Annotated in this window: 54 protein-coding genes and 2 tRNA genes (1 of these 56 only partly in view); 26 read left to right on the forward strand and 30 right to left on the reverse strand. The window is 70.2% G+C overall.

Annotation, left to right across the window (positions count from 1 at the left end; all coding sequences use genetic code 11):
- Positions 1-658: 658 nt before the first annotated feature.
- From ACZ561_RS21110 to ACZ561_RS21170, 13 genes are all read right to left on the reverse strand, one after another.
- Positions 659-2038 (reverse strand): VanZ family protein, encoded by a 1380-nt coding sequence (locus ACZ561_RS21110; RefSeq protein WP_470997235.1) that lies wholly within the window; start codon positions 2036-2038, stop codon positions 659-661.
- An 86-nt stretch (positions 2039-2124) separates the two neighbouring features.
- Positions 2125-2394: a hypothetical protein gene (locus ACZ561_RS21115; protein WP_470997238.1), complete on the reverse strand. Its 270-nt coding sequence runs from the start codon at positions 2392-2394 to the stop codon at positions 2125-2127.
- A gap of 256 nt (positions 2395-2650) precedes the next feature.
- Complete coding sequence (locus ACZ561_RS21120; RefSeq protein WP_470997241.1) at positions 2651-3829, reverse strand: tyrosine-type recombinase/integrase; 1179 nt, start codon at positions 3827-3829, stop codon at positions 2651-2653.
- Complete coding sequence (locus ACZ561_RS21125) at positions 3829-4041, reverse strand: helix-turn-helix domain-containing protein (RefSeq protein WP_470997244.1); 213 nt, start codon at positions 4039-4041, stop codon at positions 3829-3831. The genes ACZ561_RS21120 and ACZ561_RS21125 overlap by 1 nt, the downstream gene beginning before the upstream one ends.
- A 1-nt stretch (position 4042) precedes the next feature.
- Positions 4043-5458 carry a replication initiator protein RepSA gene (gene repSA / locus ACZ561_RS21130; RefSeq protein WP_470997247.1) on the reverse strand — a complete coding sequence of 472 codons (1416 nt, stop codon included), beginning with the start codon at positions 5456-5458 and terminating at the stop codon, positions 4043-4045.
- A 5-nt stretch (positions 5459-5463) separates the two neighbouring features.
- Positions 5464-5646 (reverse strand): hypothetical protein, encoded by a 183-nt coding sequence (locus ACZ561_RS21135; protein WP_470997250.1) that lies wholly within the window; start codon positions 5644-5646, stop codon positions 5464-5466.
- Between the two features lie 91 nt (positions 5647-5737).
- Positions 5738-6286, reverse strand: coding sequence for a GGDEF domain-containing protein (locus tag ACZ561_RS21140; protein WP_470997253.1), 549 nt, complete (start codon positions 6284-6286; stop codon positions 5738-5740).
- A gap of 5 nt (positions 6287-6291) precedes the next feature.
- On the reverse strand, positions 6292-6630 hold the full coding sequence (locus ACZ561_RS21145) for a SpdD-like protein (RefSeq protein WP_470997256.1): 339 nt from the start codon (positions 6628-6630) through the stop codon (positions 6292-6294).
- An 11-nt stretch (positions 6631-6641) separates the two neighbouring features.
- Positions 6642-6800 (reverse strand): hypothetical protein, encoded by a 159-nt coding sequence (locus ACZ561_RS21150; protein ID WP_470997259.1) that lies wholly within the window; start codon positions 6798-6800, stop codon positions 6642-6644.
- A 17-nt stretch (positions 6801-6817) separates the two neighbouring features.
- Positions 6818-7006, reverse strand: a complete 189-nt coding sequence (locus ACZ561_RS21155; protein WP_470997262.1) for a mobile element transfer protein — start codon at positions 7004-7006, stop codon at positions 6818-6820.
- A gap of 16 nt (positions 7007-7022) precedes the next feature.
- Positions 7023-7715, reverse strand: a complete 693-nt coding sequence (locus ACZ561_RS21160; protein ID WP_470997265.1) for a DUF2637 domain-containing protein — start codon at positions 7713-7715, stop codon at positions 7023-7025.
- A 75-nt stretch (positions 7716-7790) separates the two neighbouring features.
- Complete coding sequence (locus tag ACZ561_RS21165) at positions 7791-9137, reverse strand: FtsK/SpoIIIE domain-containing protein (protein ID WP_470997268.1); 1347 nt, start codon at positions 9135-9137, stop codon at positions 7791-7793.
- A 2-nt stretch (positions 9138-9139) separates the two neighbouring features.
- Positions 9140-9469, reverse strand: coding sequence for an SCO3933 family regulatory protein (locus ACZ561_RS21170; protein ID WP_470997271.1), 330 nt, complete (start codon positions 9467-9469; stop codon positions 9140-9142).
- A 151-nt stretch (positions 9470-9620) separates the two neighbouring features.
- Between ACZ561_RS21170 and ACZ561_RS21175 the strand changes: the two genes are divergently transcribed.
- The 4 genes from ACZ561_RS21175 to ACZ561_RS21190 all read left to right on the forward strand — a co-directional run bounded on the left by ACZ561_RS21175 (position 9621) and on the right by ACZ561_RS21190 (position 12291).
- Positions 9621-10487 carry a GntR family transcriptional regulator gene (locus ACZ561_RS21175; RefSeq protein ID WP_470997274.1) on the forward strand — a complete coding sequence of 289 codons (867 nt, stop codon included), beginning with the start codon at positions 9621-9623 and terminating at the stop codon, positions 10485-10487.
- Positions 10474-11166 (forward strand): HAD family hydrolase, encoded by a 693-nt coding sequence (locus ACZ561_RS21180; protein ID WP_470997277.1) that lies wholly within the window; start codon positions 10474-10476, stop codon positions 11164-11166. The genes ACZ561_RS21175 and ACZ561_RS21180 overlap by 14 nt, the downstream gene beginning before the upstream one ends.
- Before the next feature lie 569 nt (positions 11167-11735).
- Positions 11736-11960, forward strand: coding sequence for a hypothetical protein (locus ACZ561_RS21185; RefSeq protein ID WP_470997280.1), 225 nt, complete (start codon positions 11736-11738; stop codon positions 11958-11960).
- Between the two features lie 28 nt (positions 11961-11988).
- A complete protein-coding gene (locus ACZ561_RS21190; RefSeq protein ID WP_470997283.1) occupies positions 11989-12291 on the forward strand; it encodes a hypothetical protein in 303 nt (100 codons plus the stop codon).
- A 974-nt stretch (positions 12292-13265) separates the two neighbouring features.
- Here ACZ561_RS21190 and ACZ561_RS21195 read toward each other — a convergent pair.
- Together ACZ561_RS21195 and ACZ561_RS21200 are read right to left on the reverse strand one after the other, a co-directional pair.
- A tRNA-Ser gene (locus ACZ561_RS21195) sits at positions 13266-13350 on the reverse strand.
- A gap of 46 nt (positions 13351-13396) precedes the next feature.
- Positions 13397-14821, reverse strand: a complete 1425-nt coding sequence (locus ACZ561_RS21200) for a S1C family serine protease (RefSeq protein ID WP_470997285.1) — start codon at positions 14819-14821, stop codon at positions 13397-13399.
- A gap of 177 nt (positions 14822-14998) precedes the next feature.
- Between ACZ561_RS21200 and ACZ561_RS21205 the strand changes: the two genes are divergently transcribed.
- From ACZ561_RS21205 to ACZ561_RS21215, 3 genes are all read left to right on the forward strand, one after another.
- Positions 14999-15820, forward strand: coding sequence for a glycerophosphodiester phosphodiesterase (locus tag ACZ561_RS21205; protein WP_470997288.1), 822 nt, complete (start codon positions 14999-15001; stop codon positions 15818-15820).
- Positions 15821-15893: 73 nt separating this feature from the next.
- On the forward strand, positions 15894-16496 hold the full coding sequence (locus ACZ561_RS21210) for an ATP-binding protein (protein ID WP_470997291.1): 603 nt from the start codon (positions 15894-15896) through the stop codon (positions 16494-16496).
- 202 nt (positions 16497-16698) lie between these two features.
- Complete coding sequence (locus ACZ561_RS21215) at positions 16699-17667, forward strand: DUF5926 family protein (RefSeq protein ID WP_470997293.1); 969 nt, start codon at positions 16699-16701, stop codon at positions 17665-17667.
- A gap of 212 nt (positions 17668-17879) precedes the next feature.
- Here ACZ561_RS21215 and ACZ561_RS21220 read toward each other — a convergent pair whose 3' ends face one another.
- Together ACZ561_RS21220 and ACZ561_RS21225 are read right to left on the reverse strand one after the other, a co-directional pair.
- A complete protein-coding gene (locus ACZ561_RS21220) occupies positions 17880-18461 on the reverse strand; it encodes a hypothetical protein (protein ID WP_470997296.1) in 582 nt (193 codons plus the stop codon).
- 330 nt (positions 18462-18791) lie between these two features.
- Complete coding sequence (locus tag ACZ561_RS21225; protein WP_470997299.1) at positions 18792-19472, reverse strand: bifunctional DNA primase/polymerase; 681 nt, start codon at positions 19470-19472, stop codon at positions 18792-18794.
- Between the two features lie 381 nt (positions 19473-19853).
- On the opposite strand from ACZ561_RS21225, the gene ACZ561_RS21230 reads away from it, so the two are divergent.
- Together ACZ561_RS21230 and ACZ561_RS21235 are read left to right on the forward strand one after the other, a co-directional pair.
- Positions 19854-21461, forward strand: a complete 1608-nt coding sequence (locus ACZ561_RS21230) for a PP2C family protein-serine/threonine phosphatase (protein WP_470997301.1) — start codon at positions 19854-19856, stop codon at positions 21459-21461.
- A gap of 163 nt (positions 21462-21624) precedes the next feature.
- Positions 21625-23082: an aminopeptidase P family protein gene (locus ACZ561_RS21235; RefSeq protein ID WP_470997304.1), complete on the forward strand. Its 1458-nt coding sequence runs from the start codon at positions 21625-21627 to the stop codon at positions 23080-23082.
- Between the two features lie 73 nt (positions 23083-23155).
- On the opposite strand, the gene ACZ561_RS21240 is transcribed toward ACZ561_RS21235, so the two are convergent.
- On the reverse strand, positions 23156-23593 hold the full coding sequence (locus tag ACZ561_RS21240; RefSeq protein WP_376438487.1) for an ATP-binding protein: 438 nt from the start codon (positions 23591-23593) through the stop codon (positions 23156-23158).
- A gap of 220 nt (positions 23594-23813) precedes the next feature.
- On the opposite strand from ACZ561_RS21240, the gene ACZ561_RS21245 reads away from it, so the two are divergent.
- The 9 genes from ACZ561_RS21245 to ACZ561_RS21285 all read left to right on the forward strand — a co-directional run bounded on the left by ACZ561_RS21245 (position 23814) and on the right by ACZ561_RS21285 (position 33620).
- A complete protein-coding gene (locus ACZ561_RS21245) occupies positions 23814-24617 on the forward strand; it encodes a hypothetical protein (RefSeq protein ID WP_470997307.1) in 804 nt (267 codons plus the stop codon).
- 139 nt (positions 24618-24756) lie between these two features.
- Positions 24757-25497: a YcnI family copper-binding membrane protein gene (locus tag ACZ561_RS21250; protein ID WP_470997310.1), complete on the forward strand. Its 741-nt coding sequence runs from the start codon at positions 24757-24759 to the stop codon at positions 25495-25497.
- Positions 25498-25526: 29 nt separating this feature from the next.
- Positions 25527-26258: an SCO family protein gene (locus ACZ561_RS21255; RefSeq protein WP_470997313.1), complete on the forward strand. Its 732-nt coding sequence runs from the start codon at positions 25527-25529 to the stop codon at positions 26256-26258.
- The gene (locus ACZ561_RS21260; protein ID WP_470997316.1) at positions 26255-26725 is read left to right on the forward strand and encodes a copper chaperone PCu(A)C; all 471 of its coding nucleotides are present in this window, start codon (positions 26255-26257) and stop codon (positions 26723-26725) included. Before ACZ561_RS21255 ends, ACZ561_RS21260 begins: the two co-directional genes overlap by 4 nt.
- Positions 26726-26749: 24 nt before the next feature.
- The gene (locus tag ACZ561_RS21265; protein WP_470997319.1) at positions 26750-28687 is read left to right on the forward strand and encodes a copper resistance protein CopC; all 1938 of its coding nucleotides are present in this window, start codon (positions 26750-26752) and stop codon (positions 28685-28687) included.
- A 5-nt stretch (positions 28688-28692) separates the two neighbouring features.
- A complete protein-coding gene (efeB, locus tag ACZ561_RS21270; protein WP_470997321.1) occupies positions 28693-29964 on the forward strand; it encodes an iron uptake transporter deferrochelatase/peroxidase subunit in 1272 nt (423 codons plus the stop codon).
- Positions 29965-30014: 50 nt separating this feature from the next.
- Positions 30015-30950: a prephenate dehydratase gene (pheA, locus tag ACZ561_RS21275; RefSeq protein ID WP_376438466.1), complete on the forward strand. Its 936-nt coding sequence runs from the start codon at positions 30015-30017 to the stop codon at positions 30948-30950.
- A 577-nt stretch (positions 30951-31527) separates the two neighbouring features.
- A complete protein-coding gene (gene serS / locus ACZ561_RS21280) occupies positions 31528-32817 on the forward strand; it encodes a serine--tRNA ligase (RefSeq protein WP_470997325.1) in 1290 nt (429 codons plus the stop codon).
- On the forward strand, positions 32814-33620 hold the full coding sequence (locus tag ACZ561_RS21285) for an HAD family hydrolase (RefSeq protein ID WP_470997327.1): 807 nt from the start codon (positions 32814-32816) through the stop codon (positions 33618-33620). Before serS ends, ACZ561_RS21285 begins: the two co-directional genes overlap by 4 nt.
- Positions 33621-34068: 448 nt before the next feature.
- Here ACZ561_RS21285 and ACZ561_RS21290 read toward each other — a convergent pair.
- From ACZ561_RS21290 to lpdA, 3 genes are all read right to left on the reverse strand, one after another.
- A tRNA-Ser gene (locus ACZ561_RS21290) sits at positions 34069-34153 on the reverse strand.
- A 165-nt stretch (positions 34154-34318) separates the two neighbouring features.
- Entirely contained in the window at positions 34319-35005 is a 687-nt protein-coding gene (locus tag ACZ561_RS21295; protein WP_470997330.1) for a rhomboid-like protein, read from the reverse strand.
- Positions 35006-35040: 35 nt separating this feature from the next.
- Positions 35041-36444 (reverse strand): dihydrolipoyl dehydrogenase, encoded by a 1404-nt coding sequence (gene lpdA / locus ACZ561_RS21300; RefSeq protein WP_470997333.1) that lies wholly within the window; start codon positions 36442-36444, stop codon positions 35041-35043.
- A 135-nt stretch (positions 36445-36579) separates the two neighbouring features.
- Between lpdA and ACZ561_RS21305 the strand changes: the two genes are divergently transcribed.
- Both ACZ561_RS21305 and ACZ561_RS21310 read left to right on the forward strand, forming a co-directional pair.
- Positions 36580-37392, forward strand: a complete 813-nt coding sequence (locus ACZ561_RS21305) for a FadR/GntR family transcriptional regulator (protein WP_470997336.1) — start codon at positions 36580-36582, stop codon at positions 37390-37392.
- Entirely contained in the window at positions 37389-38645 is a 1257-nt protein-coding gene (locus tag ACZ561_RS21310) for a CynX/NimT family MFS transporter (protein WP_470997339.1), read from the forward strand. Before ACZ561_RS21305 ends, ACZ561_RS21310 begins: the two co-directional genes overlap by 4 nt.
- A gap of 145 nt (positions 38646-38790) precedes the next feature.
- On the opposite strand, the gene ACZ561_RS21315 is transcribed toward ACZ561_RS21310, so the two are convergent.
- The 4 genes from ACZ561_RS21315 to ACZ561_RS21330 are packed head-to-tail and all read right to left on the reverse strand — an operon-like array spanning position 38791 to position 42341.
- Positions 38791-39510, reverse strand: coding sequence for an ABC transporter permease (locus ACZ561_RS21315; RefSeq protein WP_376438447.1), 720 nt, complete (start codon positions 39508-39510; stop codon positions 38791-38793).
- A 14-nt stretch (positions 39511-39524) separates the two neighbouring features.
- Entirely contained in the window at positions 39525-40436 is a 912-nt protein-coding gene (locus ACZ561_RS21320) for an ABC transporter ATP-binding protein (protein ID WP_470997342.1), read from the reverse strand.
- A gap of 49 nt (positions 40437-40485) precedes the next feature.
- Positions 40486-41382: an ABC transporter permease subunit gene (locus ACZ561_RS21325; protein ID WP_470997345.1), complete on the reverse strand. Its 897-nt coding sequence runs from the start codon at positions 41380-41382 to the stop codon at positions 40486-40488.
- On the reverse strand, positions 41379-42341 hold the full coding sequence (locus ACZ561_RS21330; RefSeq protein ID WP_470998517.1) for an ABC transporter ATP-binding protein: 963 nt from the start codon (positions 42339-42341) through the stop codon (positions 41379-41381). Before ACZ561_RS21330 ends, ACZ561_RS21325 begins: the two co-directional genes overlap by 4 nt.
- Positions 42342-42588: 247 nt before the next feature.
- Between ACZ561_RS21330 and ACZ561_RS21335 the strand changes: the two genes are divergently transcribed.
- The 5 genes from ACZ561_RS21335 to ACZ561_RS21355 all read left to right on the forward strand — a co-directional run bounded on the left by ACZ561_RS21335 (position 42589) and on the right by ACZ561_RS21355 (position 47484).
- On the forward strand, positions 42589-43434 hold the full coding sequence (locus tag ACZ561_RS21335; protein ID WP_470997348.1) for a M24 family metallopeptidase: 846 nt from the start codon (positions 42589-42591) through the stop codon (positions 43432-43434).
- Complete coding sequence (locus ACZ561_RS21340; protein ID WP_470997351.1) at positions 43434-45212, forward strand: SDR family oxidoreductase; 1779 nt, start codon at positions 43434-43436, stop codon at positions 45210-45212. Before ACZ561_RS21335 ends, ACZ561_RS21340 begins: the two co-directional genes overlap by 1 nt.
- A gap of 132 nt (positions 45213-45344) precedes the next feature.
- Positions 45345-46280 carry a MerR family transcriptional regulator gene (locus tag ACZ561_RS21345; RefSeq protein WP_470998520.1) on the forward strand — a complete coding sequence of 312 codons (936 nt, stop codon included), beginning with the start codon at positions 45345-45347 and terminating at the stop codon, positions 46278-46280.
- Between the two features lie 141 nt (positions 46281-46421).
- Positions 46422-46976, forward strand: a complete 555-nt coding sequence (locus ACZ561_RS21350) for an RNA 2'-phosphotransferase (protein WP_470997356.1) — start codon at positions 46422-46424, stop codon at positions 46974-46976.
- 55 nt (positions 46977-47031) lie between these two features.
- Positions 47032-47484 (forward strand): hypothetical protein, encoded by a 453-nt coding sequence (locus tag ACZ561_RS21355; protein WP_470997359.1) that lies wholly within the window; start codon positions 47032-47034, stop codon positions 47482-47484.
- A gap of 229 nt (positions 47485-47713) precedes the next feature.
- On the opposite strand, the gene ACZ561_RS21360 is transcribed toward ACZ561_RS21355, so the two are convergent.
- Positions 47714-48616: an LLM class flavin-dependent oxidoreductase gene (locus tag ACZ561_RS21360; protein WP_470997362.1), complete on the reverse strand. Its 903-nt coding sequence runs from the start codon at positions 48614-48616 to the stop codon at positions 47714-47716.
- 127 nt (positions 48617-48743) lie between these two features.
- On the opposite strand from ACZ561_RS21360, the gene ACZ561_RS21365 reads away from it, so the two are divergent.
- Positions 48744-49601, forward strand: coding sequence for a Cof-type HAD-IIB family hydrolase (locus ACZ561_RS21365; RefSeq protein ID WP_470997365.1), 858 nt, complete (start codon positions 48744-48746; stop codon positions 49599-49601).
- A gap of 19 nt (positions 49602-49620) precedes the next feature.
- On the opposite strand, the gene ACZ561_RS21370 is transcribed toward ACZ561_RS21365, so the two are convergent.
- The 4 genes in view from ACZ561_RS21370 to ACZ561_RS21385 are tightly spaced (at most 34 nt apart) and all read right to left on the reverse strand, a layout consistent with a single transcriptional unit that may run on beyond the window.
- A complete protein-coding gene (locus ACZ561_RS21370; protein WP_470997368.1) occupies positions 49621-51333 on the reverse strand; it encodes a sensor histidine kinase in 1713 nt (570 codons plus the stop codon).
- A gap of 20 nt (positions 51334-51353) precedes the next feature.
- Positions 51354-54917, reverse strand: coding sequence for a thiol reductant ABC exporter subunit CydD (gene cydD, locus ACZ561_RS21375; protein ID WP_470997370.1), 3564 nt, complete (start codon positions 54915-54917; stop codon positions 51354-51356).
- A gap of 34 nt (positions 54918-54951) precedes the next feature.
- The gene (gene cydB / locus ACZ561_RS21380) at positions 54952-55956 is read right to left on the reverse strand and encodes a cytochrome d ubiquinol oxidase subunit II (protein WP_470997373.1); all 1005 of its coding nucleotides are present in this window, start codon (positions 55954-55956) and stop codon (positions 54952-54954) included.
- 18 nt (positions 55957-55974) lie between these two features.
- Positions 55975-56823: the 3' portion of a cytochrome ubiquinol oxidase subunit I gene (locus ACZ561_RS21385; RefSeq protein ID WP_470997376.1), read on the reverse strand. It continues 660 nt past the right edge of the window; only the last 849 of its 1509 coding nucleotides appear in the window; its start codon lies beyond the right edge, outside the window; the stop codon is at positions 55975-55977.

Genomic DNA, 56823 nt, shown 5'->3' on the forward strand with positions numbered 1-56823 from the left:
GACACCAAGTCCTGGGGCAACCACCACCACCGCCGCTAACCCCACAACCGGCAACCCTCACACCCGCTCGTCCACAGCGAGTTGCAGGGTCGACCGGACAACATGAACCACCCGCGCCGGGCAGGCCCACCCTGCCCGGCGCACCCACGCGCGCCCCGGCGCCAGACGGATAGGCCCGGACCGCGCCCAGCGCGGCAAGAAGCCTGGCCCACAGATGGTCCGTACGGACTGGCCGGCACCGGGATACAGCCGATCCAGGGTGAGCCGGAGTGCAGACAGGGTGAACACGGAGGGCGGGCCCCGGATTCCGGGGCCCGCCCTCTGACGTGCTGTTTCTCTGACCTGCAAGCGGTGGGTGTGGGATTTGAACCCACGGTGACTCGCGCCACGACGGTTTTCAAGACCTTTCGCCGATCAAGGCCGGTGAGGGCTCCGCCGCAGGTCAGAGGCGTGCAGGGACACCGGCGGAGCCTTCGTCATCGTCGTCGTGCCCTCTACGTGCCCCATCGGTACTCGTGTGCCCTTCCAGCCATGCGTCAGAGGCAGTCGCCACCTCGGCGGCTCGCCCGGCCAGAGGACGGGCGTAGTGCAGGTGACCCGGTTCGCTGCCCGGCCCGTGGTCCATGCCTGGGTCTCGTCCACGGGCTGCGTGTGGGGCCTACTGAGTTCCGGGAACCTGGCCCCCCTCGGTAACGGGAGGCTGTGCGCCTTCTGGAACTTCGCCAGCATTGCGGACGTCACCGCTGGTGGCATCCACTGTGGCGGACAGCAGCATGTCGCCGTTGCGGGCTGCCAGACGCCAATGGACGCGCCACTGGTCTCGGTACCGCTCGACCAGGTAGACGGGCTCCTCACGCTCGCCCTGGCCGGGCTTGAGTTTGAAGTTGGTTTCGAATTTCTTCCACGCCGCGTCCTCGCTGATGCTGATCCGAGGCAGCTTGGGGTCGTCGACGTTCCGGGCAATGAGGTCGGTCATACGGCCAGAGGGTTCGATCAGGATGTCCATGCGCATAGGCATGAGGAGCTTGCCCTGCCACCGGCGCCATTCGACGACCCAGCCGAGATTCTTGTCGCTTGCATCGACGGGCCACACCTTGGCCTGCGATTCGCGCAGCGCCCAGGGCGCGTGGCGCTGGGCGAAGAAGGTGGCGATGTCCTGTGCCTCCTGCGCCGAGCGCACAGGACGACTAGCCCCGGGGATCTGGTAGGCGTAGGTTCCTTCGCCCTGGTTGGTCGGTGTGAAGTGGACGGTCAGCTTCTCGCGGTCCGGCCAGGTCAGTTCGGCGAAGCCTCCGGGCAGGGGTGCGTTGATGGTGCTCGGGCCGTCGATGTTGTTGTGGAAGTTGGCCCAGTCAACGGTGTAAGCATCGTCGAAGGCTTTCTTCAGAGCAGCGTTGAGTGCTTCAACCTGCTGAGGGCTAGCCGTAGGAGTCTCGGTGGGCAAGACGGCACGGACCGGTTCGATGACTGATGCCCATGTTGCCGCGATGAGCAGCGAGACAGCGGCGCCGGCGATGGCGGTGCGCCGGACCTTGGCTTGAGCAAGGTGCTGGCCGTAGTGGGCTCTGCGGCAGATGAGAGCGCCAATGGCTGCTCCGGCGAGGATACCGACTGTATTGGTGAGCAGGTCGTCGGAGTCGCACAGCCGGGCGATGAAGGGCAACGTAGCCTGGGCGGTCTCCACCGTCGCAGTGAACAAGACGCCGACCGCGGCACCGAAGAAGGGCCGCCGGGTGGCAAGGACGGCGAACAGGCCGAACGGAGCGAACAGCAGAACGTTGAGCAGGCCCTGCGTGGTAGTGAACGCCTCGGTCACGGCAGGGTTGATCGTGCAGCGATGGTCGAGGACCCCGCTTCCACCCCAGGTGGTGAGAGCAATGGGCCCGATTGTCGAGGAAGCCCACAGCCCGTAGAACGCGGCGGGAGCACGGTCGACGCGTCGTGCGGCCACGATGTATACGACGGAGCCTATGGCGAGAGTTGCCGCGATGGCGAGCGCGAGAAAGCCTAGATGGTCTTGGAAGACGGCTTTGATCATCTTGGGTGCCTGTTCGTAGGGAAGGGCCCGCACCCTCCTCTAGCAGGGGAGGAGGGTGCGGGCCCTGGCAGAGTGCAGCGCGCGGGCTAGCAGGGATCGACGGCCGGCGTCGTGTACGTGGCGCCGCCACTCGTGTACAGCTTGCCGATCATCGGGCTACAGCTCGCAGTGAGCCCCTTCTGCTGGTCGTAGTGGAACGGCACAGTGGACATGTTCTGGTATGCCCACCAGTTGTTGACACTGGAGCGCTCATAGCCAAGCTTCGCCGTCAGGGCGCCGCCACTCTTGCGGTAGTAGCCGACCAGCACGTAGTTGCCCGTGCTGGTCGAGTAGGTGGACAAGACGCCGTTGGACATCGTGGTACACCGAGCCGACCCCGGAAGGTGGCCGTCGCTGGGGCATGAAGTCGCGGCCGCCTGCGCCGGAATCGTGCCCAGGCTAAGCATTGCGGCTGCGGTTGCACCGACGACAGCCGTACGTATACCAGTTCCCACGAGAGTTCCCCCGTAAGTGATCATGTACAGAACGGGCTGAGTGTACGGCCCGTCAGACGTCAGCCGCTACGCGATCTTGAGTCGAGGTCCTGTTGGCTGGTCAGCGCTCCGCCCCCGGTCAGACGCATGCGGGGACACCGGCGGAGCCGTCGTCATCATCGCCTTGTCCCGTACGTGCCCCATCGGCGCTCGTGTGCCCCTCCAACCAGGCGTCAGACGCAGTCGCCACCTCGGCGTCCCGTCCGGCGACAGGACGGGCGTAATGCCGGGTGGTCACGCTCGCATTGGAGTGGCCGAGGCGGTGCGCGGCGGTCATGACGCCGTACTGATCAGCGACCCAGGTTCCGTGCGAGGCCCGAAGGTCATGCGGAGTCACATCGGTCAGGCCAGCCGCGGCGACCGCCGGGTCAAAGTGCGCCTTGCGCCACTGGTTGTAGCGCAGGGGCCGGCCAGCGCGGTTCGTGAACAGGAGAGCCTCATCACCGCCGGGCAGCGAGTCGAGGTAGGCGCCGAGCCGCTTCGACAGCGAGGGAGCCAGCGTCAGGACCCGCTTTTGGTGCGACTTGGGGGTGTCAAAGACCAGGGCGCCGTTCGCCTCGGCAAGGTTCTCGTCCACGACAAGGAGGCAGCCCCCTACGTCGATGTCCATGCGCCTGAGAGCGAACGCCTCCCCCACCCTGAGGCCCGCGAAAGCGAGAAGCGCGATCAGCAGGTCATGCGGCTTGGCGGCCGAGCGGACGATCCTGGACGCCTCCACCTGCGTGAGAATGTGTGGCTCCGTCTGAGGCATCCGGGGAAGGCGCACACCACGGCACGGAGTCTGCGCGATCAGGTCGTTGTCGACCGCAGCCGCCATGACCTGAGACAGCACCCGGTACGCCTGCCGGATGCGCGAGGAACTGAGCCCAGAACCCTTCATGTCCGCGACCCACTCAGTAACCGTGATCGGCCGGAGGCTGGACAGCTCCCGGTCTCCGAGCGCGGGGTTGATCCGGGAGTTGATCAGCGACCGGTACGACGCCTGCGTCTTGTGCTTGAGCTGCGGAGCCACAGCGGCCAGCCACCGGGCAGACCAGTCCCGCACCGTGGTTGCCCCGTCTGCCGGATCGATCCAACGGCCGTCCTCGATCTCAACCCGCTTCTTCGCGAGCCACAGATCCGCGTCCGTCGTGGTGGCGAAGGTCCGGTCAGCAGGCCGGAGGAGTCCATCCGGCCCCGGGTACCGGGCCTGGTAGCGCCCTGAGGGCAGCTTGCGCACGCGGCCGAAGCTACGGCGTGCTTTCCGCTTCCGAGCCACTAGGCAACCCTCCTGAGCCCGACCGTCGGCCGAAGCGTCATCGGTTCGACGGTGTTGGCCGCGACGAAGTCCGAGACGGCGTTCTCGGGGATCCGGACGTGTCGGCCGACCTTCACGAAGGTGATGCGGCGCTCTTCGATGAGGCGCCGAGGGAACCGGACGGTGGTGCCGAGGAGTTCGGCGACTTGGTCAACGCTCAGCAGTCGGTCCATGTCACCAGTCCCCATTGGTGTCGGTGGCTTCGAGTTCGGCGCGGATCTCGCGGGCGTGTTCGCGGTTGTGCTGGATGTCGCGGTGGATGTTGGCGGCAAGCCAGGACTCACCGGGCGTGTGGCCGTGTCCGGCGTAGGTCCAGTGGGCGACGACGAGGACCGTCGCTTCCGGGTGTTCGTCGGGGTCGGGCAGGCCGAGCGATTCGCGTTGTTGGGCCGCGCGGTAGTCGGCGCGGACCTGGCGTAAGGCACCGAGGGTGGTGGAGTAGCGGCGGGATTTGGTGGAGAAGTGGCCGCGGAAGCCGAGCATGTGGGCCCAGGCCCGCAGGCGCCGGTCGGGGTAGGCCGGATCGAGGTCCATGCAGGCTTCCATGAGGCGCCGGGGGTGGTCCGCGACGTCGAGGAGGATCAGGGCTTCCTTGTTGCCCACCCGGTGGTCCACGGACCCGGTGGTCTCGGCAGCCTTCGTGGCGTACTTGGCGACGTACGCGGCTACGGCCTGTTCGGTGAGGTCTTCGCCCTGGCCGAAGGCGCCGATGGGCTGGACGTCGAGCTGACTGCCCCAGGTCAGCTTCACGTCCTGGTCCACGCCGTACTCGGGCGCGGCGGGGACGGTGACGTGGGCGCGGGCGGCGGCGGCGCGGATGGCGTCGGTCAGCAGCTCGAGCGTGGCCCAGGCCGGGGGCGGGGTGTGGGGGCCGTCGGGTCCGTCGGGTCCGTCGAAGCGGATGACCGCGTGGAAGTGGACGGCGCCGCGCTTCTGGTACTCGGCGACCTTGCCGAAGGAGACCCGGGACTGCTCGCGGGCAGCGGTCTGGGTGAGGCCGGCGCGGGCGGCGATCTCGCGGCGGAGGTAGATCGTGAAGTAGCGCCACAGCTCGGAGGCGTGGTTGTTCCACAGCACCGCCCCGGCGTAGTCGTACGTCTCCGGGTCGAGCGGGGTGCCGAGTTCGGGCGCGTCTTCGGCGTGACGGACACCGCAGCGACACGGCCGGGTACTAGGCCGGTTGTGGACCGGGCCGAAGGACGGGGCTGTCAGGGTGGCGAAGACGCGGGGGTGGTCGCGGATGGTTTCGGGGGTGCCCTTGTCGGGGTTGCCGACGAGCCCGGCGCGGATGAGGTGGTAGGTGTCCCCTGCGTAGGTCCAGGCGCAGGCGGGGCAGCGGGAGGCTCGCCGGTTGCCGCAGGCGACCCGCAGGACGCCTCCGGGTTCGGCGTCGGTGTTGTAGGCGTGGAGCACGGTTCGGGTGGCGGGGTCGAGGGTCTTGGTTCCGCCGGAGAGGCGGATGGGGGCGGCGCATCCTCCGGTGCGGCGGATCTGTTCGGTGAGGCGGTCGAAGCCGGGGGACCCGGCCACCCGGAGCAGGTCGCTCAGGGTGGCCGGGTCCAGGCCCGCCGCGGTGGCGGTGTCGGTCAAGGTGGTCACTTCCCGGCGCGGACGAGGACGGCACGGGCGGTGCGTGTGCCGGTGCCCTTGCAGACCGGGCAGGAGGCCGGAAGAGTGCGGCGGTTCCCGTCCGGTGTGGTGGTGCCGGTGGTGATGTGGACGACGGGGAAGCCGTCGCAGTGGGAGCAGACGCGCGGGGTGGTGGGCTGGGGCATCATGGGCTTTCCCTTTCGGGTCCTTTGGATCTGGGAGGGGTTGAGGCGCCCGGGGCGGCGGAAGTTTGGCGACCGAGGCCGCTCCGGGGGCCGCTCAGTGTGTGTTGCGCCTGCCGTGGCCCTTGGCCGCGTACATCGACGCGTCGGCCATGGACAGGGCGTCGGTGAGGAGCGGGACCGGCAGGTGTTCGCGGTGGCAGTGCCCGACCGACGCGGAGACCCGCAGGGTGTGACCCTGGTGGGTGACTGGCTGGTCCAGGGCGGCGCGGAGTGCCGGAAGGCCGGCGGTGTGCGCGGGGTCGATGACGATGGCGGCGAACTCGTCCCCACCGAGGCGGGCGGCGACGCCGTGGCGTCCGCACCAGACGGTGAGACGGTCGGCCGTCGTGGTGAGGACCGCATCGCCGGTGGCGTGGCCGTGGGTGTCGTTGATGGCTTTGAAGTCGTCGAGGTCGACCAGGACCACGAGCGCGTTCGGGTTCCGGGTGATCAGGTGGTCTGCGCGGGCGGTCCATCCGGCGCGGGTGTGCAGGCCGGTCAGGGGGTCGCGGCGGGCGGTGGCCAGTCGGCGGGCGAGCATGCTGCTGTGCAGTGCCCAGCCCAGGGCGGGTAAGCCCGCGGCGGCGATCGTGTACGTGTCCATGCCGGTCACCGGCCCTTCTGCATGTCGCGGATGAGGAGCCGCAGTACGACCGCGACGAGGGCGACAGAGACGCCGGTGATGGCGACCGCCAGGAGCATCGAGACCAGCACGGCACCGACGACCAGAACCACGGCCCCACCGCCGGCCACGAGGGCGAGCGCGCTGCCCGGGGTGAGCTGGACCGTCGTATGGGCCGGGGCGACCGGCGCGGGTGCGGTCGGGGTGGGGGCCGTCGACTGGTCGGGGGCCGGGTGCTGGACCGGGGTGTTGGTGGCGGGCGGCTGGAGGAGCGGGGTGGTGATGCCGGTCGGGAGCGGGTTGACCGGGACGCGCGGTCGGAGCATGACGCTTCTCCCTACTGGTTGATGGTGTTGTCGATGACCGGGGCGACGAGGCTGTCGGCCAGGAGGTAGCCGCCGAGGAGGATCACGGCGACGAGCCACCAGGGCGGGCGGATGAGCTTGATGCCGAGGGCGCCGACAACGATCAGGGCGAGCCAGAGCGGAACGTCCATGACACGGATCTCCTTGCTCAGCGGGGGTTGCAGCGGTGCGTGCGGGCAGCGAGCTCGGCGGCTGCGCGGGTGAAGTAGTCGGCGGAGAAGTCACAGCCGGGGGCGGAGCACACGGCGGTGTGCTTGGTACGGCCGCGGCCGTCGTGGTGGGTGCCGACCTGCACCGGTCCGAAGCGGGCGACGTTGTAGAAGCGGTTCGGGCGCACGGGTCTCTCCTTTCGGTCAGGCGAGTTGGAGGGCGATCGAGTCCGCCAGGGCGGACGGGACTCCTAGACGGCTGCGCAGGGTCTCGGCATCGATCGGGGCGCCGGTCTGGGCGTGGTGGGCGTCCGCGATCTTCCGGGCGTGGTCGAGTAGTGCGGGCGGAACCGGCACGGCCGGGGCCGAGCGGGCGGGCTCCGCCGGAACCTCTTCCTGCGCGGGAACCGACCTTGATTCGGCCGGGTCCGGAATGGCCGGCGGGAGTTCGGGCGCCGGTTCCGGGGCCCGCTCCACGGTCAGATCCGCCGCCGGGGCCTCCACCGGCTCGTGCTCGAGGGCTGGTTGAGGCGTGTGGGTGTGTGCGTGGGCGAGGAGTGTGCCGCCGAGGAACGCGAGGGCAGGCCATCCGGCGACGAGGATTCGCAGCCAGTCCGGCACGTCCTGCATGTCGAGGAGTCCGGCGGTGGCGACATTGGCGCCGAGTGAGGCGACGAGGGCGATGGCGAACCAGAGCCAGGCGTCACGGTTGCCCCCGTCCGTGCGCATCCGGCGCCATGCGGCGACCAGCAGCAGGTCGACGCTGACGGGGTAGGCCCACGCCTTCCAGCCGTCCTGTCCGGCAGCCTGAGCCAGGTCGTGCAGGTGAGAGAAGGACAGGGCCCCAGCGATGACGGCCTGGATCAGCACGGCGTCGAAGCGGAGGGTTCGGAACACGGTTCACCTCCTTTCAGGCATGGGTGGGTACGGACCTGGCGCGACGCGGTCACGCCAACCAGCGGGCAGGGATGGTCAGTCGGTTGCCGGTACCGGCTTGAACAGCGGCTCGGGCGGAACAGGCTTGCCGGCGATGAGCTGCACTGGCCGGAAGGCGGCGAGGCGCGAAAGAGCCGGGGTCAGGTGCGCGAACTGGGCGCATGTGGCGGCCGCGTCGACCGCGCTGAGCTCGGGAGTGCGGATGCGGGACCACCCGCCAGAGGAGTCACCAGCCACCGCGACACCCGGGCGGTCGGGCGGGATCGTCGTCACCGCGACCACGGCGTCCGGAGCGATGTCGCCCAGGCCCATGTCTGCGGTCTGCTTGTCGTTGACCCGATGAACCACGCGGCCGGTGAGCTGCGCGCGCAGCGTGGTGGCGCCCTTGCCGAGGTCGGATCCGAACCTCTGGCCGCAGACCTCCAGGAAGACGCCGGCCGCGCGGGCGAGCTGGGCCAGTCGGATCGTCTGCGTGACCATCCGGTCCCGGCGTTCCTCGTCCTTCTTCCCCGTGATCAGGAACAGCTCCGCGACCTCGTCCACCAGGACCACGACCGGCACCGGCCGAACATCCTCCGGCAAGGCCCAGACATCGGCGACACCGTGCTCGCTGAGCAGATCGAAGCGGGCTTCCATCTCCTCCACCAGGGCGTCCAGGAGCCCGGACGCTTCATCGGGCGTGATGGCGAGCGCCGACAAGCGGGGCGCGTATCCGCGCTGCTCAACACCGCGCTTGCAGTCGATCCCGACCAAGGCGACCGGGAGCCGGGCGAGCCCGGCGATCAGGTTGCGCTGGTACATCGACTTGCCCGACTGGTTGGCGCCCAGCGTCAGTGCGTGAGGGACCTTCCGGTAGTCCCGTACAAACGCCGTCCCGTCCTCGCGCAGAGCCACGGCAACGGTCATCGGCCCGGAGGGGACGCGGCGCGGCATCTTCACCTGCCGCAGGACGTCGTAGCCGGTCATCCGCAGCTCAACGAACCCCGGCTTCGTCTCCACCACGTTGACCGAGTGGACACCCCAGGCGTGCCGCAGCCGCTCAGCAGCCGCCATCACATCAGCGGGTTCCAGACCGGCCGGAAGGCGGAGCGTGACCCGCATTCCGGTCGCGGAACCCCGCACCCGGCGGATCTTCGGCGGCACGGGCTGGACATCCGCACGGCGAGCCACGGTGCGGACCATGAACGCCCGCAGGCGGGACGGCTGAACCGTCAGCCCGCACACGTCCATCGTGGACCGGTACGTCATCGCGAACCGCACCCGCGTGACCGGCAGACCCACGAGCGACCAGAACACCCGCGGCGCCCGGACCTTCGCGTAGCCGAGTCCACCGGCGCCAGCGAGCGGGAGGCCGACCTCCCATAACGTCGACAGGTCGGTCATGATCAGACCCCGGCCGTGAGGGCGACGGCGCGGAACGAGATGCCGTGCCGGGTCTGGCCGTTGAACGTGTTCTCCCAGTCTCGGGCCTTGAGGCCGATCACCGACACCGGCATGCCCGGCGTCAGCCCGTCGGGGAGACCGGTCTCCGGAACGGTGACCTGGTAGAGGTTTCCCTCCCCCTCGTCCGAGATCAGCAGGCCCACCGTGGAGAGACCCGCACCGGTCTCCCGGTCGACGGCACGCTCACCGGTCTGCTTGCTCACGAGCTTCGGGACGGGGGCCGTGGCCACGAACACCACGGCGGTCGAGGTGTCCACCTTGAACGAAGGCATGGCTTCTCCTTGGAGATGGCAGGAAAGGGCTAGATGACCAACTTGGCTAGCCTGGTTGGTCACATCTCGAAGGTAGGAGACATGGCTAGCCATGTCAACAACATGACTGGCATGACTGTCCTGCCTCAGGGGTGTCGCCTACCATCGACCCATGACCTTCGTCCCCGAGCCGCTAGACCCCGACGACGACCGAGCCCCCTACGAGCAGGTAGCAAGCAGCCTTAGCGCTGCCATCCGAACGAGGCGGCTCGGTCCTGGTGAGAAGCTCCCGTCCCACGCGAAGCTGACGGAGCTTTACGGGTTCGCCCGGGCGACGATTCAGCGCGCACTGCGCGACCTCGAAGACGAGGGACTCGTGGTCTCCCGCAAGGGCAGCGGCGTCTATGTCCGCAACCGGACCGAGAGGCCGGCGGGGCTGAGGCCGTACGTCGAGCAGGCTTTCGCCAAGGACCAGGTGACCATCGACTTCGCCGGATTCTCCAGCGAGACCCTGCACGGCGCGCTTCAGGAACCGCTCGACAAGATCCGGGTCGGCAGGCTCACTCCGTCGAGCATCACCATGCGGATACTCGTCCCGGACATGTCCGTGCCGCAGGCCGCGCCCGTGCGCATGGAGGACGGGGCCGACGACAAGCGGCTCCGCGACCGCATGCACGACATCATGGTCAGCTACACCCGCAGCATCCGGGACGCCATCGCCGAATTGGAACACCTCGGGCTGGTGGCCGAGACCCGGATCGACGTCCGCGTTCACAGCGGCACGCAGTTCTTCAAGCTGTACGTGATCAACAACGAGGACGCATTCTTCGGGTACTACCCGATCCGCCCCAACAAGGTCGTCGCCCAGGGCGAGACCGTCGAGATCTACGACCTGGTCGGCAAGGACACCACGCTCTTCCACCACTCGATCAACGACGGCGAGTCCTCCAGCGGAGCCCAGCAAGTGCAGCAGGCCCGCATGTGGTTCGACAGCGTCTGGGAGACCATCGGAAGGGACTTCGACCTTGACGCACGATGACCAGCTCCCGGCGGTCCTGGCGAACGCGCGAGTCGTCTTCTTCGACTTCGACGGCCCCGTATGCGACGTGTTCGCCGGACTTCCCGCTCACGAGGTCGCCAAGCAGCTCACCACGCTGATCACCTCCCAAGACGCAGCCGCGGGCGCGAAGGCATCTGAGACCGACGACCCGATCGAGGTCCTGCGCATCGCGTACGAAGCGAACGCCGAGCTCGGCCAGGAGGTCGAGCAGGCATTGACGGCCGCAGAGGTCGAAGCCGTCACAGTGGCCGGCCCCCCGACGCCAGGCGCAGTGGAAGCCCTTCAAGCCGCACAGTCCTCAGGAAGGGCGGTCGCGGTGGTGAGCAACAACTCTGCCGAGTGCGTTCAGCACTTCGTGGATCTGCATGGCTTGGGGGACCACGTCGCGAGGATCGTCGGTCGCCCCACGGGGCAGCCCCACCTGATGAAGCCAAACCCGTTCCCGCTCATCACGGCGGCCGAGCTGATGCATATGGACGTCACGAACTGCACCCTGATCGGCGACTCGCTCACGGATATCCAGGCCGCTCACGCCGCCGGGACAACGGTGATCGGCTACGCCAACAAGCCCCACAAGGCCGACCTGTTCGCCGAGGCACAAGCCGACGCGATCACCGACGGCATGCAGTCCATCGCCGACGCACTCACCACGGCGTAGCCGAGGATCAACGGGGGAGCTGTTACAGGTTTCTCTACCTCATCAAGCACCCGGCTCCGCGTACCGCTCCGCCGGGCGGGCTTCCCGGCTCCGCTCCGCGCGACGCTCCTGCCTTCGGCCCGCTCCGCGCGCGCTGCGCCGACGCCCGCCCCTGCGATTGGGATAGGCCCAAGGGCATGAGTCGAGCCCCAACGGCCGCGGTTCCATCTGTCACCGACATGCCTCCGGCGGGGGCGCTCAGGCTCCGGGATGGCGGGGGCACCATGAGCGGGTGCCGGCCGTGGGGTGCTGAGGCGGGGAACTCCCATCCCGCCTGCCATCGGCCCAGGACAAGCCGAGCAGACACGGCACCGGGCGTCCAGGTCGTTCGTACAGTGGCGCGCTCCACCTGGACGCCCGGCACCGCGCCCGCTCCACTGACGTGTGGGCCGACGGCAGACGGGATGGGAGTTGGAGGTGAGTGGTGGGCAAGGTCCGCGGATTGCTGACCGGCGGCTGACTCGCCCATTGCACCCAGTCGCAGCACACCTAGACCCGCCATACGGTGAAAGAGCACGCTGGAGGCATCCATGACGCTCACACTCACCATCAGCAGGGACGACGCCGTCACACTCCACAAGATGCTTCAGGGGCTGGCCGACCTCTTGGAGAAACGTGGCGACAGCCGACTAACTGACGAGGAAGGCGGGATCCTCGCAAAGGCTGCTTATCGGGCCGACATGATCCGCGTCGCCCGCTGTGTGAACTACGACCTCAAGGACGCGATCAACGCCACGCATCCCCGCCGTCGATGAGCATCGTGACCGTGCGTACCGTGACCGCGTGGACGAAGAACCGGTGCTCATCAAGCTCACACGCGACCAGGCGTTCGTCCTGTCCGACTGGCTCTACGACGTCATGATGCGGTCCGACAAACTCGACGCCATCGTGCCCGACCGCGCGGTCTGGTCAGGGATCTACGAGATCTCGGGCACCCTCGAAACGACGCTGCCTGAGGTCTTCATGCCGGACTACGCCGACCGCCTGGATGCGGCGCGCCAACGTTTGCTCGGCTCCATGGGTGGCGACGAAGAAGCAGACCAGAGCCTGTCAAGAACGCCGTCCGGCGATGACATCAGCGGCTGACACCAACGAGCGCGAATCTCGCCGATCGACGCCGAACATCAGCGGCAGGCCAGACGACGCGCGGAGCGTGTTGGGCGAGGTCCCAGAGTCCCCATGATCGACCTGATAAGGATGAGGCCATAGGTCTATTCCTGCGCCCAACGCGGGGCGCCGTTCTCAACCTATGGACGGCGCCCCGCTGGCTTGCATCAGCCATTGAGACTCCGTCGATCACGTGGTCACGCGCCAGTCTCGTTTCACCCGCCGCCCAGGTGGGACAGGGGCCCCAGTCATAGGCTCTGACCTGGGAAGATGCGTGTCTCTGTCGCATCCCTACAAGATTTACCCTCTGAGCCTATGAACGTTACTGTTCGCGCCAAAGTGGTCAATATCGCATGGTTTGGTTAACGCCAACGAGGCCCAGCAGATGGATTGTCAGCCCGGAGGCAACTCATGCCGTCCCACGCACGGGAGCAGCCATGGCCGATCGAGACTTTCGCCGCGACCTCGTCTATCCGCTGATTGTGGCGCTAGTTACCGCAGCACTGACATGGGGTTTAGGCGCGATTTCGGGCCATTCGGAGCATGTCGACATTGCTAGGGCCATTGTGTCGCAGATCGAGCAGGGGCCGATCCCATGCGTGGGATGATGGGTCAGTTGCCTCCACCGATCGGCTCCCATTGGCCCCGGGGGCTTGAACGGATATGGCCATCATCGGCCGGGCAGTAGGAGTACCTCGGAGCGGCGCTGCGGTACAGCAGCGAAGTACAGCAACCACAGCAACCGACCATGGCCCGTAGCGCCCATCAAACCCTTCCGAGCGGCCTGTATGACCGTCGATGCCCGATCTAGATAGAGCTACGGATCAGAAGGTAGCCGTGCCCCTCCCGTGCCCGATCTAGTGGGAACGGACGGGGAACCACGGTGATGGACGGGCAGCAAGCACGAGAACAGCCCCTGACCGATTTACCTGGTCAGGGGCCGTTTCACAGGGCGGTGGGTGTGGGATTTGAACCCACGGTGACTTGCGCCACGACGGTTTTCAAGACCGTTCCCTTAGGCCGCTCGGGCAACCCACCCCGCGCCGGATCCCGTTCAGGACGGCGCGGGGGACAGCCTAGCCGGTCAGTTGTCGCCCGTGCGTTCGCCGAGGGTGACGGTGGCCTTCGCCGTCTTGCCGTCGCGTTCGTAGGTGATCTCGACCGAGTCGCCCGGCTGGTGCGTCCAGATCTCGCTGATGAGCGTCGGGCCGCTGTCGATCTGGCGGTCGCCGAAGGCGGTGATCACGTCGCCCGCCTTCAGGCCGGCCTGCGCCGCCGGGCCGTTCGCGGTGACGGCGGGGGTGCCGCCCGCGCCCTCGTCCGCGATCGTGGCCCCCGCGCCCTTGTCGGTCATGTTCACCGTCGCGCCGATCACCGGATACACCGGCTTGCCCGTCTTGATCAGCTGCTCGGCCACGTTCTTGGCCTGGTTCACCGGGATCGCGAAGCCGAGGCCGATCGAGCCCGCCTGGGTCTGGCCGAAGCCGTTGCCGGTCGACTGGATCGCCGAGTTGATACCGATCACCGCGCCGCTCGCGTTCAGCAGCGGGCCGCCGGAGTTGCCCGGGTTGATCGAGGCATCCGTCTGCAGGGCGCTCATGTACGAGTTGCTGCCGCCGGAGCCGTCGCCCGAGGCCACCGGGCGGTTCTTGGCGCTGATGATGCCCGTCGTGACCGTGTTGGACAGGCCGAACGGCGCGCCGATCGCGATCGTCGAGTCGCCGACCGCCACCTTCTCGGAGTCGCCGAGCGGGAGCGGGGCCAGCCCCTCGGGGGCCTTCTTCAGCTTCAGGACGGCCACGTCGTAGCCCTCGGCCCGGCCCACGACCTCCGCGTCGTACGTCTTGCCGTTGGAGAAGGTCGCGGAGAGCGTGCCGCCCTCCGCCGCCGACGCCACCACGTGGTTGTTGGTGACGATGTGGCCTTCCTTGTCGTAGACGAAGCCGGTGCCCGTACCGCCCTCGCCCTCGCCTTCACCGGCGCCGCTGCCGCCGGACTTCGCCTGGATGGTCACGACGCTCGGCAGCGCCTTGCCCGCCACCGCCGCGACCGTGCCCGGATCACGCTTGAAGGCCGCCTGGGAGTCGCCCGCGGAGACCGTCGTCGAGCTGACTTCGTCGTCGCCGCGCTCGGCCGCCCAGTAACCGATGCCGCCGCCCACACCGCCGGCGACCAGCGCGGCCACGAGGACGGCCGCCACGAGACCGCCGGTCTTCTTCCGCGGGGCTGCGGGGACGGGAGGGACGGGCTCGCCCCAGGTCGGCACGGCCGGCGGGGGCGGCGGCCAGCCACCCGCGCCCGCCGGGGCGCCTGCGGTCGCACCGGCGGGAACCTCCGCCGGAGGGGTCACGGGCAGCGGCGCCGTGGCGTGCTCGGGGGCCGCCTGCGGCTCGGATGCGTCCACGGCAGGGGGTGCGGAAGGGGCCGCAGGAGGGGTCGGAGGGGCGGGAGGGACGGACGGGGCGTTCGGGTCCGCCGGAACCGCGTTGCCCTCGTTCTCGGTACTCACAGCTCTCTCCTCGTTCACTGCACGGATGGATGCCATCGCCAGGGTGCTGCGAACAGCTTTTCCCACTGGACGTCAGGCCACTGTAAGCCGGAGCTGTGTGTCCGCACCCCATTCTTTATTTACGGACAGAACGGACACGATCCGCAATGGTCGTCCTGCCAATGGCACCATGACGCGGTGACCCACGCACGGCAGCACATCAACCGCGTCCCTGTTCAGGTGGTCGCCCACCGCGGAGCCTCCGAGGACGCCCCGGAACACACTCTGGCCGCCTACGTGAAGGCCATCGAGGACGGCGCCGACGCGCTCGAGTGCGATGTCCGGCTCACCGCCGACGGCCACCTCGTCTGCGTCCACGACCGACGCGTCGACCGCACCTCCAACGGCCGCGGCGCCGTCTCCGCCCTGGAGCTCGCCGACCTCGCCGCCCTCGACTTCGGCACCTGGAGGGGGCGCGAGGAGGCGGGCGAGAGCCCGGACTGGAAGGACCCCGAGCTCACCTCCGTACTCACCCTGGAACGCCTCCTCGAGCTGGTCTCCGACGCCGGCAGGCGGATAGAACTCGCCATCGAGACCAAGCACCCCACCCGCTGGGCGGGCCAGGTGGAGGAGCGGCTGTTGACCCTCCTCAAGCGGTTCGACCTGGCGGAGCCGGCGGCTCCGGAGGACTCCCCCGTGCGTGTCATGAGCTTCTCCCCCCGCTCCCTCAGCCGGATCGCGGCGGCCGCGCCGACCCTCCCCACCGTCTCGCTGTCCCAGTTCGTCACGCCCCGGCTGCGCGACGGACGGCTGCCGGCGGGCGCGCGGATCGCCGGACCGTCGATCCGGATCGTCCGCCACCACCCCACCGTGATCCTTCGGCTCCAGAAGGCCGGGCACCAGATCCATGTATGGACGGTGGACGATCCGGAGGACGTGGAGCTGTGCGAGCGGCTCGGCGTCGACGCGATCATCACCAACCGCCCCAAGCAGGTGCTGTCCCAGTTGGGCCGCGTTTGACCCGTTCTCCCCACCCGCATCGGGGCTTACGGGGAGTGCACCGGCGCGTTCGGCCCGTACTCGATCGTCACGAGTGCGTCACCGGAGGCTGTCTGGCCGGTTTCCGGTCCAGGCCATTGGGGCATCCACACCGTGGCGTGGGGCAAAGGAGGTCTCGGGGGTGGCGTTGGTGGTGGCACAGGAGGTGCCCACGTCGTCGAGCATGGCCGTACCCCATGGCCCTGCGGGCGTGGGTGAGGCGCGACACCGTATGCGGGAGCAGTTGAGCCGCAGCGGGATGTCCGAATCGGTCGTCGACGATGCGGTACTGATCCTTTCCGAGCTGCTCAGCAATGCCTGCCGGCACGGCAGGCCGCTGGGGCGGGCCGAAGTGGGCGACGGGGACGTCCGAGCCGCGTGGCGCATCGATGTGTCGGGTGGCCTGACGGTCGAGGTGACGGACGGCGGTGGTCCCACACGGCCTGTTCCTTCGACGCCCTCGGTCACCGCGCGCGGCGGCCGTGGGCTGAACATCATCAGCGCGCTGGCCCAGGACTGGGGAGTACGGGACAGCGCGACCGGCGAGGTCACGGTCTGGGTGATCGTCACCGAGGGCCATCGGCGCGAGGACTTCGCGGCGAGGGTCGGCGGCGGCTCGGGCTTCGACTTCCTGGACGCGTACGACGACCTGGACTGAAGCGACGCCTCCGAGGAGTGGACCGAAGCCCGGACAGCGCCGTCGAGCGACCGCCCGAGCGCGACCGGGCAACAGACCGGACACCGACCGCCCCGGCCTGAGCCCCGCATCGCTTCCGTACGGCTAGGCTCGCCCGACACAGAGCCGTGCACCGAGCACGGCCCTGCACCACCGCACTGCCGCTATCGGGAGAAGCCACACCATGGCCAAGAAGCGCCCCCAGACGAAGGCCGCCAAGGCACAGGTCACGAACGGGGAGATCCCGGTCGTCGGTGCGCGCGAGCCGTGCCCGTGCGGTTCGGGCCGCCGCTACAAGGCGTGTCACGGCCGGGCCGCCGCACACGCCGTGACCGAGCTCGTCCAGCGCCCCTTCGAGGGACTGCCCGGCGAGTGCGACTGGGTCGCGCTGCGCGAGCTGGTGCCCGCCGCCACCGTTCCGCTCACCCTCAAGGACGGCCTGCCCGAGGGCGTGCCCTCGGTGACGCTCGCGACCGTGCTGCCGATGGCATGGCCGGCGCTGCGCCGCGACGACGGCTCCGTTCTGCTCGCCCTGCAGAACGACTCCTCCTCCGGCGACCTCGCCCGCGACCTCGCCGACACCCTCCAGCGCGCCCTGGAAGCGAAGCCCGGCACCCCGGTCGCCGCCCGCCGTGTGCCCTCCGAGGGCCCCCGTCTGCAAGACCTGCTCGACCCGAACAGCGATTTTGCGCCGGTCGTGCACGAGGGCTTCGAATTCTGGATCCCGGAGTCCGCCGACAACTCCAACCCCGAGGTCACCGCCTCCCTGGAGCGCGCGAACGCCGCCGCGATCCCCACCGTCAAGCTGACCGGTGTGGACTCGGCGTACTGGTGCGAGACCCCGGAGAAGAACCACCTGCGCTGGGTCATGCCGCACCCCGAGGAGAAGCTCCTCGACGCGCTCGCCCGCCTGCACGCCGCCGGCACCTCCGCTCTCGTCGACGACACCCGCCTCGTCGGCTCCTTCCGGGCGCACGGCCTGATGGTCCCCGTCTGGGACCTGCCCACCTCGATGAGTGCCGAGGACTGCGAGAAGCCGGCCGCCGAGTTCGCCGAGCGGCTCGCCGCGGCGCTGGCCTCCGACGCCCCGCTGACGCCGGAGGAGCGCCGGGCGCGCGGCGGTCTCACCAACCGTCAGGTCACTCTCAGCTGACACACGCGGTGGCAGCCGTCACTGACAGACCGATCAGTCGGTGACTTCCGCCACAACTCCGCCGCACGACCTGATAAATCCCTGTCCGAATAACCGAGATCGAATTTGCGAACCGCAGATCTCTTGTTACGGTTCTAGAAGCCCGGTCGCTGGTGCATCCCCCGTCGCCAGCGATCGGGCCTTCTCATGCCCGGACGGATCCCGTCCCGCGCTCAACTACCGCCCGTGCTCGCCGCGTTGCTCCCCGACCGCAGCAACAGCGGCGTACTGTCGCCTTCTCCCGCGCCCGCGAATTCCGCCACGGCCGAATATGCCGAAGCAACACCCCGTGCGCGCTCCCGAGGCGTCTCACAAGCCCCCGGTTCGTCCTGTGCCGGGATGGCACAACGCACTTGTACGGTTCGCCCCGCGGGGCCCATCAGAGTGAGTACGGAGTCCAGTCGCTGGCCCGTGGCGTTGCGGTAGTACGTGCGCGCCCAGGTGTCGGGCCCCTCGGTGAGGACGCAGGTCTGCGCCTCGATCCCGTCGGGAGAGGTGAGCTCGGGTCCGCAGTGCGAGGCGTGGCCGGGGAGGTCCGAGGGCGACGGCTGCCGCGGACGGGGCGGAGCCGGGGTCGCGGGCGTCGGCCGCTCCTCGGGGGCGCCGAGGCCGAGGCCCGGCAGCAGGCCGCCGTCGGCCTTCGGCTTCGCGTCGTCGCCCGGCCCCGGGCCTGCCGCCGGGCCGGCGAGGGCGACCAGCGGCAGCAGCGTGGCACACACCACGGCGGCCCCGAGCCCGATCATGCGGAGATTCATGGGGACCCACCTGCCCGGCTGGCTGCGACTCGTGAACGGTGCGCCGAAGATATCGGCGGATCGGGGGCGCTCAGCGCGTCGCGCGCCCATTTCCCGTACAACTCGGGCAGCCTCACACCCGTACGGGTGACGCAGACGCCGGAACGGGCCTCGAGTCCGGCGCGGCCCGCAGGACGGAGCACCCACGGCACGGATCGCCCGCCCGTGAACACGTGGGCCCCTTAGGCCCCCTGCCCCGTCCGTGCACGAGCCTTCCGCGAGCCTGCCCCAGCCCCGTCCGTACGCGAGCCTTCCGCCGCCCGTCCGTACGCGAGCCTTCCGCCCACCGCGTCAGTACGCGAGTCTGCTTCCGCCCTCCGGTGCGCCCGTGCTCGCCTCCACCAGCGCGTCCACGACCGCCTCCACGTCCGGCAGCCACGGCGTGGCCGAGCCCTCCAGCGGGGCTCGCTCCCAGCGCACCTGGCCCGTCCCCGCGACCGAGGGCGGCAGCAGCAGATAGCCGCCCTCCCCGTGGAAGCGCAGCGAGCTGGGCACGCTGTCCTTCGCGTAGAGGAGTTCGCCGAGCTGTTCCAGGCTGTACGGGGCGACCAGCAGCGACCAGCGGGTCGGCGTCGCCACCACGGGGCCGAGCCTCATGCCCATCGTGTCGAGCGCGGCCAGGGCGCGCGCTCCCGCGACGGCCGGCAGACTCACCGCGCAGGGCGCCCTGCCGCCGGTGGCCAGGACGATCGGGGCCTCCGGCCGCCGGGTCCACCACCAACGGATCATGCGCTCGTCGGTCGTGGCCGCGAGCAGGCCGGGGTCGAAGGGGTGTGCGCCGGGAACGACACACTGCGGGTCGGGGCAGGCGCAGCCCACCCCTCCGGACGTACGCGTCGTCGTCTTCAGCCCCACGCCGGGCAGTACGGGCCAGTCCCACTCGGTGGCGCAGACGAGCGCCGCGTCGAGCTGGACAGTCCTCTCCTTGCGCCGGAACCGGAGCCTGCGTCGCCTTCCGAGGATCTCGCGCATGAGCGCTCGTTCCTTTCCGTTGAACGCCGAATCCACATCACACCATGTGCAGATCACTTCACTGTGCGTATCAGCGCGTACAAGGTCGGCGGATCACCGCCCCGTGCGGTGGGGCGGGAGGGGCCGAGCTGAGGCTCGTCGTCCACTCGAGGGGCGCGGCCTGCGGCGGTGAGGACGCCCAGGCACCCTGCCAGGTTCCGGGGCTGCTTCAACTGCCCCTGGCCATCACCGTTTACGTACCCATCACGTTCAAATCAACGCGCTTTCAAACGACGCCAGTCGACCGCAAAAGGTGCACGGTGGGGGTAATTTTCAGCCAAGTTGGCCCGCACTTCAACCCTTCTGCCAAACCCCATAGACACCACAAGTCCCGTAGGGACAATGCTGGACATCGCTCCTCTTGTGCGTGTACATGTGGATGCATTGCTAGCGGCGCAGATTGACATGGGGGTTTGCGATGCTAATGAGCGAAACACACCGGCCGGAAAGCCGGTCGACATGAGCGCCCCACACCTGCCGAAAGTGGCCGGAATCGATTCCACAGTTCCGTCGCCCGCGCACACTACCGCGCCCGTCCCACCCGTCATCCCCTCCGACGCGCCCCTCCCTGACATCCCCGGCGAGTTGATCCAGGACCGGCTGGCCGGCTGGGTCTCGGACCTCACCACCCTCCACGAACTCACCGAACGCCTGGTCAAGACCGGTTCGCTCGACGAAGCACTGCGTGAGGTGCTGCGCGCCGGCGCCGCCCTCGTCGGCGCCCGCCGCGGCATGGCCGTCCTCGAACCCGCCGACGGACTCGGCCCGACCTCCACCGTCGGACTCGGCCTCGCCCACGCGGACCTCGGCACCATCGAGACCGTGCCGCGCAGCGCCACCTCCTACGGCCGCATCCTCGACGGCCTCCCCGAACCGGCCGGCCCCGGAGCCCTCCGCGATCCGACCGGCTCCAGAGCCGCGCGCGACCCGCTCACCGGCCGCGATCCGCTCGCCACCCCCGACTCCGTCGCCGTCCCCGATCCGGTCGCGGTCCCCGACCTCCTCGGCGAGGCCGAACTCGACCCCCGCCACCGCGAGGTCGCCGCCCGGCTCGGCTATGCCGCCAGCTACGCCCTCCCCCTCGCCACCGAGGACGCCGGCAGGCTCGGCGCCGTCGTCTGGCTGTACGACGAGCCCGCCGAACCGGTCGAGCGTCAGCGCCACCTGATCGGCCTCTACTGCCGTTACGCCACCGAACACCTCGCCCGGCTCCTGGAGCTGGAGCGCGCCCGCGTCCAGGTCGCCACCGTCGCCGAGGAGTTGCTGCCCAGCCGCCTCCCCCGGGTCCCCGGCGTCCAGCTCGCCGCCCGCCACCGCACCGGGCCCCGGGGCGGCGGCGACTGGTACGACGCCCTGCCGCTGCCCGAGGGCGCCCTCGGCCTCGCCGTCGGCTCCGTGTCCGGGACCGGCCCCAGCGCGCTCGCCGCCATGGGACGGCTGCGCGCCTCCCTGCGGGCGTACGCGGTCATGGAGGGCGAGGACCCCGTCGCCGTCCTGTCCGACCTGGAACTCCTGCTCCGGCTGACCGAGCCCGCCCGCTCGGCCACCGCGCTCTTCGCCTACTCCGAGCCGAAGCAGCGCAAGCTCGTCCTCGCCGGGGCCGGACACACCCCGCCACTGATCATCGGCGACCACCGCACCGAGTTCGTCGAGACCTCACTGTCCGCGCCGCTCGGGATGCTCGCCTGCTGGGAGGCGCCGAGCGTCGAGATCACCCCGTCCCCCGGAGAAACGGTGCTGCTGTACACCGACGGGCTGCTGCGCCGGACCGGCGACCCCATGGACCGGGCCTTCGCACGGCTCCACGCGGCCGCCGCGAGCGTGCCGAAGGCGGACCGGACCGACCCCGGGGCCATCGCCGACCACGTGCTGCGGACCCTGCTGCCCGAGGGCCTCGACACGGGCGTGGACGGGGAGGACGTCGTCCTGCTCGCGGCCCGCTTCGAGTGAGCGGCGAGCCTCCGGCGAACGGCGGCTTCGATGAGCAGCGAGCTTCGGGGAACTGCGTGTAGACCACATGTGACTCAGCGGTAATAGGTCTTCAGGCCCTGGGCCCCCTTCCGTACGACCGTACGATGGAGGGGGTTCAGTGTCGTACCAAAGGAGACCCCCCGTGGCAGACGAGCTCACCCCGGAAACCCCGGACGAGTCCGAAGAACCGATCAAGCAGCGCAAGAACGGCCTGTACCAGGGCGTCTCCGACGAGCTCGCCGAGAACATGAAGTCCGGCTGGGCCGACACCGAGCTGCACGACCTGCGGCCGATCGCGCAGGCCGAGCACACCGCGGCCCGCCGCGCCGCGCTCTCCGCGCGCTTCCCGGGCGAGCGACTGGTGATCCCCGCCGGCAACCTGAAGACGCGCTCGAACGACACCGAGTACAGCTTCCGCGCGTCGACCGAGTACGCGTACCTCACCGGCGACCAGACCGAGGACGGCGTCCTCGTCCTGGAGCCCACCAAGAGCGGCCACACGGCGACGATCTACCTGCTGCCCCGCTCCAACCGCGAGAACGGCGAGTTCTGGCTCGACGGCCAGGGCGAGCTCTGGGTCGGCCGCCGCCACTCCCTGACCGAGGCCGAGCGGCTCCTCGGCATCCCCGCCAAGGACGTGCGCGAGCTCGCCGCCGCCCTCAAGGAGGCCACCGGCCCCGTCCGCGCCGTCCGCGGCCACGACGCCGGTATCGAGACGGCCCTGACCGACAAGGTCACCGCCGAGCGCGACGAGGAACTGCGCGTCTTCCTCTCCGAGGCCCGCCTCGTCAAGGACGCGTTCGAGATCGCCGAGCTCCAGAAGGCCTGCGACTCCACCGCCCGCGGCTTCGAGGACGTCGTCAAGGTCCTCGACAAGGCCGAGGCGACCAGCGAGCGCTACATCGAGGGCACGTTCTTCCTGCGCGCCCGCGTCGAGGGCAACGACATCGGCTACGGCTCCATCTGCGCCGCCGGACAGCACGCCACCACCCTGCACTGGGTCCGCAACAACGGGCCGGTCCGCTCCGGCGACCTGCTGCTCCTCGACGCCGGCGTCGAGACCAACGAGCTCTACACCGCGGACGTGACCCGCACCCTGCCGATCAACGGCCGCTACACCGAGCTCCAGCGCAAGATCTACGACGCCGTGTACGAGGCGCAGGAGGCCGGCATCGCCGCGGTGAAGCCGGGCGCCGCCTACCGCGACTTCCACGACGCCGCCCAGCGGGTGCTCGCTGAGAAGCTCGTCGAGTGGGGCCTCGTCGAGGGCCCGGTCGACCGCGTCCTGGAGCTCGGCCTCCAGCGCCGCTGGACCCTCCACGGCACCGGTCACATGCTCGGCATGGACGTCCACGACTGCGCCGCCGCGCGCACCGAGGCGTACGTCGACACCACCCTCGAGCCGGGCATGTGCCTGACCGTCGAGCCGGGGCTGTACTTCCAGGCCGACGACCTGAGCGTGCCGGAGGAGTACCGGGGCATCGGCGTCCGCATCGAGGACGACATCCTCGTCACCGAGGACGGCAACCGGAACCTCTCCGACTCGCTGCCGCGCCGCTCGGACGAGGTCGAGGCATGGATGGCCGGCCTGAAGGGCTGATCACCTCGTCCGTACGAGAAGGGCCCCCGCCGACGCGATCGGCGGGGGCCCTTTTTGTCACACATCATCAGATTCAGGTCAGCGCGAGAGGCGCGTCCGCCCGCCATTTGACGATCTTGTCGAAGCTGACGAGCGCACCGCCCCGGCCCGTACGGCCGAAGTGGACATGGTCGGCCAGCTCCTCGATCAGCCGCAGACCACGGCCGTTCTCGGCGTCCGCGGCGGCGGGCAGCGGGGACCCCGAGAAACCCGGACCCGAGTCCGCCACCTCGATCCGACAGGTCTCGCCGTCCAGATAGGCGGTGACCCGGTACTCCTCCGAGGCCATGCCGGAACCCGTGTCCCCACCGTGCTCGACGGCATTGGCACACGCCTCGGTCAGGGCGATCGACAACTCGTAGGACACGTCCGGGTCGACGCCCGCGGTCTCCATCGTGCCGAGAAGGAGCCGCCGGGCGAGCGGAACGCTCGCGGCTTCGCGCCTCAGATGGAGGGACCACCAGATGCTCATGCTTCAGCCTCCTGGCTGCGGCTCGACATGCTGCGGCGCGACATACCGTTACCTATTGCCGCCCTAAGGGGTCCGTAAGCCCCTGGAGAACACAAGAGCCCTCATTCGGCGGATGTGGGCACGCCGGACGCCGGTGTATGTCAGGCCCGAAGCAGCCAAAGGGTGACCTTCCGGACCTGCCGTATGGCAGGTGGGGGCCTGGTGCGATGATGACCCCGCCATGTCTGCCCCCGCGCTCGCACCACGTCTGCTGAGGGCCGCGGTGTTCACCGCGGTCTGCGTCGTGCTGTCCGGGCTCGGACACGCCATCGCCGCGTGCGCGGGCATCGCCCTGTGGACCGTGGTCGCCGGATTCCTCGGCATCTTCGGCATCACCGCGCTCTTCGCCGGGCGCGAGCGTTCGCTGCCCGCCATCGTCACCGCGCTGGCCGGCGGACAGCTCGGGCTGCATGTGCTGTTCGGCCTCGGCCAGCGTCCACTCACACCGGGCGCACTCGGCCCGGCCTCCGACGACGCACTGATCCGCATGGCGGCCAAGCTGGTCTGCGGCGCGGGCGCCGCGTCGCTCAGCCCCGCCGACGCGACCCGCATCATCACCGACGCCGGTCTCGACCCGGCCGCCGCGGCCGCCCAGCCGCACCCCACCCACGGCGCCCACCTGGCGACCGGCGCCGCGCAGAACGCCGACCTGCTGCCCAACCTTCCGATGGCGCTCGGCCACCTGCTGGCCGCGCTCGCCACCGGCTGGCTGCTGCGCCGCGGCGACCTCGCCCTCGGCCGGCTCGTCCGGCTCTCCGCCCAGGGAGCGACCGAGCTCGCCGAAGACGCCCTCGTCCGTTCCCTGCGCGCCGCACTCGCTCTCGTACGGGCGCTCCTCGCCGGCCTTCCCGGGCTCCCGGCGGCCGGTCCGCGCCACCCCGCCCGTACCGCGGCCGACTCCTCCGCGCCACCCGTCGCGGAGGCACTCCAGCACACGGTGATCCGGCGCGGCCCGCCGGCCGCCGACTGCGTCCTCGCAGCCTGACGCGGACCGCTCACAGGGAGCGGGCCGCGGCGATCCGCATCCCTGCGCCCGTACCCGGTCGTTCGCGCTCGCTCGCGTCGTCCGGCCCTCGGCGCGGCGGACCTCTCACCCATCCTCCCGAGCTGGAGTGTCTTCTGCCATGAACGTCTCCCGAATCGCCCTCGCCGGCGGAATCGCCGTCTCCTCCGTCGTCCTGCTCTCCGGCACCGCCTTCGCGCACGTCAGCGTGCAGCCGCAGGGCGAGGCCGCCAAGGGCGGTTACGCGACCGTCAACGTCAAGGTCCCCAACGAGCGCGACAACGCCTCCACCATCAAGGTCGAGGTCAACTTCCCCACCGACCACCCGCTCGCGTCCGTGATGCCGCAGCCGCTGCCGGGCTGGAAGGCCGAGGTCACCAAGGCCAAGCTCGCCAAGCCGCTGGAGCTGCACGGCAAGAAGATCAACGAGGCCGTCTCCAAGGTCACCTGGACCGCCGACGGTTCGAAGATCGGCCCGGGCCAGTTCCAGCAGTTCCCGCTCTCGCTCGGCCAGCTGCCGGAGGACGCCGACCAGCTCGTCCTCAAGGCCATCCAGACCTACGACAACAACGAGGTCGTCCGCTGGATCGAGGAGCCGAAGGAGGGCGCGGCCGAGCCGCAGAACCCCGCTCCCGTACTGAAGCTCTCCGCGGCCACCGAGGACCACCACGGCGGCGGCGCCACGAAGACGGACGACAAGGCCGGTCACGACGACAAGGCCGGGGCCGAGAAGTCCCACACCGAGGCCGCCGGCTCCGACAGCAGTGACACCACCGCCCGGGTGCTGGGTGTCATCGGCATCCTCGCGGGCGTCGCGGGCGTCGCCTTCGGTGTGCTCGCCGGCCGTCGCCGCTCGGCCTGAACCCCCTTCCGCAAGAAAGAACACGATCCATGTCAGTCCAGAAGTCGACCGACCCGAACACCGATGAGCGGGCGCGGCCGAGCCGCCGCACCCCGCTCATCGCCGCGGCCGTCGCGGTCGTCGCCGCCCTCGCGGTGACGGCCGTCGTCGGCCTCGGCGGAGGCGACGACAAGGCGACGGGCTCCGGCAACGGAGCGGTCACCGAGGTCTCCGCCGACGGCAACTCCACCAAGGCGGCGACGGTCCTCGACCGCCCGTTCACCAAGCCCGACCTCGTCCTCACGGACACGAAGGGCCAGAAGTTCGACCTGCGCGAGCGGACCAAGGGCAAGCCCACGCTGATCTACTTCGGCTACACGCACTGCCCCGACGTCTGCCCGCTGACGATGAGCAACATCGCCATCGCCAAGAAGCAGCTCCCCAAGGCGGACCAGGACAAGCTCCAGGTCGTCTTCGTCACCACCGACCCCGAGCGGGACACCTCGGCCGAACTGGCCAAGTGGCTCCCGGCCGCCGGTGACCCCACCTTCACCGGTCTCACCGGCGACTTCTCCACGATCCAGGCGGGCGCCCGCCAGATCGGCATCGGCATCGACCCGCCGAAGAAGGGGAAGGACGGCTCGGTCGTCTCCATGCACGGAGCCCAGGTGATCGCGTTCTCGCCCACGACCGACCAGGGCTACGTCCTGTACGGCGAGGACACCACCATCGACGACTACGCCAAGGACCTGCCGAAGATCATCAAGGGGGAGAACCCGTGAACCGCCGCACCACCACCCTGATCGCCGCCGTCGCTCTCACCGGCAGCCTGGCGCTGACGGGGTGCTCGTCCGACACCTCCTCCGACAAGGCGGACGGCAAGCCCGAACTGAAGGTCAGCGGCGCGTTCATGCCGCAACCCGTGATGGACATGGCCGGCGGCTTCCTGACCATCAAGAACGACAGCGGTACGGCCGACAAGCTGACCTCCGTCACCAGCCCGGTCTCGGACGACGTACAGATCCACGAGACGAAGAACCAGAAGATGCAGCAGGTGAAGTCCTTCGACATCCCAGCCAACGGTGAGCTGAGGCTCGAACGCGGCGGCAACCACATCATGTTCATGGGGCTGAAGACGAAGCCGAAGCAGGGCGACAAGGTCAGCATCGAGCTGCACTTCGAGAAGGCCGCACCCATCAAGATCGACCTGCCCGTCGAGGCCGCCACCCACAACCCGAAGCAGCACTGAGCTAGTTGAGGGACTGACACACACATGAGAGCCACCGCCCCGCGCCTCGGAACCGCCCTGACCCGGCTGCTGCTCGTCACGGCCGCGCTCCTCGGCACGCTGCTCGCCGGCGCCGCCCCCGCGTCCGCGCACGCCGCGCTCACCGGCAGCGATCCCCAGGACGGGGCGGTGGTCGCCACCGCCCCCAAGGACGTCAACCTCACCTTCTCCGAGCAGGTCGCCATGAGCACCGACTCGATCCGGGTCCTCGACCCGGCGGGGAAGCGCGTGGACACCGGAGAAATCCGCGACCTGTGCAGCGGATCGATCGTCAAGTACGGAGTGGGACTCCGCTCCGGCCTGCCCGAAGGCACCTACACCGTCGCCTGGCAGACCGTCTCCGCCGACAGCCACCCCATCGCGGGCGCCTTCACCTTCTCCATCGGCGCCCCCTCCCAGACCTCCGTCGCCCTGCCCGACCAGGAAGCCGGCGGCGGACTCGTCGGCGCGCTGTACGGCATCGCCCGCTACGTCTCCTACGCCGGCTTCGTCGTCCTCGTCGGCGGCGCCGCCTTCGTCCTCGCCTGCTGGCCCCGCGGCGCCGGGGTCCGCCCGGTGCAGCGACTCGTGGTCCGGGGCTGGCTGACACTCACCGCGGCCACCCTCGTCATGCTGCTCCTGCGCAACCCGTACACCGGCTCCGGCGAACTCGCCGACGCCTTCGACCTCGGCGGACTGAAGTCCGTCCTGGAAACGAAGACCGGCGCCGCGCTCATCTCCCGGCTGATGCTGCTGGGCGCTGCGGCACTCTTCGTCGCCGTGCTGTTCGGCGCGTACACCAGGCGGAACGACGAGAAGGAGAAGAAGGACCTCACCTTCGGACTCGCGATCGGCGGCACCGTGGTGGCCGCCGGCATCGCGGGCACCTGGGCACTCGCCGAACACGCCTCCACCGGCCTGCAGCCGGGCATCGCGATGCCCGTCGACATCCTGCACCTGCTGGCGGTGGCGGCCTGGCTGGGCGGCCTGACCGCGCTGCTCGTCGCGCTCTACCGAGCCCCCGACATCGAGCGCGCCGCCGTCGAGCGCTTCTCGAAGGTCGCCTTCGCCTCGGTGATCGTCCTGGCCGCGACCGGGCTCTACCAGTCCTGGCGACAGGTCGGCTCCTGGTCGGCCCTGACCGGCACGTCGTACGGACAGCTGCTACTGGTCAAGGTCGGGCTCGTGGCCGTGCTCGTGGGGATCGCCTGGGTCTCCCGCCGCTGGACCCAGCGACTCGGCGCACCGGCGAAGGCCGACGCCGTCGAGGACACCGCGGAGCACGCCGTCGACGACATCGACGAGGAGTCCCCCGAGACCGCCGACGACGGCTCCGAAGCGGCCGACCGGGATGCCGCCGTCGACCCCGAGCGGGCCGCCCAGCTCGCCCGCCAGCGGGCCGCCGTCGCCACCGCCCGGAAGAAGCGCGACCGCGACGCCGACCCCGAACGCAGCGGCCTGCGCCGCTCGGTCCTGACCGAGGCCGTCGTCGCCGTGGTCCTGCTCGCCGTGACCACCGTCCTCACCTCGACCGAGCCAGGCCGTACGGAGGAGGAGGCAGGGCGCTCCCAGTCCACGTCCGGCTCGACCGCCGTACCCGACCGGCCCGTGGACATCCGGCTGCCCTTCGACACCGGCGGCATGGACGGCAAGGGGACGGTACGGCTCAGCCTCGCCCCCGGCCTTACGGGCGCCAACGCCCTGCACGTCTATGTCGACCGGCCGAACGGCCGCCCGCTGGACGTCCCCGAGATCAAGGTGGCCTTCACCTTGAAGGAGAAGAACGTCGGCCCGCTGCCGGTCGCACCCGACCGGATCCAGACCGGGCACTGGAGCGCGAACGGCGTCCAGATCCCGATGGCCGGTGAATGGCAGATCCAGGTGACGGTCCGTACCTCCGACATCGACCAGACCACCATCGACAAGAACGTGAAGATCGGCTGACCCACGTGAGCAACGACGACAAGCTTGAGATCTCCCGACGGCGCGTACTCGGCACGGTCGGCGCGGCGGGCGCCGCCGGCATCGCGCTCGGCGCCGGCGGTGGCGCCGGAGTGTACGCGGCGGTCGCCGACTCCGGCTCCTCGACGACCACCGACGCGAAGGCGCTGACGACGGTCGGGGCGACGCAGGCGATGTTTCACGGGAAACATCAAGCGGGGATCACCACTCCCCTTCAGTCGCGGGGCCATCTGATCGCCTTCGACCTCGCACCCGGAGCGGGCCGCAAGGAGGCAGCCGCACTGCTGCGCCGCTGGTCGGCGACTGCCAAGGCGCTGATGGCGGGCAAGCCGTCGACCGACGACACCGGCATCGCCCTGGACGCCGGCCCCTCCTCGCTGACCGTCACCTTCGGCTTCGGCCACTCCTTCTTCGGCCGCACCGGACTCACCGCGCTCCGCCCGACGCAGCTCGATCCGCTGCCCGCCTTCTCCGCCGACGCGCTCGACCCGAAGAAGTCGGAGGGCGACCTGTGGGTGCAGATCGGAGCGGACGACGCCCTGGTCGCCTTCCACGCACTGCGCGCACTCCAGAAGGACGCGGGCGCGGCTGCCAAGGTCCGCTGGCAGATGAACGGCTTCAACCGCTCCGCCGGGGCCACCGCCAAGCCGATGACAGCCCGGAACCTGATGGGCCAGGTCGACGGCACCGGGAACCCCAAGCTCTCCGACCCCGACTTCGACCGGCGGATCTTCGTCCCCGACTCCGCGTCGGGCACGTCCACGGCCCCGGAGTGGATGGCCGGAGGCTCCTACGCCGTCGTACGCCGGATCCGGATGCTGCTCGACGACTGGGAGAAGCTCTCCCTCGACAAGCAGGAGAAGGTCATCGGCCGGCGGAAGTCCGACGGCGCCCCGCTCACCGGCGGGAACGAGACGACCGAACTCGATCTCAACAAGGTCGGACCGGACGGCCGGCTCGTCATCCCGGACAACGCGCACTCCCGGATCTCCGCCCCCGAACAGAACGGCGGAGCGGCCATGCTCCGCAGGCCCTTCTCCTTCCACGACGGCATCGGGCCGGACGGCACACCCGACGCCGGACTCCTCTTCGTCTGCTGGCAGGCCGATCCGCTGAGGGGCTTCGTGCCCGTGCAGCGCAAGCTCGACCGGGGCGACGCCCTGTCCTCCTTCATCCGGCACGAGGCGAGCGGCCTGTTCGCTGTGCCGGGCGGGGCGGCCGAGGGCGAGTACGTGGGCCAGCGGCTGCTGGAGTCCTGACCCCGGGCGGGCAGAGGGTCGGCACGTCCCGCGCCTATTAGGGTGACCGTATGTCAGCCACCCGGTATACGTATCTCGGTCCCGAAGGCACTTTCACGGAGGCCGCGCTGCGTACGCTGCCCGAGGCCGCGACCCGGGAGCTCGTCCCGATGGTCTCCGTCCCGGCCGCGCTGGACGCCGTACGCAACGGAGAGGCCGCCGCCGCTCTCGTGCCGATCGAGAACTCGGTGGAGGGCGGGGTCACCGCGACCCTGGACGAGCTGGCCTCCGGCGAGCCGCTGATGATCTACCGCGAGGTGGTCCTGCCGATCGCCTTCGCCCTGCTCGTACGGCCGGGCACCACCATGTCCGAGATCAAGACGGTCACCGGGCACCCGGTCGCCCAGCCGCAGGTCCGGAACTGGATGCGGGCCCACCTGCCCGATGCCCTGTGGGAGTCGGCGGCGTCGAACGCGGACGGCGCCCGGCTCGTCCAGGAGGGCCGTTTCGACGCGGCCTTCGCCGGCGAGTTCGCCGCGGCGACCTACGGCCTGGAGGCCCTGGTCACCGAGATCCACGACGCCGAGAACGCCGAGACCCGGTTCGTCCTGGTGGGACGGCCGGCCCGGCCGTCCGCGCCGACGGGCGCGGACAAGACCTCGGTCGTGCTGTGGCTGGGCGAGGACCACCCCGGTGCCCTCCTCGAACTGCTCCAGGAGTTCGCGGTGCGCGGGGTCAACCTGATGCTGATCCAGTCCCGGCCGACGGGCGCGGGCATCGGGAACTACTGCTTCGCGGTGGACGCGGAGGGTCATATCTCCGAGCGGCGGGTGGGCGAGGCGCTGATGGGCCTCAAGCGGATCTGCCCGAAGGTGCGCTTCCTCGGGTCGTACCCGCGGGCCGGTGTCTCGCGGGAGGACGTGCGGGGGCTTCGACGCGGGACGTCGGACGAAGAGTTCACGGCGGCCTCCGATTGGCTGGCGAGGGCCCAGGACGGTCGGGCCTGATCCGAGAGTGCCCCACCGCTCCCGTTGCCGGGGGCGGTCGTCCACAGGTGTGAACCACTAGTCCTACCTGCATACTTTTCGGTTGCCCACAGAAGTTATCCACAGGTGCGCTTCTCGACCTGGGGACAAGTCGACAACACATGCAGACATGGTCGACAAATCACCCTAGTCACTCCACAAGCGTCCACAGTGCGCCGAGTTGGCCGGTGTCACCTCAATTCCATTGATCAACTCTTTAGGGCGAGGAATTCCCACCCGAATGAGTGTGTGAAGGAGGTTTGATCGGGGAATCCTGAGGCCCGCGAAGTCGATTCGGAATGATCTCCTCCGCAATCCACAGACCTTCCACACAGCCTGTGGATAACTTTCAGGGCTCGGGCTCCCCTGTGGAGAAGTCCCTTGATCCACCCGGCGATTCGGTCAAGCCGCACAGGCCGATGCGCCCCTTTTCGGGGGCTCGCGGCCAGTTTATTGACGAATAGGGAGAGCATTTCCCAATCCCGGCAATTCGGGCAAAGCGACACGCAAGGCTATATCCGGTTGAGGTGCCAGGAGCCCGCACCGGTAGCCTGGTGGGGTGATTGACCTTCGCCTGCTCCGTGAGGACCCCGACCGTGTTCGCGCCTCCCAGCGCGCCCGTGGAGAGGACGTCGCGCTTGTCGACGCCCTGCTCTCCGCCGATGAGCGGCGCAGGTCGTCCGGCGTCCGCTTCGACGAGCTCCGTTCCGAGCAGAAGTCGCTCGGCAAGCTGATCCCCAAGGCCACCCCCGAGGAGCGCGCCGAGCTCCTTCAGCGGGCCGAGCAGCTCAAGGCCGACGTCAAGGCCGCCGAGGCCGAGCAGAACGAGGCCGACGAGACGGCCCGCGCCCTCCTGCTCCAGCTCGGGAACATCGTCCACCCGGACGTGCCCGTCGGCGGCGAGGAGGACTTCGTCGTCCTGGAGACGCACGGCACCATCCGCGACTTCGCGGCCGAGGGCTTCGAGCCCAAGGACCACCTGGAGCTGGGCGAGACGCTGGGCGCCATCGACGTCGAGCGGGGCGCCAAGGTCTCCGGCTCGCGCTTCTACTACCTGACGGGCGTCGGCGCCCTGCTGGAGCTGGCCCTCGTCAACGCGGCGATCGCGCAGGCGACCGAGGCCGGGTTCATCCCGATGCTGACGCCGGCGCTGGTCCGCCCGCGTGCCATGGAGGGCACCGGCTTCCTCGGCCAGGCCGCGGAGAACGTGTACCACCTGGAGAAGGACGACTTCTACCTCGTCGGTACGTCCGAGGTGCCGCTCGCCGCGTACCACATGGACGAGATCATCGACGCGGACAAGCTCCCGCTGCGCTACGCCGGCTTCTCGCCGTGCTTCCGCCGCGAGGCCGGCACGTACGGCAAGGACACCCGGGGCATCTTCCGGGTCCACCAGTTCGACAAGGTCGAGATGTTCTCGTACGTCGCTCCGGAGGACGCCGAGAACGAGCACAAGCGGCTCCTGGAGTGGGAGAAGCAGTGGCTGACCAGCCTCGAGCTGCCCTTCCAGGTCATCGACGTGGCCACCGGCGACCTGGGCTCCTCCGCCTCCCGCAAGTTCGACTGCGAGGCGTGGATCCCGACGCAGGGCAAGTACCGCGAGCTGACCTCGGCCTCGAACTGCGACGGCTTCCAGGCGCGCCGCCTGTCCGTGCGGATGCGTGACGAGCGGAACGGCAAGAAGGTCGTCCAGCCGCTGGCGACGCTGAACGGCACGCTCTGCGCCGTACCGCGCACGATCGTGGCGATCCTGGAGAACCACCAGCTGCCGGACGGTTCGGTCCGGGTGCCGGAGGTGCTGCGGCCGTACCTGGGTGGCCGTGAGGTCCTGGAGCCGATCTCCAAGTGAGCCCGTTCCCGTACAAGCTCGTCGCGACGGACCTCGACGGCACGCTGCTGCGCGCCGACGAGTCGGTCTCGGACCGTACGCGTGACGCCCTCGCCGCCGTGGTGGCGGCGGGGGCCGCGCACATCGTCGTCACCGGCCGGGCCGTCCCCTGGACGCGGCACATCCTCGACGACCTCGGCTACGAGGGCCTCGCGGTGTGCGGTCAGGGCGCGCAGGTCTACCACGCGGGCGAGCACCGGCTGCTGACGTCGGTGACGCTGGACCGGCAGCTGGCCGGCCTGGCGCTGTCGAAGATCGAGGCCGAGGTCGGGCCGCTGGCGCTGGCCGCCAGCCGCGACGGTCTCGACGGCGAGGTGCTGGTCAGCCCCGAGTACCGGGTCCAGGAGGGACCGCTGCCGGTGGTCGTCTTCGAGGACCCGGCGCAGCTGTGGTCCGCTCCGCTGAACAAGCTCTACATCCAGCACCCCACACTGTCGGACGACGAGCTGGCCGGCGCCGCCCGGCGGACGGTCGGCAGCCTGGTGGACGTGGTCATGGCCGGCCCGGGAATCGTGGAGATCCTCCCGCTGGGCCTGACCAAGGCCACGGGCCTGTCGCTCGCGGCGCGCAGACTGGGCGTGAAGGCGGCGGAGACGATCGCCTTCGGCGACATGCCGAACGACATCCCGATGTTCGGCTGGGCGGCGCGGGGCGTGGCGATGGAGAACGCCCACGACGACCTGAAGTCGATCGCGGACGAGGTGACGGCCTCGAACGAGGAGGACGGCATCGCGGTGGTGCTGGAGCGTCTGCTCGCGACCTAGGCGGGCTTCGCCCGAAGGGCACGCCGGTCTTCGCACGGCCCGGGGCCACTTGGCGGGCGCTTGCCCTGGTGGTGCCCGCCCGCGGGCCTCGGCGCTCGGCCCGGGTCTGCGGCATCGCCCTGCGGAGAGGGAGCACCCGCTCGCGAAGGGTCGGTCCGTGCGGGGCACGGGTTCACCCGCTCACGAAGGGGTCGGTCCCCCCGGGCACGGATTCGCCCGCTCACGAAGGGTCGGTCCGTCCGGGGCACGGGTTCGCCCGCTCGCGAGGAAGGTCGGTCCGTCTACGGATCGGCTTCGCCCGAAGGGCACGAGGTCGGTCCGTCTACGGATCGGCTTCGCCCGAAGGGCACGCCGGTCTTCGCACGGCCCGGGGCCACTTGGCGGGTGCTTGCCCTGGTGCGGCGCGCCCGAGGGCCTTGCCCTGGCTGCCGCCCGCCCAAGGGCCACGCGGAGGATGCGCGGATCGAACGCGCGCGGGGGTGACCCCGACGACGGCTTAGCAAGCCGCTGCCTTACCACTCGGCCAATCCTCCGGGTGGGCGGCCCGCGCGGAGAACCCGCGCGCTCGAAGCGGCCGCCCCGGCGGCGCTAGGGGGCGCCGCCCTGCAGGGAGCTCGACGGACTCGAACTCCGGCTCGAACTGGTGTCGGTCATCGTCGCGCTCCTCCCCGGTCTCACGGCGGGCGTCTCCCGCACAACTAGTGTGCGCGCGACGGACGTTCGACGGCCACCGAATTACCGGGCGGGTCCACACCCCAGGTGAGCGGCCGGCACGCGAGACCGATCACCAGCGAGATCGCGTGCCCCAGATCCGTATACGTATGGCTCGTGAAGAGCGGTACGGCGAAGACGGCCACCGCCCCGGCCAGGTAGAGCCACCGCCAGGGCCGTGGGATCCGGTACGTGAGGATGCCGATCGACGCGGCGATCCCGTAACTCACCCCGATGTCCACGACGTGCGCCATGCTGCGCGGCACGTCGTGGTCCTGGATCGCGTCCAGGACGACCTGCTGGCTGATGAGGGTCGCCGCGACATGCGCCGTGGCGACCGTGAGGAACCATCTCAGCGTCCCCAGCCAGCGCTCCACGGGCGCGTGGAAGACCTCGAACAGCACTGCGTACAGCACGAAGTCGGAGGGGTCCTCGATCCAGAACGCGCTGCCGAGCAGCGCCTGGAGCGGGTGGTGGGAGAGCTGGTGCAGATTGCTGGAGTTGCGGTGCAGGAGATAGTGCTCCAGGCCGTCCGACGAGACCGCGATGACGACGCTGGTGACCGCGATGACGAGCAGCCAGAGATGCGTACCGGGTGACGATCGCACCCACGACCTGATCGGTCGGGACGGTTCGCCACCCGGTGCACCACCAGGGAGGGTTTCACTCGGCACTCTTCAGTGCCTATCACCCTGAACTGGGAGAATCCTTAGAAATTGATCATGTGTCCGGCAAGACCGTGGATGGCTTCCTTGACGGCCTCGCCCAGCGTCGGGTGCGCGTGGACGTTCCGCGCGACCTCGTTGACCGTCAGGTCCCACTGCTGCGCCAGGGTCAGCTCGGGCAGAAGTTCGGTGACGTCGGGGCCGATCAGGTGGGCGCCGATGATCTCGCCGTACTGCGCGTCGGCGATGATCTTCACGAAGCCGGTGGAGTCGCCGAGGCCGTGCGCCTTGCCGTTGGCGGTGAAGGGGAACTTGGCGACCTTGACGTCGTACCCCTTCTCCCGCGCCTGCGCCTCGGTCCAGCCGAAGCTGGCGATCTGCGGCTGGCAGTAGGTGGCGCGCGGGATCATCGGGTAGTCGAGTTCCATGGTCTCGGCGTCCCCGATGGTCTCGGCGGCGACGACACCCATGGACTCGGCGGTGTGCGCGAGCATCAGCTTCGCGGTCACGTCACCGATGGCGTAGATGTGCGGCACGTTGGTGCGGCAGCGGCCGTCGACGTCGATCGCGCCGCGCTCGGTCAGCGCCACGCCGGTGTTCTCCAGGCCGTAGCCGGAGACGTTGGGGGCGAAACCGATGGCCTGGAGGACCTTGTCGGCCTCCAGGACCTTCTGCGCGCCGTCCTTGCCCGTGACGGTGACGCGGACCTGCGGGCCGGACTCGTCGATCGTCTCGACGCGGGTCGAGGTCAGGACGTCGATGCCGAGCTTGCGGTACTGCTTCGCCAGCTCCTTGGAGACGTCGGCGTCCTCCAGCGGCGCGATCCGGTCCAGGAACTCGACGATCGTGACCTTCACGCCGTAGTTGTGGAGCACGTACGCGAACTCGATGCCGATCGCGCCGGCGCCGGCGATGATGATCGACTGCGGCACGTCCTCGGCGAGGATCTGCTCCTCGAACGTCACGACGCGCTCGCTGCGGGCGGTACCCGGCAGCAGTCGCGGGGTGGCGCCGGTGGCGATGATGCAGTTGTCGAAGGTGATCGTCTGTGTGGTGCCGTCGGACTTGGCGACCTGCATCGTGTTCGCGTCTACGAAGGTGCCGCGGCCGTCGAACTCGGTGATGCCGTTCTTCTTCATCAGGAAGTGGACGCCCTTGACCCGGCCGTCCGCGACCGTGCGGCTGCGGCTGAACGCCTCGCCGTAGTCGAAGGAGACCGTGCCGTCGACCTTGATGCCGAAGGTCTTCGCCTCGTGGTTGAAGATGTGGGCGAGCTCCGCGTTGCGCAGGAGCGCCTTGGTGGGGATGCAGCCGACGTTCAGGCAGACACCGCCCCAGTACTTCTCTTCGACGACCGCGACCCGCTTGCCCAGCTGGGCGGCGCGGATGGCGGCGACGTAGCCGCCGGGGCCAGCTCCGAGTACGACGACGTCGAAGCGGTCTGACATGACTGACTCCCGAAGGTGGTGAGGGTGTTCGTGTCCGCGTACGGGCCCACAGTAGTCCGGTGCCTGCCGCGAGGTCAGTTGTAGGATGACTGGGCAACCGGGCGAATATCTCGCGTGATCTCGTGTGGAGTGGTGATGGGGCTGAAGGCGGCGGGGCGGACCTCCTTGGTGGACTCCGTGGTGGAGCAGCTGCGCGACCAGCTCGCGCAGGGCGAGTGGGAGGTCGGGGACCGCATTCCCACCGAGCACACGCTCGCCGAGCAGTTGGGCGTGGGGCGCAACACGGTCCGCGAGGCGGTGCGGGTTCTGGTCCACGCGGGCCTCCTGGAGTCCCGCCAGGGCAACGGCACCTTTGTCAGGTCGACCGCCGATCCGGCCGCCGTCCTGCGCGGAGTGCGCCATGCGGGTGCGCGCGACGTCATGGAGCTGCGGATGGCCCTGGAGGCCGAGGCGGCGCGCCTGGCGGCGGTACGGCGGGACACCCACGACCTGCTGCGGCTGCGGGCGGCGCTGGCGACCCTCCGCGAGGAGGGCGACCGTGCCGCGGACGCGGACATGGCGTTCCACCTGGCCGTCGTCGAGGCCACGCACAACGCGGCCTTCACCGAGGTGTACCGCTTCTTCTCCACGCAGGTGCACGAGGTGCTGGTGGAGGCGCTCGGCGACCGGGAGATGCCGCCGGTCGACATCGACGCGCACGAGGCCCTGGTCGCTGCGGTCGAGGCGGGCGACGCGGAGGCGGCGGAGGCGGGGGCGCGGGAGCTGCTGCGGGTGCCGATGGAGACGATCACGGCGCTGACGGGTGAGGCGCGTCAGGTCCATGAGACGCGTGAAGCACATGAGCCGCATGAAGTGCATGAGGCTCGTGACGCTCGTGAGGCGCGGACCGGTGAAGCGCGGACCGGTGAAGCGCGGACCGGTGAAGCGCGGACCGGTGAGGCGCTGTGAGGACCGGGTACCGGCCGCCGGTCCTCGATGGGGAGGCCGATGCCCTTCCTTCGGCCCGAGGGACGGCGGGGCGGTGGGCTTCGCTCGGCCATCCGGTCCTGCTGCTGGTCGGGATCGTGCTGGCGTCGCTCAACATGCGGGCGGCGCTCGCGAGCGTGTCCCCGCTGGTGGGAGAGATCGCGGCGGCCTTCGGCCTGTCGTCGACGGCCAGTTCGCTGGTGACGTCCGTGCCGGTGCTCTTCCTCGGTGTCGGCGCGCTGGTGGCGCCCTGGCTCGGGCGGCGCTTCGGCGCGGAACGGGTGCTGCTCGCGGCGCTGGTCCTGCTCGGCGTCGGCATCCTGGTGCGCGTCCTGCCGTCGGTGTACGCGCTGTACGGCGGCGGTGTCCTGGTCGGCACGGCGATCGCCCTGCTCAACGTGTTGATGCCCGGCCTGATCAAGCGGGACTTCCCCGACCGGGCCGCCTCGATGACCTCGCTCTACACCGGCGCGATGATCGCGGGCGCCACGGTGGCGGCTGCGGCCTCGGTGCCGCTGGAGCAGGCCCTCGGCGGCGGCTGGGAAGGATCCTTGGGGTTCTGGTCGCTGCTCGCGGCGCTCGCCGCGCTCGCCTGGCTGCCGCAGGTCCTGATCGCCGGGGGCCGTACGGGAGATGAGGTACGGATCGTCCCGGCAGCGCCCGCCAGGAGCGTCTGGCGCTCGGCGCTGGCGTGGCAGGTCACCCTCTTCATGGGGCTGCAGTCGCTCTGGTCGTACGTCCTGATCGCCTGGATGCCGACGATCTTCACGGACCACGGGATGAGCCGTTCGACGGCCGGCGTGGTCTTCGCCTTCAACAACCTGATCCAGGTGGCGGGGGCGTTCGCGGTGCCGCTCCTGGCGGGCCGGATGCGGAGCCAGCGCCGGCTGGTCGTCCTCGTCACGACGCTGGTCGCGGCGGGCTACGCGGGGCTGATGGTCGCCCCGGTGCAGGGTGCCTGGCTGTGGTCCGCGCTGCTCGGTATCGGGCAGGGCGGGGCGGTCGGGCTCGCCCTGACCCTCATCGTGCTGCGGACGGGCGACGCGGTCACCGCCTCCCGGCTCTCCGGAATGGCCCAGACCGTCGGCTATCTGCTCGCCGCGGCCGGGCCGTTGGCCGCCGGCGCCGTCCACCAGGCGACCGGCTCCTGGACGGTGCCGATCGTGCTGGTCCTCTGTGTCTGCGCGGCGGCCCTGGGGGTCGGACTGCCGGCGGCCAGGGACACCAAGGTCTGAACCTCGGCAGCCCCTGGCCGCTGTCGCACGGGTTCCGGAGCCCGGTCGGGCGCCTGGCACCCGGAGCCCGGTCGGGCGCCTGGCACCTGGAGCCCGGGCTGGGTCCCGGCTGGGTCCCGGCCCCGGGCTCCACGCCTCGACGCCTCTACTCCTCGCCCGCCAGCTTCAGCGTCCGCAGCTTCTGGCCCGCGTACCAGGTCGCGAGGACCGTCACGCCGATCAGCAGCACCACCGCCGTCGTCAGACCGACGTCCGAGGTGACCAGGCCCTCGCCGCTGACCTTCTGGGCGACGGCGAGCGCCCACTGCTGCACGCTGAGCGTCTTCGCCCCGGAGATCAGCGAGCCGAACAGGGCCTCCCAGACCAGTGCGTAGACCAGGCCGATGACCACCGCGTGGCGGCTGACCGTGCCGAGCAGCAGGAAGAGCGCGCTGTACGCGATGGAAGCGACCAGCGCCGCGACGGTGTACGCCACCGCCACCTGCTGGCCGTTGCCGTTGAGGATCAGGCCGGCGATGAAGGTGGGCACCGCCGAGAAGACCATGGTCACGGCGATCGCGACGATCAGCTTGGTGAAGATGATCGAGGACCGCTTCACCGGCTTGGACAGCAGATAGACGATCGAACCGTCGTCGATCTCCGGGCCGATCGCGCCCGTTCCGGCGATGACACCGATCAGCGGCACCATCGTGGCGAGCGCGAAACCGCCGAGGACGTCGGCCGCGATCTGGTCGTCGGCGCCGTTGAACGCCCGTACCGCGGCGGCGATCACCAGCAGGAGTGCGGGCAGCGCGAAGAGGATCAGCGCCCGCCGGCGGCCGAGCAGGGCCCGGTAGGTGAGCCGGGCGACTGTGGGGTTGTACATCGGTCAGGCTCCTTTCAGGCCGCTACGAGGTACGAGAAGACCGATTCGAGGGACTCGTCCGAGGGCGAGACCGTCAGCAGCCGGATCCCCTGGTCCCGGGCGACCCGGGGCAGCAGTTCCGTGAAGCGACCGAAGTCCACCGCCTGGATGCGCAGAGCGCCTTCGGCGAGGTCGACCTCGATGCCGGCCGTGGACGGGTCGGCGATGAGCGCGGCCGCGAGCGCCCGGTCGTCGCTGGACCGCACGAGATAGCGGTGCGGCCGGTCCGTCATCAGCCGGCGGATCTTGCGGAAGTCGCCTGAGGCGGCATGGCGCCCGGCCACGATCACCTCGATGTGCGAGGCGAGCTGCTCGACCTCCTCCAGGATGTGCGAGGAGAAGAGCACCGTGCGGCCGGCGGAGCCCATACGGCGCAGCAGGTCCATCAACTGCATCCGCTGGCGGGGGTCCATGCCGTTGAACGGCTCGTCCAGCAGGAGCACGGACGGGTCGTGGACGAGCGCGGAGGCCATCTTCACGCGCTGGCGCATGCCCTTGCTGTACGTGGCGATCTTGCGGTCCTGCGCGTACTCCATCTCCACGGTGGCGAGCGCGTGCTGGGCCTCCTTGTCGCCGAGACCGTGCAACTCGGCATTGGCGACGACGAACTCACGCCCGGTGAGGAAGTCGTACATCGCCTCCCGCTCGGGCACGACGCCGATCTGCCGGTAGACGGACTCGTTGCGCCAGATCGCCTCGCCGTCGAGGGTGACGGCGCCCGTGGAGGGCTCGAGGAATCCGCCCATCATGTTGATGAGGGTCGACTTTCCCGCGCCGTTGGGGCCGAGGAGGCCGGTGACACCGGGGCCGATCGTCATGGTGACGTCGTTGACGGCGACGACGTTGCCGAACCACCGAGAGGCGTGGTCGATGGAAAGAGTGCTCATGGGCGCAGCCCATTCTTTGGAAGGGTGGTGGTGGGCGACGGGAGGGCGGTCACAGCCCCACCTTTCGGTAGCGGCGCATCAGGACTCCGTACGAGCCGGCGATGAGCGCGAGTACGACCAGCAGGTACACCACGCCGACTCCGGCGCCCGGTCCCACGCCTTCCCCTCCGGGGAAGGAGGTGGTGGCGCCGAGGAAGGCGGTCTGCACCCCGTCGATGAGCGTGATCGGCGAGAACAGGCCCATCCACTGGATGGCGTCGAGGTTGTCCGTGCCGTAGGCGATGCCCTGGAGCGTGGAGACCGCGCCGAAGGAGATCACCAGCGTGGCGATGACGGCGGCGACGCCGAAACCGCGGCGCGGTGTGAGCGCGGCCATGACCAGGCCGATACCGCCGAAGAGCAGTGACAGCAGCGCCACGGAGACGAGACCCTGGCCGAAGCCCTTGGCCTGGTCGGCGAAGTCGAGCTTCGCGAGCAGCGCCCCGACGAAGAGGATCACCAGCGGCGCGGCGGTGAGGACGAAGAGTGCCGACGCCATCGCGCCGAACTTGGCGAGGACGTAGTCCATCCGCTCGATCGGGCGCGAGAAGTACAGCGGCACCGTCCTGAACCGCAGGTCGCGGGAGACGGACTGGGGGGCCTGGGCGGCCAGGTAGATGCAGATCACGAGCTGGAGGTAGATCGCGTAGGCCGTGTAGTCGAGCGGCAGCTTGCTCGCCTTGGTGACGACCGCCACCGCCACCATGATCAGCGCGGGAACGCACATCACGGCGAAGAGGATCATCGGCAGCACCTTGGACTTGGCACTGCGGCCCAGTCCGTACGCTCCGCGCAGCGACTGCGAGAACAGCGCCCGGCGCGCGTACGCGCGGCCGAGGCGCGGCCCGTCGTAGTTGCGGTAGCCGATGTTGTGGATCTGTGTGGTCTCGGGGGCCTGGGAGCTCATCGCGCCGGCACCTCCTCCTGCTGCTTGGCGTCGGGGCGGAAGACCTCGGCGATGTGGTGCCGCCGCTGCTCCATCCGTACGAGTCCGAGGCCGAGGCCGGCGACGGTGTCGCGGACGAGGTCGTACGTGTCCTCGCCCTCGGCCTCCACCAGGAGGATGTGGCCGGCGCCGGGCAGCCCGTCCTCGACACCCTCGTGGAGGGTGACCCCCGCGGCGGCGAGCGCGGCGCGCACGGCCTGGGCACCGTCGGGGTGGGTGTCGGAGTCGGTGACCTCGACCGCGAGGGTCGTGGTGATCTGCGTGAAGTCGCTGGTGGAGCTGGAGCGCAGCAGCTTTCCGCCGTCGATGACGACGACGTGGTCGCAGGTGCGCTCGAGCTCGCCGAGGAGGTGGGAGGTGACGAGCACCGAGATGCCGAAGTCCGTCCAGACCCTCCGGATCAGGCCGAGCATCTCGTCGCGGCCCACCGGGTCGAGGCCGTTGGTGGGCTCGTCGAGGAGGACCAGCTGCGGGTCGTGGACAAGCGCCTGGGCCAGCTTCACCCGCTGTTTCATGCCGGTCGAGTAACCGCCGATGGGACGGTACCGCTCCTCGTACAGGCCGACATGGCGCAGAGTGTCGGCCGTCCGCTCACGGGCGGCGGTGGCGGGCAGGCCCGACATCCGCGCCATGTGGACGACGAGCTCGGTCGCCGAGACGTCCGGCGGGAGGCAGTCGTGCTCGGGCATGTACCCCACGCGTTCACGGATCTGGGCGCCGGAGGTGGCGACGTCCAGGCCGAGCACTTCGGCCCGGCCTTCCGTTGCGGGAGAGAGACCGAGCAGGATTTTGATCATCGTGGACTTACCGGCTCCGTTGGCACCCACCAGTCCGGTCACACCGGGCCCGATGTCCAGGGAGAGCCGGTCGAGAGCGGTCACCCGGGGGAACCGCTTGCTGAGGCTTTCGGTGGCGATCACAGTCACGCCATTGACGGTAGTGGCGTACGCCACAGGAGTCGTCAGCCCAACGGCTCGTTCCTTGTCCGACTCCAGGTGTACGGACCCGTAGGGGAGTCGAGACCAAAGTCGCTCGCCGCCTGCCCGCGTCGAGTTTTCCACAGGCGTCCTGCACACCCCTTGACGCAGCCTCCGAGCATTGTCACATTCATCAGTGTCAAGTTACGACCGCGTAGCGCACGCATACGCTCACGGACGGGCGGGTGGCATGGCCTCAGCAGTGACAAGCGAACTGACCGCGGAGCTGCGGGGGTTCAGGGAAGTGCAGCGCCTCTCCTACGAGTGCGCGGAAGCCGTCTCGGCCCAGCTCAAGCCGGGGGTGACCGAGCGCGAGGCCGCCAAGATGCAGCGGGACTGGCTGTACGAGCGGGGCGTGCGGGACTGGTTCCACCGGCCCTTCGCCTGGTTCGGCGACCGTACGGCCTTCGTCGACTTCAAGATCCCGCTCCAGTTCTTCCCCACGAACCGGCGTCTTGAGGCCGGGATGCCGTTCATCCTCGACATGGCCCCGGTGTACAAGGGCTACACCTCGGACATCGGGTACTCCGGCTGCCTCGGCCTCAACCCGATGCACGACAAGCTGCTCGCCGATCTGAAGGCGCACCGCGAGCTGATCCTGAGCGAGGTGCGCGAGCGCCGCTCCCTGCGCGAGATCTACGAGAACGTGGACCGGCTCATGGTCCGCCAGGGGTACGCCAACCGGCATCGCGCATATCCCTTCGGCGTGATCGCGCACAAGATCGACCGGGTGAAGGAGCGCCGCTGGTCGCCCACGCTCTTCGGCTTCGGCACCCAGTCGCTGAAGGGGCTCGCGAGCGACGCGATCCACGGCCACCGCGACGGCTGGTCGCCGCTCTGGTCGCCGTACAAGTTCTCCGACCATCCACCCCGGCCGGGGCTGTGGGCGGTCGAGCCGCACCTCGGGTTCCGGGGCACGGGCGCGAAGTTCGAGGAGATCCTGGTCGTCACCGACTCCAAGGACCCCGAGCAGAGCGCGTTCTGGCTGGACGACGATCTGCCGCACGTGCGGCGCTGGAACGAGGGGGACGTGTGATGGCCGTGCTGAAGGGGGCGCGCGAGCGCTGGGTCCGTACGGGCGGGATCGAGCTGTGCGTCGCGGAGTTGGGCGACGAGAGCCGGCCGACCGTACTGCTCGTGCACGGCTATCCGGACTCCAAGGAGGTCTGGTCCGAGGTCGCGCACCGGCTCGCCGAACGGTTCCATGTGGTGCTGTACGACGTCCGTGGCCACGGCCGGTCCACGGCTCCGGCCCCGCTGCGCGGCGGCTTCACCCTGGAGAAGCTGACGGACGACTTCCTGGCGGTCGCCGACGCGGTGAGCCCGGACCGGCCCGTCCACCTCGTGGGGCACGACTGGGGTTCGGTGCAGTCCTGGGAGTTCGTGACCGTCCCGCGCACCGAGGGCCGGATCGCCTCCTTCACCTCGATGTCGGGCCCGTCCCTGGACCACTTCGGACACTGGATCAAGCAGCGGATGACCCGGCCCACCCCGCGCAGGGTCGGCCAGCTCCTCGGCCAGGGCGCCAAGTCCTGGTACGTGTACATGCTGCACACCCCCGTCCTGCCCGAGCTCGCCTGGCGCGGACCGCTCGGCAAGCGTTGGCCGAGGCTCCTCGAGCGGGTCGAGAAGGTCCCGGCGGGCGACTATCCGACGCCGTCGCTGCCCAATGACGCGGCGCACGGCGCCTGGCTCTACCGGGACAACGTCCGGGCGCGGCTGAGCCGACCGCGCGCCGACGCCTATGCGCACGCGCCGGTCCAGCTGATCACGCCCACCGGCGACGCCTTCCTGTCGGAGCGGCTCTACGACGACCTCGCGACCTGGGTACCGGAGCTGACCCGCCGCTCCCTGCCGGGCAAGCACTGGATCCCGCGCACCCGTCCCGACCAGCTGGCGTCGTGGATCGGTGAGTTCGTCCGGGCGAACGAGGATCCGTCCACCAGGGCCCCGAAGACCGCCGCGAAGAGCCCGGCCGATCCGGTGTACGCCGAGCGGTTCGGCGGCCGGCTGGTCCTGGTGACCGGCGCCGCCAGCGGTATCGGCCGTGCCACCGCCTTCGCCTTCGCCGAGGCGGGCGCGCGGGTCGTCGCCGTCGACCGGGACGGCGAGGGCGCGGCGCGGACGGCGGAGATGTCACGGCTGATCGGCGCGCCCGAGGCATGGGGCGAGACCGTCGACGTCAGCGACGAGCAGGCCATGGAGAAGCTCGCCGCGAAGGTGGCGAGCGAGTACGGAATCGTCGACGTCCTGGTCAACAACGCGGGCATCGGCCTGTCCGGCTCGTTCTTCGAGACGACGACGGAGGAGTGGAAGAAGGTCCTGGACGTCAATCTCTGGGGCGTCATCCACGGCTGCCGGATCTTCGGCGGCCAGATGGCCGAGCGCGGCCAGGGCGGGCACATCGTCAACACCGCCTCCGCCGCGGCCTTCCAGCCCTCCCGCGTCCTGCCCGCGTACAGCACGTCCAAGGCGGCGGTGCTGATGCTGAGCGAGTGCCTGCGCGCCGAACTGGCCGGCCAGGGCATCGGGGTCTCGGCGATCTGCCCCGGCATCGTGAACACCAACATCACCGCGACGGCCCGGTTCGCGGGAGCCGGCGAGGAGGACCAGAAGCGCCGCCAGAAGGAGGCCTCCCGCCTCTACGGCCTGCGCAACTACCCGCCGGAGAAGGTCGCGGACGCGATCCTGCGGGCCGTCGTGCGCAACCAGGCCGTCGTCCCCGTCACCCCGGAGGCGCGGGGCGCCCACTTCATGTCGCGATTCGCCCCCAGGGCGCTGCGGGCGATAGCCCGGCTGGAGCCGCCGGTGTGAGCCGGCGGTCGTACGATCCCTCGTAGCCGGAGCAAGCGGGTGGGAGCGGGTTTGTCGGAGCAGTCAGCACAGGCGGGGCAGCCGGGGCCGTCGGGTCAGGCCGGGCTGTCGGGGTCGACGGGTCAGGCCGGGCTGTCGTCCGGGGGCGGCCGGCCGGCACCGGCGGAGTACCGGATCGAGGATCTGGCCCACCACAGCGGCGCAACGGTCCGGACGATCCGCGCCTACCAGGACCGCGGTCTGCTGCCCCGGCCGGAGCGCCGGGGCAGGTCCAATGTGTACGGGGACACGCATCTGGCCCGGCTGCGGCAGATCGCGGATCTCCTGGACCGCGGCTACACCCTGGCCTCCATCAAGGAGCTGCTGGAGGCCTGGGACGCCGGCCGCGGGCTGGGCGGGGTGCTGGGCCTGGTCGCCGAGGTCGACGGTCCGTGGACGGACGAGAAGGCCGACCGGATCTCCCGCAAGGACCTCGACGCCACGTTCGGCGGAAAGCCCGACGAGGACGCGATCCGGGAGGCGATCGAGCTCGGGGTCCTGGAGCGGGTCCCGGACCGGGACGACGAGTTTCTGGTTCCGAGCCCCCAAGAGCTGGCGGTGGCAGCCGAGTTGTACGAGGCGGGCGTACCGCTCACCGCAATCTCCGGTCATCTGAGGGAGCTTCGCGTCCAGGTCGAGCACATCGCCTCGCGTTTCCTGGAGTTCACCACCGAGCACGTCTTCGCACGTTATCTGGAGCACCGGCCTCCGACGGACGCCGACGCGGCCGAGGCGGCGACGATGGTCCGCAGGCTGCGGCCGCTCGCGCAGCAGACGGTCGACGCCGAACTCGCGCGTGCGATGCGGCTGTTCGCTACCCGCCATCTGCAGCACCATCTGTCGGCCGACCCTCCGCCGGTGCGGGACGACGAGCCACGCCCGGTGGCGCTTCCGTCGGGGACGATTCGGGCCGTTCAGCGGCTCGTTGGCGCGGATAACGTGGCGGCGTTCATCGCGGCGGCGGCGGAACGCGAGGTGCAGACACGGACATTGGACATACTCTCCTCAAACCCCTTGAGTGATAGCTAAGTAGCCCAATAGCGCCTGCAAGGCAGGCCTGTTGTCCACAGAATCGCCAATTCCCCTGTGGATAAATGAACTTGGCTGTGGATCAAACATCAGTGCTGCAATTCAATGGTCCGCCGAGCGGCCCTCCGGCATCCTGACGCCATGAACAGATCCGATGCAGAGAGACGCACCGTGAAGGTGTCGAAGTACCTGTCCAAGCACCTGCGCCACCAACCCGAGCGGATCGGGCTGGTCCTCGACGCGAACGGCTGGACCGAGATCGACTCGCTTCTGCGGGCCGCGGCCGAGCACGGCTTCCCGATCAGCCGCGCCGAGCTGGACCATGTCGTCGCCGCCAACGACAAGAAGCGCTTCGCGGTCGAAGGAACGCGGATCCGGGCCAGCCAGGGCCACACCGTCACCGTGGACCTGGACCTTCCGCCCGCCGAGCCGCCCGCGTACCTCTACCACGGTACGGTCGCCTCCCACCTGGACGCCATCCGGGCCGAGGGCTTGCGGCCGATGGCCCGTCATCATGTCCATCTCTCCCCCGACCGCGAGACCGCCACCCGGGTCGGCGCGCGTCGTGGCCGCCCGGTGGTCCTCAGCGTGGACGCCGGCGCGATGCACCGGGCCGGGCACGTCTTCCACGTCAGCGCCAACGGGGTCTGGCTGACCGACACCGTCCCGCCGAAGTTCCTCCGCTTCCCCGGCTGAGCTCTCATCCGCACGGCCGAGGCGCGCGGCACGGCGCCGAGGCATGATCGTTCCCATGGGACACCCGCATCTGCCCACCACCGAGTCTGCCGTGGCGGCCATCCGCGAGATCGCCCGCGAGTTCGACCTGGAGATGACCGTCACCGACGACATCGGTGCGGACCAGATCTCCCGCCGCACGTCCGCCGGTGTCTTCACCGTCCTGGACCCGGACGGTTCCCTCCCGCACGAGGCGTTCGTCGAGCTCGGCGGCTCGCCCGCGGTCAGCGTCCAGCTCTTCGCCGAGGACGACGCGAAGATCACCGTCGACGGCGTGGAGTTCGAGGACGTCCCCCGCGACTCCGTCCCCGCCTTCCTGCGCTCCGTCCATGGCGGGCTCGCCCGTGTGAAGGGCACGTTCTTCCCGCCGGGTTGGTGGCTGGTCGTCCCCCTTCCCGGTGACGAGACGTACAAGGAACTCGTCCTGCACCACAGGCTCAGTCCCTGGCTGAGCCGACAGGTCCGCTGAACCCCGCGACTCGGGCCATGCGACCCCGGGCCTCGCGACCCCGGCCCCGCAGCCCCGGGCCTCGCGACCCGGCCCCGCAGCCCCGCAGCCCCGGACCGCGTGTCGGTGGGGCGGGCAAGCAGCTGCTTCATGGCGTCGGCGACCCGCCGGTTCTGCCGGCGCTGTGGCGAAAGCACGCCGGGCGCGGGGCGGGAACGTACCCCCGCGCCGTCGGCCGAGTCGTTCGCGCTCAGCCCAACTGGGCGACGGCCTCGGTGGCGATCTTCTCGAAGACGGCCTGGTCGGCGGCGAAGTCGGAGTCGGGGATCGGCCAGTGGATCACGATCTCGGTGAAGCCGAGATCCCGGTGGGTGCCCGCGAAGTCCACGAAGGCGTCCACGGACTCCAGCGGGCGGCCCCGATCCGGGGTGAAGCCGGTGAGCAGCACCTTGTCCAGCTCGGCCACGTCCCGGCCGATCTCCGCGCACGCCTTGCCGAGCTTCTCGACCTGGCCGCGGACGGCCTCGACCGACTGCTCCGGCGTGCCCTCCTCGTACAGCTTCGGATCCCCGGTCGTCACCCACGCCTGCCCATGGCGCGCGGCGAGCTTCAGACCGCGCGGCCCGGTCGCGGCGACCGCGAACGGCAGTCGCGGGCCCTGCGCGCAGCCGGGGACGTTCCGGGCCTCCTCGGCCGAGTAGAAGGTGCCCCGCTGCGAGACGGCGCCCTCGGTGAGCAGCCGGTCGAGCAGCGGCAGGAACTCGCCGAACCGGTCGGCGCGCTCCTTCGGCGACCACGCCTCCTGGCCGAGCGTGGTGGCGTCGAAACCGTTGCCGCCGGCGCCGATGCCGAGCGTGACCCGGCCGCCCGAGATGTCGTCCAGGGAGATCAGCTCCTTGGCGAGCGTCACGGGGTGCCGGAAGTTCGGCGACGTCACCAGGGTGCCCAGACGCATCCGCTCCGTGGCGGTCGCGGCGGCAGTGAGCGTGGGCAGGGCCCCGAACCAGGGCCCGTCGCGGAAGGTCCGCCAGGACAGGTGGTCATAGGTGTACGCAGCATGAAAGCCCAGCTCCTCGGCTCGCTGCCAACGGTCACGGCCACCCTCGTGCCAGCGATGGACGGGAAGGATCACGGTGCTCAGGCGCAAGGTCATACCCACGAGCCTACGACCGCGCCACGACCCCCTCCCACCACGCGGGCACGGACAGACCGACGGAAACAGCCCTCTCAGATGTGCGCCCCCTCGCACGCCCGTGCACCTGGTGCGGAAGAATGGATCGGTGACCTCACTCGACTCCCCGCGCCCCGCCGCCCCGGCCCCCCGGCTGATCGCCACCGACCTCGACGGCACCCTGCTGCGTGACGACAAGTCCCTCTCGGAGCGGACGGTCGCGGCGCTCGCCGCCGCCGAGCGGGCCGAGATCGAGGTCTTCTTCGTCACCGGACGGCCGGCCCGCTGGATGGACGTCGTCAGCGACCATGTCCACGGCCACGGCCTCGCGATCTGTGCCAACGGTGCGGCCGTTGTCGATCTGCATGCGGGCGGAACGTTCCTGAAGGTACGGCCGCTGGAGCGGAGCGTCGCTCTCGAGGTCGTGAGCACGCTGCGCGCCGCCGCCCCCGGAACCACGTTCGCGGTCGAGCTCACCACCGGCATTCACTACGAGCCCCTGTACCCGCCCTTCTTCTTCGACCCGGGCGCGACCGTCGCGATCGCCGAGAAGCTGCTCTTCGAAGAGGAGCCCGGCGCCGCCGCCCCGGTGCTCAAGCTGCTCGCCCAGCACCCGGAACTCGACCCCGACGCCTTCCTGGCGACCGCCCGCGCGGCCGCCGGCGAGCTGGCCTCGTTCACCCGCTCCAGCCCCACCGCGCTCCTGGAGATCAGCGGCCTCGGCGTCTCCAAGGCGTCCACCCTGGCCCTCTGCTGCGCCGAACGGGGCATCTCCGCCGACGAGGTCGTCGCCTTCGGCGACATGCCCAACGACATCGAGATGCTCAGCTGGGCCGGCCGCTCGTACGCGATGGGCAACGCCCACCCTGACGTGATCGTCGCCGCCTCCGGCCATACCGTCGCCAACAACGAGGACGGCGTGGCCGTCGTCATCGAACGGATCCTCGCCGGCACCCTCGACGGCTGACGAGTCCGGCCCCCGGGGGCTACAGCGGGGCCTGCCAGACCACCGTCGTACCCCCGCCGTCCTCCCCGATCCCCGGACCGCACCAGCTCGACCCGCCCAGCGACTCCGCGCGCCGCGCCAGGTTGCGCAGTCCGCTGCGCCGGCCGCCCTCCGGGATGCCGACGCCGTCGTCCGCGACCGAGAGCCGGACCCCGGCGGTGCCGTCGGGCAGTTCGGCGCCCGCGTCGACGACGACGTCGATCCGGGTCGCCTCGGCGTGCCGGAAAGCGTTGGAGAGGGCCTCGCGCAGGGCGGCGATGAGGTTCTTGCCGGTGAGATCGCCGACCGTCGAGTCGATCGCGCCGAGGAAGCGGTGCGCGGGCTTGAAACCCAGCGGCACGGCCGCCATGTTGATCTCCCGCAGCACGCGGGTGCGCAGCCCGGACGGCGCCTCGGCAGGCCCCTGCTGGAGCGCGAAGATCGCGGTACGGATCTCCTGGATCGTCACGTCCAGCTCGTCCACGGCCTTGCCGACCCCCTCGCGCACGGCGGGCACGATCGACGTGCGCTGCGCGCTCTCCAGCATCATCCCGGTGGCGAACAGCCGCTGGATGACCAGGTCGTGCAGGTCACGGGCGATCCGGTCGCGGTCTTCGTAGACGGCGAGCCGCTCCCGGTCGCGCTGCGCGTCGGCCATCATGAGCGCGAGCGCCGCCTGGGAGGCGAACTGCGTGGCCAGGGTCCGCTCCGCCTCGGTGAAGGGCCGGCCGCCCCGCGCGCGGGGCATGGCGAGCGCACCGAGCACCTTGCCGCCGCTGTGCAGGGGCAGCAACATGCTCGGCCCGTACTGGGCCGCCAGCCGGCTGATCATGCGCGGATCGCCCGAGGCGTCGTCCACGAAGACCGCCTCACCGTCCAGCAGCCGCTCCACCACGGCGCTCTCCCGCGGGATCACCACGCCCAGCGAGCTGCTCGGCCGGTCGGCGGAGACGGCGACGATCTCCAGGCCACCGTCCTGGGCGGGCAACAGCACGATCCCGGCGGCCGCGTCGGCCAGTCGACGGGCCTGTTCGGCGACCACCGCGAGGGCGTCGTCCGCGTCACCGCCGGAGAGCAGGGCGGTGGTGACCGCGACCGAGCCGTCGATCCAGCGCTCGCGCTGCCGGGCGGCCTCGTAGAGGCGCGCGTTGCCGATGGCGATCCCGGCCTCGGTGGCGAGGACCCGGACCATGTGGACGTCGTAGTCGTTGAACTCGCCGCCGCCGTTCTTCTCGGCGAGGTACAGGTTGCCGAAGATCTCCCCCTGGACCCGGATCGGGACACCGAGGAAGGTCCGCATCGGAGGATGCCCCGGCGGGAATCCCGCGGCGCGCGGGTCCGTGGACAGATCGGCCAGCCGGATCGTCTCGGGCTCGCGGATCAGCGCGCCGAGCAGCCCGGTGTGCCCGTTCGGGCGCCGCCCGATCCGGCGGGCGACCTCCTCGTCGACACCGAAGGTGACGAAGTCCGAGAGCCCCTCGCCCTCCTCGTCGACGACCCCGATCGCGGCGTAGCGGGCGTCGGCGAGTTCGGCCGCGGTCTCGCAGATCCTGTCGAGCGTCGAGTGCAGTTCGAGCCCGGTCCCCACCGAGCGCATCGCCTCGAGGAGCTGTGGCACCCGTGCCGTGAGCTCGGTCGACAGGCCCTGGAGGCTGCGGGTGGCCTGGGTGGCGGCTTCCAGTGGGTCCGGGACATCGGGCACGGCGGCGGTCATGACCTTGAGCCTAGTAAGTCCTATTTGGCGAGAAAAGTCGGGCGCTCCGTCGTTCCCCCCGCGGCGAGCAGGAGATCGGTCTCCCGTTCCTGCTCCAGCATCCGGCGCAAGGGGCCTTCGGCCCGCGCCAGCTCCGCGTACGGCCCGCGCTGCACGGTCCGGCCCCCGTCCAGGACCACCACCTCGTCGACGGCGTCGAGGCCGCGCAGCCGGTGGGTGATCAGGACGGTGGTGCGGCCCTCGGTGACCCGCAGCAGGTCGTCGGTGAGCGCGTCGGCCGTGGCGAGGTCGAGGTGCTCGGCCGGCTCGTCGAGCACGAGGACGGGGAAGTCGGCGAGGAGTGCCCGGGCGAGTGCGAGGCGCTGCCGCTGACCGCCGGAGAGCCGCGAGCCATGCTCGCCGACCTGCGTGCCGAGGCCGTCCGGCAGCCCGTCCACCCAGTCGAGGAGCCGGGCCCGGCCGAGGGCGGCCCGCAGTTCCTCGTCGTCGGCGCCGGTGCGCGCGAGGCGGAGGTTCTCCCGGATGGTGCTGTCGAAGATGTGGGCGTCCTGGGCGCAGAGTCCGACGAAGCGACGGACGTCGTCGCCGTCGAGCTCCGAAGCCGCCACCCCTCCGAGCCGGTACGAACCGGTGTCCGCGTCCAGGAAGCGCAGCAGCACCTGGGCGAGGGTCGTCTTGCCCGATCCGGAGGCGCCGACGACGGCGACCCTGCGCCCGGCCTCCAGGGTGAGCGTGAAGTCGCCGAGCGCCTCCCGGTCCTGCCCCGCGTGGCGGGCGGAGAGGCCGGCGAGCTCCAGCGGGAACGGGCTCTGCGGGGGTACGGCGGGCCGCGCGGGCTCGTGTACGGGAACGGGGGCGTCGAGCACCTCGTACACCCGCTCGGCGCTGCGCTTCACGCGCTGGCGGTACTGGACGGCCAGCGGGAGGCCTGTGACGGCCTCGAAGGCGGCGAGCGGGGTGAGGACGACGACGGCGAGCGTCACACCGTCGAGGCGGCCGTCACGGACGGCCTGGACGCCGACGAACGCGGCGGCGACGACCGTCACTCCGCAGGCGAGCGCGGAGAGGCCGGCCCCGACCGCGGTGGCGGCGGCCTGCCGGGAGGAGATGGAGGTGAGCGTACGGTCGGCTGCCCTGGACCGCTCGATACGGTCCTTCAGCGCCCCGGCGACGGTCAGTTCGGCGCAACCGCGCAGCAGGTCGAGGACCGCGACGGCCAGGGCGCCCCGGGCGGGTGCGAGCCGTCGTTCGGCCCGGCGGGCGAGGGCGCCGCTCAGCAGTGGGACGGCCACGCCGGCGGCCAGCAGGCCCGCGGCGAGCACGGCCCCGGCCTCGGGCAGCAGCCAGGCGGTGAACCCGACGGAACCGGCCCCCACCACGAGCGCGGCGCCTGCGGGCAGCAGCCAGCGCAGCCAGTAGTCCTGGAGGGCGTCGACGTCCTGGACGAGCCGGGAGAGCAGGTCGCCTCGGCGGGTGCGGCGCAGCCCGGCGGGGGCGATGCGTTCCAGGCGGCGGTAGACCGACACCCGCAGCTCCGCGAGCATCCGTAGTACGGCGTCGTGGGACACGATCCGCTCGGCGTACCGGAACACCGCCCGCCCGATGCCGAACGCCCGCGTGGCGGTGACGGCCACCATCAGATACAGCACGGGCGGCTGTTCGGACGCCCGCGAGATGAGCCATCCGGACACCGCCATGAGCCCGACGGCGGATCCCAGCGCCAGACTTCCGAGCAGCAGGGCGAGCCCCATGCGGCCCTTGAGTTCCCCCGCCATGTCCCGGACGCGCCCGAAGACCGAACCCCCGGCCCCGCCGCCCGTCCCGGCACCGGCACCGGCCTCGGCTGGCCCCGTCTCCGTCTCGCCCGTGCCGGGCACGACGGTCGCCGCCCGGGCCTCGGAGGGAGCAGCCGACACGTCCGGCGTCCCGTCCGCCACGTCCACGGCGGCGGCCCGCCGGAGCTCCACCACACGGTCCGCGACCGCCAGTAGCGCCGGCCGGTGGACGACCAGAAGCACCGTACGGCCGGCCGCGAGACGGCGGACCGCGTCGACCACGGCCGCCTCCGTCTCGCCGTCCAGCGCGGCCGTGGGCTCGTCGAGCAGCAGGAGCGGCCGGTCGGCGAGGAACGCGCGGGCCAGGGCGAGGCGTTGCCGCTGCCCCGCGGAGAGGCCCATGCCGTCCTCACCCAGCGGCGTCTCGACACCCTCGGGGAGCCCCGCCACGAACCCGTCGGCCCCGGCGTCGCGCAGTGCCTCCCGGACCGCCTCGTCGGAGGCGTCCGGTCGGGCCAGACGGACGTTCTCGGCGATGGTGCCCGCGAAGAAGTGCGGACGCTGCGGCACCCAGGCGATCCGCGACCGCCATTCCTCCACGTCCAACGCACCGAGTTGCACGCCCCCGACCTGGATCGAGCCACCCTCCTCCGGCGCCGCGAACCCCAGCACGACATCGAGCAGCGTCGACTTGCCCACCCCGCTCGGGCCGACAAGCGCCACCGTCTCACCCGGCTCCAGCACGAGCGAGACAGCGTCCAACGAAGGCTCCGCGCGTCCCGCATGACGCACGGTCACGTTCTCCAGCTCGATACGCGGCGACGACGGCACCGCGCCCGCCCCGCGCTCCTTCACCGGGGTCTCAAGGACCTCGAAGATCTCCTCGGCGGCGGCCAGCCCTTCCGCGGCCGCGTGGTACTGCGCCCCCACCTGACGGATCGGGAGGTAGGCCTCGGGCGCCAGCACCAGAATGACCAGGCCGGTGTACAGGTCGAGGTCCCCGTGGACCAGCCGCATGCCGATGCCGACCGCAACCAGCGCCACCGACAGCGTCGACAGCAACTCCAGCGCGAAGGACGACAGGAACGCGATACGCAGCGTCTTCATCGTCGCCTGCCGGTACTCCGACGTGATGGCACGGATCGACTTGGCCTGTGCCTTCGCCCGTCCGAACACCTTGAGCGTCGGCAGCCCGGCCACCACGTCCAGGAAGTGGCCCGAGAGCCGGGACAGCAGCTTCCACTGACGGTCCATCCGGGCCTGGGTGTACCAGCCGATCAGGATCATGAAGAGGGGGATGAGCGGCAGGGTCACGACGATGATCGCCGCCGAGACCCAGTCCTCGGTGACGATCCTCGCCAGGACCGCCACGGGAACCACCACCGCAAGCCCCAACTGCGGCAAATAGCGCGAGAAGTAGTCGTCGAGCGCGTCCACCCCGCGCGTCGCCAGGGCGGCCAGCGAGCCGGCCTTCTGCCCGCTGAGCCATCCCGGCCCCAGCTCGGCCGCCTGCGCCAGCAGTCGTCCGCGCAGCTCGGACTTGACCGCCGCGCTCGCCCGGTGGGCGGCCAGCTCGGTCAGCCAGGCGACCAGCCCCCGCCCCGCCGCGACACCGGCGAGCAGCATGAGCGGCGTGGTCAGGTCGGAAACCGACAGGCCCTTCTGGAAGGCCCCCACCACCACCTCGGCGATGAGCATCGCCTGGGCGACGACCAGCGCCGCCCCGGCCAGGCCGAGCACCACCACTGCCGTGAGGAAGAGACGGGTGGCCCGGGCGTACCGGAGCAGACGCGGGTCGATCGGTTTCACGTGAAACATTCCCTCGTGGTGAGCGGCAGCCCTCTCAGTGAGCTGCGTCGGCGATGTGCTGCGTACCGATCCGCTTGCGGAACACCCAGTAGGTCCAGCTCTGGTAGAGCAGCACCAAGGGCGTCGCGATCGCCGCACACCACGTCATGATCTTCAGCGTGTACGGACTCGACGATGCGTTCGTCACCGTAAGGCTCCACTCGGGGTTGAGTGAAGACGGCATGACGTTGGGGAAGAGCGTCAGGAACAGCATTGCCACCGCCGCGACGATCGTGATGCCCGAGAGCGCGAACGACCAGCCTTCGCGCCCCACCTTGATCGCCCCGATCGCACCGACCAGCGCCACGACGGCGACGACCATGGCGACCAGGCTGCCGCGGTCGCCCTTGTCCGCCTGGGTCCAGATCATGAAGCCGAGCCCGAGGACGGCCGAGCCGAGACCCAGCTTCAGCGCGAGCGCCCTCGCCCGGACCCGGATGTCGCCGACCGTCTTGAGCGCGGCGAAGACCGCCCCGTGGAAGGTGAAGAGGGAGAGGGTGACCAGGCCGCCGAGGATCGCGTACGGGTTGAGCAGGTCCCCGAAGGTGCCGACGTACTCCATGTCCTGGTCGATCTTCACGCCGCGGACGATGTTGCCGAAGGCGACGCCCCAGAGCACGGCCGGGATCAGGGAGGTCCAGAAAATGGCCTCCTCCCAGTTGCGCTGCCAGTTCTCCTCGGGCCGCTTCGCCCGGTACTCGAAGGCGACACCGCGCACGATCAGACAGACCAGGATGATCAGCAGCGGCAGATAGAAGCCGGAGAAGAGGGTCGCGTACCACTCGGGGAACGCGGCGAAGGTCGCGCCGCCGGCGGACAGCAGCCACACCTCGTTGCCGTCCCAGACGGGACCGATGGTGTTGATCAGGACGCGCTTCTCCGGGCGGCCCCGGGCGAGCAGCTTGGTCAGGACGCCGATCCCGAAGTCGAAGCCCTCGAGGAAGAAGTAGCCGATCCAGAGGACGGCGATGAGTACGAACCAGACGTTGTGGAGTTCCATGCCTCGATCTCCTGAGCCTCAGTACGAGAAGGCCATGGGCCGGTCGGGGTCGCGGTGGTCCCCGCCGATCTTGGTGGGCGGGTTGAGGTCGTCCTCGGTGAGCTCGGGCGGTCCGGCCTTGACGTACTTGACCAGCAGCTTGACCTCGATCACCGCGAGCACGGCGTAGAGCAGGGTGAAGACGATCATCGACGTCAGCACCTCGCCCTGGGAGGTACCGGGGGAGACCGCGTCCCGGGTGCGCAGCACGCCGTAGACGACCCAGGGCTGGCGGCCCATCTCGGTGAAGATCCAGCCCCAGGAGTTGGCGATCAGCGGGAAGGCCATCGTCCAGAGGGCGACGATCCAGTACCACTTGGTCAGGCGGGGGCTGAGAGCCTTCCGCTTGAACAGGACCAGATTCGGCACCTCGTCCTCGCCGGTCCGCATCCCCGGCGCCAGCATGAACTTCTTGCGGGTCAGCCAGAGGCCGAGCATGCCGATGGTCAGCGAGGCCATGCCGAAGCCGATCATCCAGCGGAAGCCCCAGTAGGCGACGGGGATGTTGGGCCGGTAGTCGCCGGGGCCGAACTTCTCCTGCTCGGCCTTGTTGATGTCGTTGATGCCCGGGACGTACGAGCTGAAGTCGTCGTTCGCGAGGAAGGACAGCAGTCCCGGGATCTCTATGGCCACCTTGTTGTGGCCCTGGTCGACATCGCCGTAGGCGAAGATCGAGAACGGCGCCGGTGCCTCGCCGTCCCAGAGCGCCTCGGCGGCGGCCATCTTCATCGGCTGCTGCTTGAACATGACCTTGCCGAGCAGGTCGCCGCTGATGGCCGTGCCGAGCCCGGCGATGATCAGCGTGATCAGGCCGAGCCGCAGGGAGGT

This window comes from Streptomyces sp. NPDC039609 (assembly GCF_055596705.1).

Bases quoted from the DNA above. Each gene is read 5' to 3' on its own strand.
- ACZ561_RS21110 (WP_470997235.1), bottom strand. From the start codon at position 2,038: ATGATCAAAGCCGTCTTCCAAGACCATCTAGGCTTTCTCGCGCTCGCC.
- ACZ561_RS21115 (WP_470997238.1), bottom strand. From the start codon at position 2,394: ATGTCCAACGGCGTCTTGTCCACCTACTCGACCAGCACGGGCAACTAC.
- ACZ561_RS21125 (WP_470997244.1), bottom strand. From the start codon at position 4,041: ATGGACCGACTGCTGAGCGTTGACCAAGTCGCCGAACTCCTCGGCACC.
- ACZ561_RS21135 (WP_470997250.1), bottom strand. From the start codon at position 5,646: ATGATGCCCCAGCCCACCACCCCGCGCGTCTGCTCCCACTGCGACGGC.
- ACZ561_RS21140 (WP_470997253.1), bottom strand. From the start codon at position 6,286: ATGGACACGTACACGATCGCCGCCGCGGGCTTACCCGCCCTGGGCTGG.
- ACZ561_RS21145 (WP_470997256.1), bottom strand. From the start codon at position 6,630: ATGCTCCGACCGCGCGTCCCGGTCAACCCGCTCCCGACCGGCATCACC.
- ACZ561_RS21150 (WP_470997259.1), bottom strand. From the start codon at position 6,800: ATGGACGTTCCGCTCTGGCTCGCCCTGATCGTTGTCGGCGCCCTCGGC.
- ACZ561_RS21165 (WP_470997268.1), bottom strand. From the start codon at position 9,137: ATGACCGACCTGTCGACGTTATGGGAGGTCGGCCTCCCGCTCGCTGGC.
- ACZ561_RS21170 (WP_470997271.1), bottom strand. From the start codon at position 9,469: ATGCCTTCGTTCAAGGTGGACACCTCGACCGCCGTGGTGTTCGTGGCC.
- ACZ561_RS21175 (WP_470997274.1), top strand. From the start codon at position 9,621: ATGACCTTCGTCCCCGAGCCGCTAGACCCCGACGACGACCGAGCCCCC.
- ACZ561_RS21185 (WP_470997280.1), top strand. From the start codon at position 11,736: ATGACGCTCACACTCACCATCAGCAGGGACGACGCCGTCACACTCCAC.
- ACZ561_RS21215 (WP_470997293.1), top strand. From the start codon at position 16,699: ATGGCCAAGAAGCGCCCCCAGACGAAGGCCGCCAAGGCACAGGTCACG.
- ACZ561_RS21220 (WP_470997296.1), bottom strand. From the start codon at position 18,461: ATGAATCTCCGCATGATCGGGCTCGGGGCCGCCGTGGTGTGTGCCACG.
- ACZ561_RS21225 (WP_470997299.1), bottom strand. From the start codon at position 19,472: ATGCGCGAGATCCTCGGAAGGCGACGCAGGCTCCGGTTCCGGCGCAAG.
- ACZ561_RS21230 (WP_470997301.1), top strand. From the start codon at position 19,854: ATGCTGGACATCGCTCCTCTTGTGCGTGTACATGTGGATGCATTGCTA.
- ACZ561_RS21240 (WP_376438487.1), bottom strand. From the start codon at position 23,593: ATGAGCATCTGGTGGTCCCTCCATCTGAGGCGCGAAGCCGCGAGCGTT.
- ACZ561_RS21245 (WP_470997307.1), top strand. From the start codon at position 23,814: ATGTCTGCCCCCGCGCTCGCACCACGTCTGCTGAGGGCCGCGGTGTTC.
- ACZ561_RS21250 (WP_470997310.1), top strand. From the start codon at position 24,757: ATGAACGTCTCCCGAATCGCCCTCGCCGGCGGAATCGCCGTCTCCTCC.
- ACZ561_RS21255 (WP_470997313.1), top strand. From the start codon at position 25,527: ATGTCAGTCCAGAAGTCGACCGACCCGAACACCGATGAGCGGGCGCGG.
- ACZ561_RS21265 (WP_470997319.1), top strand. From the start codon at position 26,750: ATGAGAGCCACCGCCCCGCGCCTCGGAACCGCCCTGACCCGGCTGCTG.
- pheA (WP_376438466.1), top strand. From the start codon at position 30,015: ATGTCAGCCACCCGGTATACGTATCTCGGTCCCGAAGGCACTTTCACG.
- lpdA (WP_470997333.1), bottom strand. From the start codon at position 36,444: ATGTCAGACCGCTTCGACGTCGTCGTACTCGGAGCTGGCCCCGGCGGC.
- ACZ561_RS21305 (WP_470997336.1), top strand. From the start codon at position 36,580: ATGGGGCTGAAGGCGGCGGGGCGGACCTCCTTGGTGGACTCCGTGGTG.
- ACZ561_RS21315 (WP_376438447.1), bottom strand. From the start codon at position 39,510: ATGTACAACCCCACAGTCGCCCGGCTCACCTACCGGGCCCTGCTCGGC.
- ACZ561_RS21320 (WP_470997342.1), bottom strand. From the start codon at position 40,436: ATGAGCACTCTTTCCATCGACCACGCCTCTCGGTGGTTCGGCAACGTC.
- ACZ561_RS21325 (WP_470997345.1), bottom strand. From the start codon at position 41,382: ATGAGCTCCCAGGCCCCCGAGACCACACAGATCCACAACATCGGCTAC.
- ACZ561_RS21335 (WP_470997348.1), top strand. From the start codon at position 42,589: ATGGCCTCAGCAGTGACAAGCGAACTGACCGCGGAGCTGCGGGGGTTC.
- ACZ561_RS21340 (WP_470997351.1), top strand. From the start codon at position 43,434: ATGGCCGTGCTGAAGGGGGCGCGCGAGCGCTGGGTCCGTACGGGCGGG.
- ACZ561_RS21350 (WP_470997356.1), top strand. From the start codon at position 46,422: ATGAACAGATCCGATGCAGAGAGACGCACCGTGAAGGTGTCGAAGTAC.
- ACZ561_RS21355 (WP_470997359.1), top strand. From the start codon at position 47,032: ATGGGACACCCGCATCTGCCCACCACCGAGTCTGCCGTGGCGGCCATC.
- ACZ561_RS21360 (WP_470997362.1), bottom strand. From the start codon at position 48,616: ATGACCTTGCGCCTGAGCACCGTGATCCTTCCCGTCCATCGCTGGCAC.
- ACZ561_RS21370 (WP_470997368.1), bottom strand. From the start codon at position 51,333: ATGACCGCCGCCGTGCCCGATGTCCCGGACCCACTGGAAGCCGCCACC.
- cydB (WP_470997373.1), bottom strand. From the start codon at position 55,956: ATGGAACTCCACAACGTCTGGTTCGTACTCATCGCCGTCCTCTGGATC.